The sequence below is a fragment of the Sinomonas sp. ASV486 genome (assembly GCF_030908215.1).
Taxonomy (GTDB): Bacteria; Actinomycetota; Actinomycetes; order Actinomycetales; family Micrococcaceae; genus Sinomonas; species Sinomonas puerhi.
Map to the genome: position 1 here is coordinate 1 of NZ_JAVFJK010000017.1, position 54,639 is coordinate 54,639.

Below are 54,639 nucleotides of genomic sequence, written 5' to 3' on the forward strand. Positions count from 1 at the left end.
CCTCGCCGAATTCACCATCAATCCCACCCGCGGCTACCAGCCCAAAAAACAGAACACCCCCGGTCCGAAGACCGGGGGTGTCAACGATGTCCCGCCACATCCGTAAAGGATGTCCCGCTACATCACAACGCGGAGACGGGGGGATTTGAACCCCCGGTCCAAGTTTCCCCGGACCCTTCATTAGCAGTGAAGTCCATTCGGCCGCTCTGGCACGTCTCCAAGCTGTCGCCAGCCTGACAAGCGTACCCAGAAGGGTAGGGAGACGCAAAAACGGCTCCCCGATCTCTCGTCCGGAGGGGGCTACCGCAGCGTTCCCGTCACTGCGCGCCAGAGGAAGCTCTGGCTGCGGGCCTGGAGCGCCGCGGCCTGCCGGTTGTCTGACGCACCGGCGTGGCCGCCTTCCAGGGCTTCGTGGAACCACACGTTCGGGATGCCCATGGCCTCCATGCGCGCGGCCATCTTGCGTGCCTGCACGGGGCCGACCCGATCGTCTGACGTCGCCGTCCAGATGAACGTGTCCGGGTAGTCCACGCCGTCGCGCAGGCGGTGGTACGGCGAGAACGTCCTGATGAACTCCCACTCTTCTGGCTTGTCGGGGTCGCCGTATTCGGCGATCCACGAGTACCCGGCGGAGAGCTTCGTGTAGCGGCGCATGTCCAGCAGCGGCACCCCGCAGGAGATCGCCCCGAACAGCTCGGGATAGTGCACGAGCATGTTGCCGACGAGGAGCCCGCCGTTGGACCCGCCCGAGCAGCCGAGGTGTTCCGGCGAGGTGACATCGCGGCGGATCAGGTCACGGGCCACGGCGGCGAAATCCTCGTAGGCGCGGTGGCGGTTGGCCTTGAGCGCCGCCTGGTGCCACGCGGGCCCGTACTCGCCGCCGCCACGGATATTCGCGACGACGTACACGCCGCCCTTCTCGAGCCATGACCGACCCACGGTTCCCGAGTACGCGGGAGTGCGCGCGATCTCGAACCCGCCGTAGCCGGAGAGCTGGGTCGGCGCGGTGCCGTCGAGCTCAAGGCCGCGCGGCGAGATCTGGAAGTAGGGCACCTGGGTGCCGTCCGTCGAGGTCGCGAAGTGCTGTTCGACCTCGAATCTCGACTCATCGAAGAACGACGGCGCCCGCTTCACGTCCGTGTGGTCCCCGCCGAGGGTGCCGCGCAGTAGCGTGGTCGGGGTGAGGAACCCGGTCGCGACAAGCCAGTAGTCGTCCCCGCCCTCGGGGTCCTCGTCGTCGACCGCATAGCTCTCGACGAGGTGCAGCGGCGGGCACGCGTCGAGCACGCGAGACGACCACGCGCCGTCGTGCGTGTCGGTTTCCTTCGACCCCCGCTGGGGCGCGGTGAGCACGCGGATCTCGGAAGACACGTCGCGCAGGAGGTTGAGCATGAGGTGGCTCTTCGTCCACGACCACGACTGCAGGGACGTGTGTGCATCCGGTGCGAACAGCACGGTCAGCTCGCGGGAGCCGCCCATGAAGGCCTCGAAGTCGGCCACGAGCAGCGACCCCGCGGCGTAGGTTTCGCCGTTGCCGAGCGTCCAGTCCCGCTGGGGGCGGAACAGGATCCACTCGCGGTGCAGATCCACGTCCACATCGGTGGGAACGGGGATCTGCGCCCATTTCTCGTCCCGCCAGACGGCGTGCTGCACATCGAAGAAGCTCATGCGGTCACTCGCGATGATCCGCTCGAATCCGGGGGTGTCATCGAAGCCGGCGCTGGCCATCATGTGCTCGGCGGGGACCTCGAACATCACTTCGGCGTCGGCGAGGTCGACGCCGCGCGGCAGCTTCCGCACGATCCGCGGGTAGGACGACGTCGTCACGGCGTCCTCCCCGAGCGTCGAGGAGACCAGGAGCGTGTCCGCGTCGAGCCAGTCCACGCCTCCCTTCGCCGCCGGGAGCGAGAAGCCGCCTTCGGCCGTGGAGATGAAGGTGCGGTCCTCGACGTCGTACTCGCGCACCGCTGCCGCGTCGCCGCCGTCGGGGGAGAGGCGCACCATGCAGCGACGCCAGGAGATGCCGTCGGCCGGGCGCAGGAAGCCTGCCCCGCCCCACACCCACTCGGTGCCCTCGGCGGCGGCGAGCGCATCGACGTCGAGCACTGTCTCCCACTCAGGGGCGTCCGTCACGTAGGAGTCCCACCGGGTGCGGCGCCACAGGCCCTTGGGGTGCGTGGCGTCACGCCAGAAGTTGTAGTACCAGTCGCCGCGCTTGGAGACCATGGGGATGCGGTCCGTTGAGTCCATGACCTCGAGGATGCGGGCCTCGAGCTCCGGATAGTCGCCGGTCTCGAGGAGGTCCTCGGTGCGGGCATTCTGCTCTCGGACCCACGCGAGCTGGTCCTCGCCATGGATGTCCTCGAGCCACAGGTTCTCGTCGACGGGCTCGCCTGGAGCGTGGGCGAGGGTGGTCGTGTCTGCGGCGGGGTCTGGCGACTGGGCACTCATGGCGCTATCCTTGCATGCCCCCGACTATGCTCAACCCTATGGTTCGGGGAGGTGTGCTGCGGGTGGCTGTGGTGGGCGGCGGCCCGCGCGGTACCTCCACGGTGGAGCGACTCCTTGCGGTCCACGCCCAGCAGCAGCCGGTCGCGCACGACGCCGCGGGCGCACCTCGCGTCGCTGGCGGCCAGCGGCTCGAGGTCACCGTGTACGACCCGTACAGCCCGGGCCCGGGGAAGGTGTGGCGCACGGAGCAGCCGCGGCTCTTCCTCATGAACACGCAGTCGTTCTACCCGACGCTCATCCCCAGTGAGCCGGGCCTCGCGCCGCCGCTTGCGGGCGGAAGCTTCGACGAGTGGCGCGCCGCGCAGCGCGAGGCCATTGATGCCGGGGCCTGCACCCTGAGCTCCGACGAGCAGGCCGAGCTCAAGGGCCTCGAAGCCCGAGACTTCCCGCCGCGCCCGCTCTACGGGCGGTACCTCACGGATACCTGGGCCGCGCTCCTCGCCGCGGCCCCGACCGGCGTCACCGTGCGCCACGTCGCGGCCGAGGTGGCCCGCGTGGGCCGCACCCCGCACGGGTTCGCCGTGACGTGCGTGAACGGGCGCGCCCAGGAGGCGGACGCCGTCGTACTGGCCCTCGGGCACGTCCCGGCGGGCCTCGGTCGCGAGCAGCAGGCGCTCGCGGCGGCGGCAGGGCGGCTGGGCCTGCACTATTTCCCACCCGCTGCGCCCGCCGACGTCGACTGGGACCAGCTGCCTGCCGGCGAGACGGTCCTCGTCCGCGGGATGGGCCTGAACTTCTTCGACGTGATGGCCGCCCTGACCGAGGGCCGCGGCGGGCGCTTCGCGGAGGGTCCGGATGGGCGCCTCGAGTACACGCCGTCGGGCCGGGAGCCGCGCATCGTCGCGGCCTCCCGCCGTGGCGTGCCCTACCGTGGCAAGGCCGAGCTCGACGCCTACTACGCGCCGTCCGTGCGGCTGCGCTGGTTCACGCGGGCAGCCGCACTGGCCCCGCGCGCGGCCGGCATCCAGCCTTCGTTCGATCAGGACCTCTGGCCTCTCCTTCACCGCGACACCCTGTGGGCGTACTATTCGACGCTCGCGCGGGTCGAGCCCGGTGCCGTCGCCGATGGGTTCCTCGACGAGCTGTCCGCGGCGCTCGCCGTGGAGGGCCCCGGGTGGGAGCAACGGGCCTCGCGCGCGGCGCACGACGGCGTGGTCTCGGCACGGCGGGTCGACCTCCGAGCGCTCGGCTCCCCGCTCGCGGGCTGGCACGCGCACGACCGGGCCGACCTCGACGCCCGCGTCCTCGCGCACCTGGACGAGGACGCCGCCGGATCCGCGCGCGGCGAGGACGATCCGGTCAAGATGGCGATCGCGGCCCTGCACCGAGGCCGCGCCGTCCTTAAGGAGGCCGTCGCGGACGGCGGCATCACCGAAGCCTCGTGGGTCTCGGGGATGCGCGGATGGTTCGAGGGCCTCGTCGAGGGGCTCGCGAGCGGGCCGCCCGCACTTCGGATCCGACAGTTGGCCGCCTTGGTGCGGGCCGGCGTCGTGAGCACCGTGGGGCCGGAGCCGAGGTTCTCGGTCGATCGATCCGGGCCCGCGTTCACCGCGTCCTCGCCGTGGGTCGGCGGCCCGGACGTGCGGGCGCGTTGGCTCGTCGAGGCGCTCGCGCCAGCGAACGTCATTGCGCGGGCCGACTCGTCGCTTGTGGCGGGTCTGCTTGCGGATGGGCTCGTGCGGCCACGGTTCCTGGCTGGAGCCGACGGCGTTCCCCAGCCCGCAAGCGGGCTCGATGTCACGGTGCCGCCGTACCGTGCGCTGGACGTCAACGGACTGCCCGTCGAGGGGCTCTACGTCCTCGGCTTGCAGCTCTCAGCGGTGCAGTGGGGCACGGCGATCGCCGCAGAGGCGCACCCGTTCGCTGCTCCCGGCGAGGCGAACGACGGCGCCCCCTACCCGAGCGGGCAGCGTACCCTCCGGGACGCCGACGCGATCGCGCGGGACATCCTTGGACGTGCAGGGCTGATGCAGGACGCGGGCTGGCCAGAGGGCTGACCAGACGCGGACCGGCGGCCCCTGCGGGCTCGCGCCACACGCTGGTCGAGCCAGCCGGGCGCCGCGCTAGATGAGGCAGGCCTCGTGGGTCTCGCCCGCAGGCACGGCGGGGGAGGCCGCGACGCTGTAGTGCGTGTGGCTGTGGCGGGTCACGAGGATCCCGTGCCCGTTGGCCTGGGCAACAGGACGGACCGTCTCCTCTGCGGCGCTGAGGAGGGAGTCGCGCACGCCAGCGTGCGGGACGGAAACAGTGATGTGGTTGGTCATGGCGAACTCTCTTGTCTGGAAGAGGTCTTCCAGACGTCGCTGCGCTTCTTCCCCCTCGGAAGCGCGGTGGTTGAGTGATACGGGCAAGGCGGCGCGGTAGCGCCTGGCCTTGAGCAGTTGTTAGCACATGATTGTGAGGCCAAAGTCGGCTGGCGCGCAAGGCCCATGGTTGCGCGCCAGTAGCGAGCGGCGGGCGGCATCCACGGGGAGCCGCCCGCCGTCGTCGTGCGGAATGAGGAGCGCCGGCCTCTACGCGTCCGCGCTGCCGTGCTGGATGACCCGGAACGGCGCGCCCATTGGATCGACGAGGACGGCCATGCGCCCGTACGGCGTGTCGACCGCCGGGATGAGCACCGTCGCCCCGAGCGCTGTGGCCGTGGCGACGGTCTCGTCGGTGCTCGCCACGTCCCAGTACACCGTCCAGTGGGCGGGCGCGCCGTCAGGGAGATCCCCGGTGGCGTCGAAGATCCCAGCGCGCTGGTTCTCGCCTTCGCCGAGGGTCGCGTAGCGGAACTCCGGGGTGTCGCTCGTCGTGAAGGTCTTCCAGCCGAGGGCTTCCTGGTAGAACTTCAGGGTCGGCGCGAAGTCGCGTGTGTGGATCTCGAACCACGCGGGCGTGCCAGGCTCGGCGAGGTTCTCGAACCCCGCGTGGCCCGTGCTCTGCCACACGCCGAACGCTGCGCCTCCCGCGTCTGCGTACATGGCCATGTGGCCCTGCTCGGGGACTTCCATGGGCTCCACGAATGTCTGGCCGCCCGCGGATTGGATCTTCTCGGCCGTCTCCCGGATATCGTCCGACTTGAGGTAGACCGTCCAGGCATCCGGGATGGTGGGCTGGTCGGGAGTGGCCTGATCGTCCATCTTCGCCATGAGGCCGGCTACCTGGGCGCCGTCCTTGAACGCGGTGACGTATCCGCCGTAGGTCTCCTGGTCCGCGGTCTCGTAGGTCCAGCCGAAGAGGGCGGTGTAGAAGTCCTTGGCCTTCTCGACGTCGCTGGTCATGAGGTCGGTCCAGCAGGGGGCGCCGGCGATGAGCTCGGGCTTGGGCATTGCTGCTCCTTGAGTTGGGCTTCATGGTGGTGCTTCCAACGCTCAAGACGCTATGCGGAGGCTACGACACTTTTCAAGGATGCAGCCTTGATGGCGAATTCCCGGGCCCTGAAGACAGAGCACCCCCGGCCCTCAACGGGTCCGGGGGTGCCGCGTCGCCGCAGATGCATCGCGCGGAAGGTAAGGGATTTGAACCCTTGGTACGGGGTAACCGCACACTGGTTTTCAAGACCAGCTCCATAGGCCGCTCGGACAACCTTCCTTGTGCTAGTAGTGTTCCATAGGCCAGTGACCTCATGAAATCCAGCTAGGACAGACGCCCCGCAGGGGAGAGGAGCACCGACATGAAGGCCGTCTTCATTACCGAGCCCGGAGGGCCGGAAGTTCTTCAGGTCCGTGACGTCGAGGCGCCCGTTCCAGGGCCCGGCGAGGTGCTCATCGATGTTGTCGCGGCGGGCATCAACCGCGCCGACGTGCAGCAGCGGCGCGGCTTCTACCCCCCTCCGCCCGGAGCGTCTGAGATTCCGGGCCTCGAGGTGTCGGGGCGCATCGCAGGCTTTGGGCCTGACGTGGCGCGGCCGTTCGCGGTCGGTGACAAGGTGGTGGCGCTTCTGGCCGGCGGCGGTTATGCCGAGCAGGTCGTCGTCCCCGCGGAGCAGGTGGTGCGCATCCCGGACGGCGTGGACCTCGTGACCGCCGCGGCGTTACCCGAGACCGCGGCGACCGTGTACTCGAACCTGTTCATGACGGCCCAGCTCCAGCCCGGCGAGATGCTGCTCCTCCACGGGGCCACGGGTGGGATCGGCACTATGGCGGTCCAGATGGCCAAGGCCTTCGGTGCGCGCGTCGCGGCGACAGCGGGCACGGACGAGAAGGTCTCCACGGCCCGGGCGTTCCTCGGCGTCGACGTTGCGATCAACTACAAGGAGCAGGACTTCGTCCAAGCGGTCCGCGACGCAACCGGCGGCCGGGGCGCGGACGTCATTCTCGATGTGGTGGGCGCGAAGTACCTCGAGCGCAACATCGAGGCCCTCGCCACGTACGGCCGGCTTGTGGTGATCGGGCTCCAGGGCGGCGCGAAGGCCGAGCTCAACCTCGGTCTCCTCATGAACAAGCGGGCTGCTGTCATCGCGACGTCACTGCGTCCCCGCCCGATCGAGGAGAAGGGCGCCATCATGTCCGCGGTCAAGGAGCACGTGTGGCCGCTCGTGGCGGACGGCCGAATCAGGCCGCTCGTCGACAAGGCCTTCCCCCTTGCCGAGGTCGGTGCGGCCCACGCGTACTTCGACTCGGGCGAGCACGTGGGCAAGATCCTCCTGACCATCTAGGGCCCGCCGTTCGCGTTCGACGCCGCGTGGTCGCCTCGCTGATGTCACGCTGCACACGCTCGCGACAGTCCAAGACCACTCGATTGGGGATGTTGCGGCATTCCCAGTCCCGTCGTAGCCGACAAGTGCGCCCGAAGCGCGCTTGTCCGCTACAGCGGCACTCCCAGACTCGGCTCAGCCGGCTGACTTCCGCGGACCTGCCCCCGCGGTGGCCCCGGCGGATCCGTGCAGGCGCTAACTCGCGGTGGCCCCGACGGACCCGCGTCGGCGGTGACCCTCGGGGACCTGCTCGCGCGGTGGCCCCGGCGGACCCGCGTCGGCGGTGGCCCTCGGGGGCTGCGCGCGCGGTGGCCCCGGGCGGACCGGCCGACCCGCTCCTGCAGTGGCCCCGGCGGACCTGCTCCCGCGGTGACCCCGGGCGGGCTCGTGAGAGTATGGCCCCATGACTGCACCCGGGAGCGATCACAAGGCTGCGACGCCGGAGAACACCGCCGAGGACAGCGCGGACAAGGCCGCGGAGAACAGCGCCGAGGAACCCGTCGAGGGGATGCCCCTCAATGGCGGCGCGAACCGCGGCCCGACACCGGCAGGCGGCCCCGCGCCGTCGTCCGCCGAGCGCTCGCGGCGCGCGAACCTGCAGGAACTCGTCGACCAGCCGGCCAAGGTGATGCGCATCGGCACGATGATCCGCCAGCTCCTCGAGGAGGTGAAGGGCGCGCCGCTCGACGAGGCCGCGCGCACCCGGCTCGCCGAGATCCACGAGCGCTCCATCGCGGAGCTCGAGGACGGACTCGCCCCGGAGCTCGTGGACGAGCTCCACCGCATCTCGCTGCCGTTCTCCGACGACGTGGTGCCCTCCGAATCGGAACTCCGTGTGGCCCAGGCGCAGCTTGTCGGCTGGCTCGAGGGCCTGTTCCACGGCATCCAGACTGCCATCGCCGCGCAGCAGGCGGCGCACCAGCTTGCGGCCGCGCAGGTCCAGCTGCGCCAGCTTCCGCCGGGCACCATGATCGCCCCCGGCGTGGTCATCGGCCCGAACGGGGAACCGCAGCGCGCGGCCGAGCAGGGCCAGGGCCCTGTGCCGGAGGGCGAGCGGCGCGATCCCGACCATGGCCCGGGACAGTACCTCTGATCGCCACCACCTCGATGGGATTCCTCAAGACCGCGCTCGCGAACCGGCGCGATGACGCCGAACTCGGCAAGGGCGTGTGGCGCCGCGCGCACGACCGCTTCCGCCGGGGCCTCGACCGGTACCACCAGGTCCTCGAGGGGATTGACGACGACGTGCTCTACAGCGAGATGCTCGTGATCGGCGATGGCCTCGCGGAACTCCTCCCACGCGTCCGGGCAGTGTGCGTCGAGGCGCAGCGCCGCGCGCCGAGCGATGCCCTGGACATTCCCGGCCGCTACGCCGGCGTCCATCGAGCCCTGTCCCGCGGGGGCAACGCGCTCGCCACGACAGCCGAGGCCGCCGCAATGCTGCGCCTCGCCGTTGGGCCGGTGCCCATGGGTGCCCTGTCCGTCCAACGCCGTGCCGCCACGGTCCTCGAGCACGTGCGCGAGGCCGAGGAGTTCCTCCGCGCCTGAGGCGGGCGCAGCCGCCTATTCCCGAGTTCGCGCTGCGCGAAGAACTGCATCAAATGCTCCGAAAGCCCTTCCCACGCTCCGCCGTGGTGGAAGGATGGTGGGCATGACTCCCGCACAGACCCTGACATCCCCCGCGCTCACCTTCCTTGATGGCCGCACCATCCCGCAGCTCGGCTACGGCGTGTGGCAGGTCGAGGACGATGTCGCCGAGAAGGTTGTGGGCGAGGCGTTCCGCGTGGGCTACCGCCACATCGACACCGCCGCGATCTACGGCAACGAGTCCGGCGTCGGCCGAGCCATCGCCGCCTCGGGCCTCGCCCGCGAGGACCTCTTCATCACCACCAAGCTCTGGAACGCCGACCAGGGCAGCGGCAACGTCCTCCCCGCGTTCGAGACGTCCCTCGACAAGCTCGGCATCGACTACGTAGACCTGTACCTCATCCACTGGCTCCAGCCGAAGCGCGGCCTCTACGTCGAGACCTGGAAGGAGCTCATCAAGCTCCAGGAGTCCGGCCGCGCCCGTTCCATCGGCGTCTCGAACTTCACCGTCGAGGCGCTTGAGGAGATCGAGCGCGAGACCGGCGTCGTCCCCGTGATCAACCAGGTCGAGACCCACCCGTACTTCCCGCAGGCGGAGCTGCGCGCCTACGAGAAGTCCAAGGGCATCCTGCACGAGTCCTGGTCCCCGCTGGGCCAGGGCAAGGACCTTCTCGCGGACCCCGTTCTCGCGGACATCGCCGAGAACCACGGCGTGAGCATTCCCAACGTGGTGCTCGGCTGGCACCTCGCCGTGGGCAACGTCGTGATCCCGAAATCCGTCACGCCGGAGCGCATGGCCCAGAACTGGACCGCGCTCGCCCTGACGCTCAGCCCCGAGGAGATTGCCGCGATCGACGGACTCGACAAGGGACCGGCCGGCCGCATCGGTGCCAATCCCGCGGTGAGCGACTTCGCCTGACGCACCCCTGCCATTACGTGGGCAGGTCGACACGGTAGACCTGCCCACGCAGCGGGCTCCAGAGGTGCTCGCCGACCGCGCACCTTGGACTCGTCAGCTGACCGCGCGCTCGACGCTGTTCGCGGACGCGCACGCACGACGGCACCGCAGGCCGCCACCCCGAGCACCATCCAGACGACGTAGTCGCCGGCCCTGCCCGAGTGGGTGCGCCTGAGGGCGCGGAGGGCCGGAACCGCGACGGCGAGGACCCGGCGAGCGCCGGCGGGGACCCGATGCCGGTACACGGCCACGGCTGCGAGGCCGAGTGCGAGGGTCGCGGTGACGAACCCCCACACGATCGAGGGGGCGTCCCAGCCCCCGGCGGTCCCCGCCGGACCAACGGGAAGGACCGCCCCGCCGAGCACGGCACCCACGTATCCCGAGCGGTCCATGAACTGGACCGCCGCGGGCTCCGCGTTGGCACTCAAACCCGGGGCAGCCCCCAGCACCAGGCCGGCGCCGAGCAGCGCTGCCACGGGTGCGGACATCGAGAGCGGAACGCGACCGCGGCCGATACTGACCTCGATCTTCTCCTCGTCCCCGCTCATGCCCGCTTCCTCGAGCCCGGCGGGCGGCGGCCCAAGGCCGAGGAAGATTCGCGCACCGACTCGCAGGACGGCGCCTGCGGTCACCGCCGAGACGGCAATCATGAGCACCATGGCCCAGACTGTGCCCGCGTCCGTGAGTGCATGCTCGGTCAGGCCCTTGCCGAGGCCCACGCCGAACGGCGGCGTCCCGGCGAGTGCGAGGGCCGCCACGAGGTACGCCGCTCCGAGCCAAGGTGCGTCACGCCCCCGGCCTTGGAGCGTGAACTCGTCGACGCTTCCGTAGCGATCGAGAATGATCCCGCTGAGCAGGAACAGCGCCCCCTTGACCATCGCGTGGCCTAGCGCGTAGACCGCGAGGCCTGCGAGCGCGGAGCCGGAGGCCGAGCCCAGCGCGATCATGAACACGCCCATGTGCGCGATCGTCGAATACGCGAGCAGCCGCTTGATGTGGCGTTGAAGGAAGCACATCACGGTCCCCACGGCCGCGGTCAGCACGCCGAGGGCGCCGAACAGGACCTGCGCAGCGGAGGCGACGCCAGTGTCGCTGAACACCGCCCAGTAGAGGCGGGCAGTCCCATACAGTCCCAGCTCGACCATGACTCCCGAGAAGAGGACGCAGACGGGGGAGGGAGCGACCGCGTGGGCGTCGTCGAGCCAGAAGTGGAATGGAGACACGGCCCCCTTGACCAGGAATCCGGTGCACACGAGCACGAACGCGACGGCGACGAGCGGGGAGCGGTCGCCGGAGAGCTCGACAGACAGCGCGGCGAGGTTGAGGCTGCCCGTGTGGGCGTACATGAGTGCCACGCCCGTGAGGGAGATGTAGGCCGCGAGGGAGTTGACGATGCCGAAGTTGATCGCGCCGTGCAGGGCTGTCGGGTCCTCGCTCTTGAGGCCCGTGAGCGCGTAGGCCGCGACGCCCATGAGCTCGAAGAACACGAACATCGTGAACACGTCGCCCGCGAAGACGAAGCCCGTCATGCCCGCGAGGAACAGGATCATGAGCCCGTGGAAATGCGTGCTATCCGACGCGAAGTAGCGCCACGAGAACGTCAGGGCGGCGAGCATGAGCACGGCGGCGAGCAGCGCGATTCCCACGCTCAGGCCGTCGCCGACGAGGGCAATGCCGGCGGTGCGGCCGCCGCTCGGCTCCCAGCCCGCCATCCAGTAGACGAGCCGGTCCTTCAGGGCGGACGGGAGCATGACGATCTCGCCGCCCCCGGCCGCAAGCGCCGCACCCATCGCGGCGAGGTCGGCGAAGCGGCGCGGCAGGAACCGGCCGACCGACATGAGCAGCGCCGCCACGAGGACGAGCCCCACCACCAGCACGGCAAGGAGGGAGGCCGTCGGCGCATTGCTTGGCATACTCTCAGCCCTCCAGGGGGCCGAGATGATCGGGGTCGACGACCCTGCGCCGCTTCGCCATCTGGACGACCAGCGCGAGGAGCATTGACGTGACCGCCGCGGACACGACGATGTCGGTCAGGGCGAGGGCCTGGACGACGGGATCGACCACGGGGGTGTCCCTGCCGGTCTGCGCACCGAAGATCGGGGCGACGGCGCCGGACTGGTAGCCGACGGCGATGAGCAGGATGTACGTTGCTGACTGCGCCACGGAAAGGCAGACCACGGCGTGCACGAGGTTTCTGCTTGTCGCCAGGCCCGCGATGCCGAGCAGCATCACGGCACCGGCCACGAAGTACGCGTAGTAGGTCATGCGGCGTCCTCGGCCTCGTTGTCCTGCGGGGGGTTCGGCGCGGCGCGGATGGCGAGCGTCTGGTCGAGGAAGCTCGCGAGGAGCACGACGACGCTGCTCGCGACCGCGATCCCCACCGCCAGGTTGAACAGCGGCACCGTCCCTGCGGAGACGAGGTCGCCGAGGGTTCCGGCGGGCACGACGTTGGCGAAGAGGCGCCCACGCAGCGCGGCGGCGGCGAGCCCGATCGCGCCGAAGAGCACGACGCCGGCCGCCTCCCCGTGCTCGAACCAGTCGACCGGACGTAGCTGGCGGAGGAGCCGGTAGCGGCCGCCCACATAGAGCAGGTGAATGCCCGTGGCGAGGATGATGCCGCCCTGGAATCCGCCACCCGGAGTGATCGCCCCGTGCGTCACGACGTCCACGCCGAGCACGAGGGTGAGCGGAAACAGGAGGTACACCAGGAGGCTCGTCGACTCGAGGATGATTCCGCCGCTGCTCACCGTGCGGCGTCGCTCCCGGTGCACTGGCCGCAGCAGTGCCGCGACCCCTACAACGGCGCAGAACAGGATGGTCTCCTCGCCGAAGGTGTCGAAGCCGCGCTGGTCGAAGTTGATGCTCGCGACCGCGTTCGCTGTGGCATGGTCGAAGGTGCCCGCCACGGCAAGGTCCCGGTACGGGTGCACGCTCGCGCCGAACGCGGGCAGGCCGAGGATCCCGAGGGCCAGCATGGCCCCGAACGCAGTGAGCCCGACTCCGAGCAGGACCAGCCGGACGCGGGGGCTCAATGCTCGCGCTCCGCATCCCGCGACTCGGCGTTGGCACGGATGCTCTCGACCTTCCTGATCGCGAGCACCACGATGAGGGGCACGACGGCGGATCCGACCGCCACTTGGCTGAGCGCGACGTCGGGAGCCTGGAGCACAAGGAACAGGACGGTGAGCAGGACGCCGTAGGCGGAGAGGGCGACCGCCTGCCGCGCTGGCCTGCGGACGAACACGACGATGGCCGCCCCCGCGAGGACAAGGGTCAGGCTCACGGCGATCAGCACGTCGGTGAGGATTCCCTCGCTCATTCCGGCGACCCTCCGACGTCGACCCCGGACTCGGCGGCGACGGCGCGTCCCACGGCCGCCGTGAGCGCAGGCCCGCTGGCCGCGACGACGAGGGCGATCGCCACGACGGTCGCGCTGCCCAGCGAGACACCGAAGGCAAGCACTGCGGCGAGCGAGAAGAGGGGAACCGCGAGCGTTGTCACGGGGGCGAGGAAGTGCAGTCGTGCCAGTGTGGACCGCGCGAAGAGGGCTCCGAACGACGCGTAAGCCACGATCAGCACCGCCGCGCCCGCGCTCACGGATTCGAGGACCATCGTCATGGAGTGGCCTCCGGGTCCGGACTTTCGGGGCGGAGGAGCCGAGTGTAGACGAGGGTGCCCGTCGTGGCGAGCACCGCGAGGACGAGCGCAACGATGAGGTACGAGGATTGGCCCGCGATGGCGGAGAGGCCTACGAGCACCATGGCTCCGCTGGCGTTCAGGAGCGCTAGGCCCACGAGCCGCTGGACTGCGGTCCCGCGGCACGTCAGGACGAGGCCGGGGACCACCCCCACGATGAGGAGTGCGGCGCTGACCGAGGTCCAGAGCACCTCCACGCGCCTACGCCTCGTCCCCTGGTCGGAGCACGCTCTCATCGAGTCCCGGCCATCCGCTGACGAGCGTATGAACTGTGACGGTCCCGACCGAGGGGTCTGAGCCCACCACGACCGAGCCTGGGGTAGCAGAGAGCGAGACGATTCCGCCTGCGCGCCAGCCGGTCTCCCGGGGCCCCTGCCCCCGGGGCATGGACGCTGTGCGCAGGTCCTCGGGCTGGGACCCGCCGAGCCAGCCGGCGAGACGCACCATGTCCGCCATCGCGGCGACGGGAACCGTCGCGGCCCATCTCAGCCACACGCGGCGGGGGCGTGCGCGGAACGGCATGGCGCGGCGCGCGGCACGGGCCAGAATCCCTCCCAGGAGGGCCGCCAGAGCGGCAATGAGGACTTCGACAACCGAGATCGTGGACGCCGTCGCAAGCCAGAACAGCGTCCCCGCAATCGTCCACAGCGTGAGTTCGACGAGGGCCCCCGCGGCGCCCCGCGCCCCGGGAACCCCGAAGAACCTGCGCGTGCCCGGGCCCATGATGGTGGTCACGCTATGCCCATCCTGTGCCCGGAGCAAGGGAAGCGCGCGCCCAGCATCATGGCGCGTCGCTCAATGTACTCAGCGCGCCCGTAGGGCTAGCGTCGGACCATGGATACCGACGACCAGTCACAGAACCGTCTTCCCCACGAGGAGGGCTACGGGAGTCCTACTGCCGAGGAGGAGATGTCGCCGGCCGATCAGCGGGGGCAGGTCCGAGACCGTGAGCAGGACGATGCCGACCACGAGGATGCCGATCAGCCCGACGCCGACGGGCAGCCCGACGGCGCCGAATGGTCCGCCGGGGACGCGCCAGCCCAGCCCGACGGGAAGGCCCCGGCTGACGCTCCGTCCACGGACGCCGAGATCGACGAGGCCAACTCCGATGACTCCTCCCCGCGGGAGTCGTTCTCGTCCGAGTCCGACGAGGAGGGTTCCGGCCTGGCGGACGAGTGACGGGCCCGCACTGGCCCTCTCATATCCGCGGGCCCGCCCAGTCAGCCCGCGCCGCAGGTGAGGCGTCACGCGGTTCCCCGCGCCTCGTTGCTGCGGCCTGTCTGCCGACGGCCGAGCTTGGTCTCATCCTCGAGTTCGAGGCCCTTGGCCTCGGGGAGCAGCGCCTTGACGAACCAGAACGAGAGCGCCGCGAAGAACGCGAAGCCGCCGTAGACGACGCCGAGGCCCAGCGACTGGCTGAGCACCGGGAACAGGAGGGTCACGACGAAGTTGAAGATCCAGTTGAAGGCGGTGGCCACGCCGAGCGCCAGGCCGCGCATCTTGTTGGGGAAGACCTCGCCGAGGACCACCCACATGACCGGTCCCCAAGTGGCCGCAAAGGAGATGACGAATAGGTTCGCCCCCACGAGGGCGACGAGGCCCCACGGTGCCGGGAGCGAGACGTCCTTGCCCGAACCCATGGCATGGGCGAACGCCAGCGCCGCGGCGACGAGTCCCACGAACATTCCGATCGAGCCCGCGAGCAAGAGCTTCTTCCGCCCCACGCGGTCAACGAAGAGGATCGAGACGAAGGTGAGGACGACGTTGATTGTGGCGGTGATGACCGAGGTGGTGAACGAGTCCTGCTGGGTGAATCCGACCGACTGCCACAGCGTGGTGGAGTAGTAGAAGATGGCGTTGATGCCCACGAGCTGTTGGAACGCCGCCATGCCGATTCCGATCCACACGATGGGAGCGAGGCCGAGCGCCGTGCCGCGAAGGTCGTGGTGGCTGGAGTGCCGCTCGTTCTCGATGCTGTCCTCGATCTCCTGGTATCGCTTGGAGACGTTGTCCGAACCCGCCACGAGCCCGATCACCTCGCGGGCCTCGTCGCCCTTGCCCGCCCTGATCAGGAATTGGGGTGACTCGGGGATCCTGAGGGTCAGGAGCCCGTAGACCACCGCTGGGACAACGCCGACCAGCAGCATCCATCGCCATGCGGGAAGGCCCCACCAGAAGTCGCTGCCCGGACCGCCGGCGCCGCGGGCGAGTCCCGCGTCCGAGAGGAGCGCGATGAAGATGCCGACAGTAATGGCGAGCTGCTGGAGGGAGCTCAGTCCGCCGCGGAGCCGCGCCGGTGCGATCTCGCCGATGTAGGCGGGGGCGATCACTGAGGCGATGCCGATCGCGAGGCCTCCGATGATGCGCCACAGCATCAGGTCCCACACAGCGAACGCGAGTCCGGATCCGATTGAGCTGACGATGAACAGTCCGGCGCCGAGCAGCATCACGGGCCGACGCCCCCAGACGTCGGCGAGCTGGCCGGCGAACCACGCTCCGATCGCGCACCCGATGAGGGTGATGGCGACCGCGAGTCCGAGGAACGCCGAGTCGAGGTGGAACGCGGATTGGATCGAGTTCACCGCCCCGTTGATGACCGAGGTGTCGAATCCGAAGAGCAGTCCACCTACCGCAGCCGCTGCTGTGGCTCCGTAGATCCGACGATGCACTGATTTGGCTCCCATGCTCCCGCCCGTCGGACGTGAGCGGCTGATAGGCCCGTGGTGTGCGTGAGCATTCATTGTCCTGGGCTTTCTGTGATCCTTACGCTGTCGGCGCGCTGGCGCCGCGGCGGCCTAATTCTGTACTGGCTGCCCGGTCCAGCCGTTCTTGAAACACTCTGAGCCTGCTGCGTCGATTCGGCCGGCCCCTCCTTCCCCCAGCCCCCACACCCTGCGGGCACGGCGTAGGCTGGCAGGATGAGCCAGGGGCCCGGCGTCGGCCGCTCTTGGGCCTCGAGCCCGGCGATCCGCAAGACGATGCTCGGCAACCGGTCGCGTGACACCGCGCCTGAGCTCAGGGTGCGGCGCGCCGTCCACGCGATGGGCCTGCGGTACCGGGTCGCCTACCGGCCCGAGCCCACCCTGCGGCGAACGGCTGATCTCGTGTTCACGCGGGCCCACGTCGCCGTGTTCATTGACGGCTGTTACTGGCACGGTTGCCCGGACCATTACATCGAGCCCGCGAGCAACGTGGACTACTGGCGGCCCAAGATTGCCCGGAACCGCGAACGCGATGCGGAGACGACGGCCGCGCTCACTCACGCCGGCTGGCGGGTCCTGCGCTTCTGGAGCCACGAGGACCCATACGAGGTAGCGGAACGGATCGCCGCCGAGGTGCGGCTGGCCACCCAGCGAGTCAGTCCGCCGCCAGCGCCATCACACACACCCACTGAGGTTTGGAATACCGTACGGCGGGAAGTGGATTGACATAGTCCGCAGTGCAGTGGCTGCGTCGCCTTCCGACATAACGGAGCCTGCAAATGGGTATTGGTGCATCAGTCTTCCTCCTCGCCATCTTGGCGATTCTCTCCTCCGCGCGTATGCGGAACGTCATTCCCATCGGTGAGTTGTGAGGGTCGGTGTTGCCACATGGATGCCTGGCCCTATCCCCTTCGCGATCCTCATCACCCGCCCCGGAAACGGAGGCCGGTCGCTGTTCTCCTTGAACGCGACGGCACGCTCTTGGAGATCCTCGAACGCGGCAAGCTCGCGGCACGCGGCACGCTCACGGAGGGAGGCCAAGAAGCCGGTGCACTAGTGCGGCCTGCGCGCTCCGCCCCCGCTGCGCGGGAGGCGCTCGACCGGCTCCGCGCGGCGGGGATCCGGATCGGTATCTTCTCGGCCTCGTCCGGGCCGTCGGGGCCTGCGGACGCCGTCCGGACCCGCAGCCTCAATCGGTATGCCGACCGGCTGCTCGGACCGTTCGGTGTCTGGGTCGGATGCACTCACGGACCGGGGGACCGTTGTCCTTGCCGCATGCCCGAGCCGGGGCTCGTGCTGGAAGCCTGCCGGAGGCTCGGCACCACGCCCGGCGGCGCCGTCGTCGTCGGCCACGATGGGGCGTCCATGGAAGCCGCCCGCCGAGCCGGCGCGCGTGGCATTCTCGTCCCCGCATCAGGGACCAGCCGTGCGGAGATCATCGAGGCGCCAGCCGTTGCCGGGGACCTCTGGTCCGTCGTGGTCCTCGTGCTGGGCCGGACGGCGACCCACGCACCGGTGCTGCGGGCCTCGACCACCTCTAGCCCCGGGCTGCGCCAGACCTTCTCCGGTCCGGGGACCTCCTCAGGCCCGGGGCTGCGCGCCCCGAGCCTGCCCGACGCGACCAATCCCGACACAGCTGCCGGATCCGCGGCCCGCGCCGAGATCTGATACGCCACGATCTGATCCGAAGCGAGCGCGCGCCGAAGAGGCCCGTTAGGCCACCCTGAAGGATTCCGCATCGGTGGTTCGGAGCGTGAGCCCATTCCCCGGAGCATCCGGGCACGGCGTGATCGTTCCGCCGCGCGGGTCGGGCGTCCCGTCGAACAGCATGGACTCGAGCCTCACATGGTCGTGAAACCATTCGAGGTGCCGAAGGGACGGCGCGGCCGCCGCCGGAGCGGCTGAGATCGCGGGGGCGCAGTGGCCCGAGAATCCGACCCCGTGGGCGGCGGCCACGGCGGCGACGCGCAGCCAGACCGTGATGCCCCCGCAGCGAGTCACGTCGGCCTGGAGGCAATCGACGGCACCAGCGGCGCACATCCTTTCGGCGTCGGCGAGCCTCGTGAGATATTCACCGGCAGCGACGTCGGCCGCGACACGTTCGCGGACAAACCGCAGCCCGGCGGGGTCCTCGCTCGAGACCGGCTCTTCGAACCAGGCAAACCGCGTCTCGCGGGCGGCCTCGGCGACCCGTACGGCCTGCTTGGGCGTGTAGGCCCCGTTCGCGTCCACGAAGAGCTCGGGTCCGGCGCCGATGGCTTCTCGCGCGAGGATCATGCGTTCGACGTCGCGCGCCTCCCGTGAGCCGCGGTCCTGCCCGATCTTGATCTTCACGCGCGGAATGTCCTGGGCCACCCACCCGGCGAGCTGCTCGGTCATCTGCCGATCCGTGTAGCTCGTGAAACCACCGCTGCCGTAGACGGGAACCTCGGCGCGCGCTGCGCCCAGGAAGGTGTGCAGCGGCAGCCCGGCGAGGCGTGCGGCGAGGTCCCAGAGCGCGCAGTCGACGGCCGACGCCGCGTACGCGCCCGCGCCGGGCTGGCCGGCGTTGCGCAGGACCCGGGACATGGCCTCGGCGCTCGCAGGCACGGCGAAGACGTCCCTCCCGCGGACCGCAGGCTCGAGCAGCGCGGAGACGAGCCCTACGAGCGCCGCGGGCCCGTAGGTGTATCCGACCCCCGTCGCTCCAGCCGCCGAGGCGTTGACGATAACGATCGTCGTCGAGTCCCACGCGAACGTCCCGTCGGCCTCCGGTGCGTCGGTCGGGACGGTGTACGCCGCGGCGGTGACGGCCGAAACGGAGGCTCCCGAACCGACGTCGTGCACGAGGGCGGTCACCGGCGCGTCACTTCCGGTGCCCGGGCAGCAGCTCCTGCGCCTTGATCTTGAGGCCCTCCTTGATGAAGGCCCACGCGTGCTCGTCACCGCGCGCTGCACTCTTGGCCGTGTTGAGCGCTTGCTCGAGCGTCGCGTGGGGCGGGATCGGCGGGACGTCGGGGTCCGTGCGCACGTCCAGGACCGTGGGCCGCGTGGCGGTGAGGGCCTGGTCCCAGGCCGAGCCGAGTGCATCCGGGCTGTCTACGGCTATCGCCCCGAGGCCCAGACTCGCCGCGAAGCCCGCGTAGTCGACGTCGGGAAGTTCCTGCGTCATGGGGATCGTCGGCGAGCCGCTGAACGCGCGCAGCTCCCATGTGACCTGGTTGAGGTCGTTGTTGTGGAGGACCACGACGACGAGCCGCGGGTCCGCCCACTGCTCCCAGTACCGGGAGACGGTGATGAGCTCGGCGAGCCCGTTCATCTGCATCGCGCCGTCACCCTCGAACGCGATGACCGGCCGGTCCGGGTAGGCGAACTTGGCCCCGATGGCGTACGGGACGGCTGGCCCCATGGTCGCGAGATTGCCGGAGAGACTCCCGCGGACGCCAGCGGAGAAGCGGAGCTGGCGTGCGTACCAGTTGGCGGCGCTGCCGGAGTCGGAGGTGACGATCGCGCTCGCGGGCAGCCGGTCGGAGCATTCCGAGAAGACCCGCAGGGGGTTGACGGGGTCCGCCTCGACCATCGCCTCGCTCGCCATGCTGTCCCACCACGTCGTGACCTTGCCCTCGATGTCCTCGCGCCAGCCGCGGTCTTCCTTCCGGACCAGGAGCGGGATGAGAGCACGAAGCGCCTCGCCGGCGTCGGCCACAAGGTTCACCTCGTACGGGTAGCGCAGGCCGATCATGGTGGGGTCAATGTCGATCTGGACGGCGCGGGCCTGCCCGGCCTGGGGCATGAAGTTCGCGTAGGGGAAGCTCGAGCCGATGGTCAGCAGTGTGTCGCAGTCCCGCATCATCTCGTAGCTCGGCCGCGTGCCGAGAAGCCCGATCGAACCGGTCACGAACGGCAGGGTGTCCGGCAGCGAGTCCTTGCCGAGGAGCGCCTTTGCAACGCCGGCGCCGAGGAGCTCGGCCACCTGCTTGACCTCCTCCGCTGCGCCGCGCGCACCCTGGCCGATGAGCATCGCGACCTTCTGGCCCTTGTTGAGGATCTCGGCGGCCCTGCGGACTCCGTCCATGTCCGGGCGCACATCCGGCCACGAGATGCCGAGGCTTGAGGGGACCATCTTCATCTCGTGGCCCGGTGCCGAGTACTCGAGCTCCTGGACGTCCGCGGGGATGATGACGGCGGTCGGCGCGCGTCGCGCGCTCGCAACCCTGATGGCGCGGTCGAGGACATTCGGCAGCTGTTCGGGGACGGTGACCATCTGGACATAGTCCGAGGCGACGTCCTTGAACAGCGAAGTGAGGTCGACTTCCTGCTGGAACGAGCCGCCGATCGAGGTCCGTGCCGCCTGGCCGACGATCGCCACGACGGGGACATGGTCGAGCTTCGCGTCGTAGAGGCCGTTGAGCAGGTGGATCGCCCCCGGACCGGAGGTCGCGAGGCATACGCCTACGCGGCCTGTGAACTTGGCATACCCGACAGCCTCGAAGGCGCTCATCTCCTCGTGCCGGGACTGGACGAACAGCGGCCCGGTCCCGGAGCCGAGCGCCGTGACGATGCCATTGATGCCGTCCCCGGGGTAGCCGAAGACCGTGGTGACGTCCCAGGCCTTGAGTCGTTCGAGGAGGAATTCTGCGACGTTCTGCGAAGCCATGTCAGCTCTCCTTTGCTGGTCGGCGTAGGCCCCCGCGGGCTCCGGCAGCGAGCCGGGCAGCCGTTCTTGCGGCGAGGGCCATGATGGTCAGCGCCGGGTTGGCGCTGCCCTGGGTGGGGAGGATGCTGCCGTCGGTGATGAGGAGGTTCGGTACTGCGAACGTCCGGGAGTCGGCGTCGACCACACCGTGCTGCGGATCTGCGGCCATCCGCGCACCACCCACGAGGTGGGCGTAGCGCTCGATCGTCATGACCTCGCTCGCCCCTGCGGCAGTCATGATCTGTTCCATGGTCTGCCGGGCCGCCGCCATGAGCCGGTGGTCATTGCCGCAGCGGCTGTAGGTCACGTGGGCCACCGGCATCCCTCGGTGGTCCGTCTCGGAATCGAGCGTGACTCGGTTCTCAGGCAGGGGCAGGAACTCGCACAGCGCGCCGAGGCACGCCCAGTGCACGTAGTCGGTCATCCGGCGGCGCAGCTCGGCGCCCCAGTGTCCCTGCGCCGCAACGTGCTCGGCCCACGCGATGGGCAGGGGCGAGACCGTCTGGATCGAGTAGCCGCGCCTGTAGGGCTTGGACGGATCGGTCTCGTAGAACTCCTCGGTGCTCGCCTCGGGCGGCGGCGCCTTGTACATGCGCACCTCTTGGGAGAAGCGCCCGCCGGTCTGCGGCGCGCCCTGCACCATGAGGTAGCGGCCCACGAGGTCGTGGTCGTTGCACAGCCCGTCCGGGAACCGCTGCGAGGCCGAGTTGAGCAGGAGCCGCGGCGTCTCGATCGAGTAGGCGGCGACCGCGACATTGCGTGCGCGCTGGAAGCGTTCGACGCCGTCGCGCACGTAATGCACCCCCGTCGCCAGAGCGGTGCGGGGATCGACGGCGACTCGGGTCACCATGGAGTCAGCGCGGACCTCGGCTCCGTGCGCCAAGGCGTCCGGAACGTGGGTGATGAGCGGCGAGGCCTTCGCATCGACCTTGCACCCCTGGAGGCAGAAGCCACGGTAGATGCAGTGCCGGCGATGCCCGAACCGGCCGTTCGAGATCGCGACCGGGCCCACGCGCGCCTCGATCCCGCAGGCACGGGCCCCGCGGAGGAACACCTCGCCGTTGCCGCCCACGGGGTGCGGGCTGTGGGGGTAGCGGTGGGGGTCGCCCCAAGGCCAGTCCTGGCCCGCTACGGGCAGTTCTTCCTCAATGTCCTCGTAATGCGGCCGGAGGTCCTCGTAGGCGAGAGGCCAGTCGGCGCCAACTCCGTCGAGGGTCTCGGTGCGGAAGTCGCTGGGGTGGAAGCGCGGCGTGTAGCCCGCGAAGTGGACCATCGAGCCGCCTACGCCGCGTCCCGAGTTGTTCGAGCCGAGCGGGATCGGATCGTCGCCGTCGATCACGCGGGGCTCGGTCCAGTAGAGCTTGTGGGATCCTGCCTCGTCGCTCACCCAGTCCCGGTCCGGCTCCCAGAACGGTCCGGCTTCGAGCACGACGACGCTCCATCCTGCCCGGGCGAGGCGCTGGGCGAGAGTTGACCCGCCAGCGCCGCAGCCGACGATCACGAGGTCCACCTCGTCGTCGTCCGAATGGTGCTTCATGCTCTGCGCGACGTCCGGAGCCGCCAGGGGCAGGAGCCATGCGGATTCGTTGCGGCCTCGCACCGCACGCAGCGAGCTCACGCTGTTCCGCCCGCAGCCTCGCCGGGACGTGCGTCCCGTACTTCGAAGCGCTCGCGGCGGTCGAGGCCCAGATTCCCGTATCCGCGCGGGTAGGCCGGGCCGGGGAAGCCTATCTCGTCCCACGCGTGCGGCGACGAGTAGAAGGCCGTGCATCCGTAGCGCAGCCACAGGTTCCAGAGATGGCCTGCGGGGAGCCCGTGCCACGAGTCCTGCTCGTCCTTCACTGCAGCGAGGATCGCGTCCTGCTGGACGGACGTGGCATCGGCGAACCCGATGCCATAGCGCTCGCGGGCGTCCTCGTCGAGGTGGCGGACCGAGCGGCGCCACACCTCGCCGTCCTCCGGGAGATCTGCATAGTGCCACCCGTCGGTCTCGCCCAAGGCGAGCCGGGCGTCAACGAGGTTCACAAGGGGCACTCGCGGTTCGCCCTCCTGCCCAAGGAGCCTGTCGAGGAGTGCTGCGGCGATGCACTCCTCCGGGGCTGTGAAGAAGGCGACCTCGGGCGGCCGGTCGACGCGGGAGAGGACGAGGGCAGTCGTCGCCTCGTCCCAGTGGTCCTGCTGCTCGAGCGAGCTCTGCCCCGGGAACCTGCGTGCGCCGTCGGGCGCGGGAGCCGGCAGACTCATGGCTCCCGCCTCAGCACGGACGCGAGCAGCCCCATCCCGCCCACGAGCGTCACCAGCAGTGGGGCGAGCAGGGGTGGCCCTACCTCCGCGTTGTAGCGGAACTCCTTGAACCCTCCGGGGCGCTGGGCGATCCCTCGGAGGTGGAGGTAGGTGCCCTGGAGCCCGTTGGCAATGATGGCCGCGCTCGCGAGGGGGAGGGCAGTGTGGGCCATCCGGGCGCTCGCCACGCCGGCGACCCCCGCCGCCGCGCCGATCGGGCCCAGCACGACAGGCGCCCACATCCACGGGTTCCCGAAGCTTGCACGGTCGTGTTCGAGGTAGATCTCCGCGGCCGTGACAAGGGCTCCAGCGGCGGTGAGGCCGGAGAGGGTGCGTTCGAACCGGCCCGTCTCGACGTTGCGGACGAGCCTCTGGATGCCGTGTACGGTGGATGTCTTGTGCAGGGTCATGCCGGCGAGACCTTCGAACGGCGTGTCACCGCGCCTGTCCCGAATGTGAGGATGCGCATGGGCGTCTTCCTTCCGTCGCAGACCGGGGTGGCCTCCCGGTCTTCTCCTCAGGGGGCCCTACCCGTCGCAGCGCGGTCTGAAACGCCTCCCACGGACTCAGGTGTCCATCCGCCGCCGGAGCCGGTCGAGCAGTCTGGACAGCAGCCGAGACACTTGCATCTGGCTTACGCCGAGCGTCCGGGCGATCTCGTCCTGAGTCATTCCGCGGAAGAACCGCAAGTAGATCAGCGTCTTCTCGTACTCTGTCGTGTCCGCGAGTGCGCCCGAAAGCACGTCCATCTCCTCGACGTGCCCATACGCAGGGTCCTCGGATCCGATGACCGCCTTTGTCTGACGGCTCTCGCTCGGGTCCCCAGACGGCTCGCCGTCGTCGATCGGCACACCGACCATTGCGGCGCTCGCGAGCTGGGCCTCGGCCACTTGGGCGATGGAGATCCCCCCTGCCTCGCTCAGTTCGGCAGCCGATGGATCCCGCCCGTATTCCTGAGTGAGCCGTCCGCGCAGCGCGTTGACCTTCAGCCGGAGGTCCTGGAGCGACCGCGGTGGCCGCACTGTCCATGACTGGTCACGAACGTAGCGCTTGAGCTCGCCGGTGATCGTCGGGACCGCGTACTGGACGAATCCCGGGCCGCCGTCCTCCCGGTACCTCTGGGCGGCTTTGACGAGCCCCAGGCGTGCGACCTGGCGCAGGTCTTCCTGATCGTGGCCCGTGCGCCGGAAGCGCCGGGCGAGGGCATCGGCGAGGCCCAGGTATTCCACGACGAGCGCTTGCCGTGGCGGGCTCTGAGCTGACGTCTCAGCCCCGATCATGGGCCGAGTCCTCCGGCCCGGCGTCGGCCAACGCGAACAGCGGGTGGGCCGCGGCGCCAGTGACCCGGAGATCGCCTCCGAGGAGCAGGGCCTGCCGGCGAACCGCCGCAAGGATCTCTGCCCCCGCAGCCTCGACGGCCTCGACGCCAGAGAGGTCGACCAACAGCATTGATCCCGGGCCGAGGGCCGCAAGGAGCCGGTGGAGGACCTCGTTGCCCGTCCCCGCATCGAGCCGTCCCTGAAGCCGAACGGTGGTTTGCCGGGCCTCCGCACCGGGTGCCGGTGCGGAATCTTCTCTCCGAATCATGGTCCCTCCTTCTCACACCGGCGGGATCGCCAGCCCTCGGTACGCTACGGGGATTCGGGGTCCGTTTATTCACCCCTGGGGGTGTATTTATAGGAGCCGCTGGTGGGACCATGAAGGTATGCGGGTTGCGTTGGTCAACGACTACGAGGTGGTGGTGCGAGGCGTGGCCTCGATGCTGCGGACCTACAGGGCGGAGGTCGAGGTCGTGGAACTCGATCTGCGGGAGGACGTGGGGCTGCCGGTCGACATCACGCTCTATGACACGTTCGCGAGCCCCCAGGGCGACCGCCCGAACGTGCACCGCCTGTCACTGAATCCTCGCGCGGGCAAGGTCGTCGTCTACTCGTGGAACATGAATCCGGGCCTGGTAGCAGCAGCGCTCGCCAACGGAGCAAGCGCGTATCTCTCCAAGGCACTCTCGGCCCGGCAGTTGGTGGACGCGCTGAAGGCGGTATACAGCGGCGAGCACGCCCAGTTGATCAAGCCGAAGAAGGCGGTCACGGTGGTGGGCGGAGACTGGCCCGGCAGGGAAGAGGGCCTCACCCAGAGGGAAGCCGAAGTCCTCGCTCTGATCACCCAGGGGCTCAGCAACGCCGAGATCGTCGAACAGACGCTCCTGTCGATCAACTCCGTCAAGACGTACATCCGCAGCTGCTACCGCCGCATCGGCGTGACCAACCGGGCCAACGCGATCCTCTGGGGGATCGAGCATGGCTTCCGGCCAGACAGGGGACAGATTCGGCACCCGAGGGCATAGTTCCCCACTCCGACGGGCCTACGCTCCGGCCAGCGGTTCGTCGCTCGAGGGCGTGCCGAGCTCAAGCGCCATCGCGGCGTTGATAAGACCGAAATGGCTGAAGGCCTGCGGTGTGTTTCCCAGCTGCCGATTCTCGTTCGGGTCGTACTCTTCGCTGAGCAGGCCCACGTCGTTGCGGAGGCTGATGAGGCGCTCGAAGATCTTCCGGCCCTCTTCGGCACGGCCAATTCCGACGAGCGCGGTCACGAGCCAGAACGAGCATGCGAGGAATACGCCCTCATCGCCCGCCAGTCCGTCCGCACCGGAGGACGTCCGGTATCGCAGGAGAAACCCGTCGACGCTCAGCTCCTGCTGGACGGCCTCGACGGTGCCGACGACGCGCGGGTCGTCGTACGGCAGGAAACCGACCCGGGGGATAAGCAGGAGTGCTGCATCGACCTCCGTTGAGCCATATGACTGGACGAAGTGCGTCCCCGTGGGATCGAGGCCATTGGCGAGGACATCCTCGCGGATCTCGTCCCGCACGCCCCTCCACCTTTCGAGCGGCCCCTTGAGGCCCGAGTCGGTGATCCCCTTGACCATGCGGTCGGCAGCGACCCATGCCATGACCTTCGAGTGCGTGAAGTGCCGCCGCGGGCCCCTCATCTCCCACAGGCTGTTGTCCGGCTGCCTCCACGCTGTGGCGAGGTGATCCATGAGAGCCGTCTGGAGGTCCCAGGCATCATCGCTGCCCAGAGAGTTGCGTGTCAGGGCGAGCACGTCGAGGACCTCGCCCCAGACATCGAGCTGGAGCTGACCCGCGGCGGCGTTGCCGGTTCGCACCGGCGCGGAGTTCTCGTAGCCCGGAAGCCAGTCGAGGGTCGCCTCGGGGAGACGCCGCTTGCCCGTGATCGAGTACATGATCTGCAGGTCCGCGGGATCGCCGGCGACGGCGCGCAGGAGCCATTCGCGCCATGCGACGGCCTCGTCGGTGTAGCCGGTGGCGAGGATCGGTTGGAGCGTGAGTGTCGCGTCCCGCAGCCAGCAGTAGCGGTAATCCCAGTTCCTCTCGTGTCCGATCGACTCGGGGAGCGAGGTCGTGGCGGCCGCGACGATCGCGCCGGTCGGCTCGAACGTGAGGGCCTTGAGCGTGATGAGCGAGCGGACCACCGCGTCCCGGTACATCCCGGAGACCGCGCAGCGCCGGGACCATTCCTCCCAGAACGAGACCGTGCGGTTGAGCGAGGCCTCGGGATCGGGTCGGGGCATGTACGGCTCGTGGCTGGGCCGCCACGTGAGGACGAACGGGACGCGTTCGCCCTCGCGCACTGTGAACGAGCTTCGCGTCCGGAAGTCGTGGCCCCTCAGCGGCGCCTCCGTGCTCAGGTAGGCCGCATCGGGGCCGGCGATCGCGTGCAGGACTCTACCGCGGCGCCGTACCCAGGGCACTACATGGCCGTAGTCGAACCGCAGCGCGAGGTCCATCTCCATGGCGACTTCGCCTCGCAGGCCCTCGACGATCCGGATGATGTCGACGACGTCATCGCGAGGCGGCATGAAGTCGATGAGGCGCACCGCGCCGTCGTCCGTCTCCCACGTCGTCTCCAGCACGAGGGTGTCGGGGAGGTACCGGCGGGATGTGCATTCCCCTGCATCTTCAGGCGCGAGGCGCCACCGCCCGTGGTCCGGGGTCCCGAGGAGCGCGGCGAAGCAGGACGGCGAGTCGAACTGGGGGAGGCAGAGCCAGTCGATCGAGCCGTCGCGGCCCACCAGGGCAGCGGTTTGGAGGTCACCGAGCAGTGCGTAGTCCTCGATCCGCGACATGAGTCGCACCATACCAAGCACTTCCCGGAGGAGGCAGCGGCCGAGCGTGGCGGGTTGGGTATCGAGGATTCGGGTAATGCCAGAGGAAAACCCACCCCACAGGAGGTGCTCGATGAATTCCACTCAGCTCATATGGCTCATCGTCATTGTCGCGATCATCGTCGTCATCGCAGTTATCGCGGCCGTGGTGGTCGGGCGGCGTCGTTCCGAGGCACACCGTGAGAACCTGCGTCAGCGGGCCGACGAGATGCGCTCAGAAGCCGCGCGCCGCGAAATCGAGGTGCGCGACCGGGAAGCGAAGAGCCTGGAGGCTCGGGCTCGGGCGGAGAGGGCTGACGTCGAGGCCGCCCGTCTCCGGCAGGAGGCCCGGGATCGCAGTGAAGGCGCGGCGGACGCCCGCGCGCGGGTCGAGGAGCAACGCCGGAAGGCGGATGAGCTCGACCCCGACCGGAGCAGTGATAGCGATCGCCGGACCGCCGACGACGGCCACACTGCCGCCGACCGTCAGCCTGACCGCCGCGCCGAACACGACCGCGCCGCCGAACACGACCGCGCCGCCGAACACGACCGCGCCGCCGAAAACGACCCTACCTATGACCGCCGTACCGCGGTCGATGGCCGCGCTACTGGCGAGCGTCTGGGTGACCGCCGGGCCGAACACGACCGCGCCGCCGAAGGCGACCCTGCCTATGACCGCCGTACCGCGGACGATGGCAGCGCTACTGGCGAGCGTCTGGGTGACCGCCGCGCCGAACACCACGGCACCCATGCCGCCGACGACGGCACCCATACGGCCGACGACGGCACCCATGAGCGCGACCCTGACCCGAGCGAGACTGGGTCGCGCCGCGACCACCGGTGAGCTTGAACCACGAACGGTGCCTGAGATGACGCGTCGCCGGCGTGCGGCACGCGGCATGTTAGTCCGACGCCGCGCGGGAGCCGAGTTCACCTATTGGGACGGGGACGGCCGGCGAGTCAGCGACCCGGAGACGCTCGCTCGGATCGCGGACTTGGCCGTGCCTCCCGCGTGGCGGAAGGTTCGGATCGCCCGGTCGGGGAGAGCCCGAGTCCAGGCCACCGGAATCGACGCGGCCGGCAGGAAACAGTATGTGTACCACCGGCTCTGGCGCGAGCGGGCGGACGTCCGGAAATTTGATCGTGCCGTGGAGCTCGCCCGCCGGCTGCCGGCCATCCGTCGCGCTGTCACGGAGGATCTCCGAGGTCGCCGCGGAGCCCGCGAGCAGGCCCTCGCGGCCGCGCTGCGGCTCGTGGACCGGGCCGGCTTCCGCGTGGGAAGCAGCCGCTACGCGCGCGAGAACGGCTCGTTCGGCGTGACCAGCCTGCAGCGCCGCCATGTGACGCTTGACGGCGATCTGGTCGCCTTTGACTTCCCCGGAAAGTCTGGTACCCACTGGTACCTCGAGGTCGAGGACGCCGACTTGGCCGCCTATCTCGCCGCGTGCCCTACGGGCACGGCACGGGGCCGGACCATCGGGTTCGACACCGAAACGGGCTTCCAGCCCATCAGCGCTGCCGCCCTGAACGGGTACCTGAGGAGCAAAGCCGGTATCGGGGCGAGCGCCAAGGACCTGAGGACGTGGCGGGGTACGGCAGTCGCGGCTGAGGCCTTGGTTCGGGCAGGCACCCGCGACGCGGACGCAGATTCAGCGTGGCGTGCCGCGGTTGCCGAGGCGGCCGAGTGGCTCCACAACACCCCTGCTGTGGCACGTGGGTCCTACCTCGATCCGCGCCTCCTCCTCGCATACCACGAGGGCCGGATGCCCGCGGGCCACGAGCAGGTTTCCGACGCCGTCCTGGCCGAGCTGCTCGAGTCGACCCCGAGAAAGGGGCCAGGCAGGTGAGGGCAAGCACCCGCGGTGCCGAGACACCGAAAACTGCCGCGAGGGAGGTCCAGCCTCTACGTTGGCACCGGCCAGTGCCGCCCTCCACGTCGGCAGGGGTCGAGGCCGCCCCGCGGACGAATCACAACACTTTCGGTTACTTCGATACGCCGAGCGCCAGTGAAGCTGTCGTTTGGGGCATTGAAGCAAGAGCGCGCTCGTGCCTACGGTGGATGAGGAATCGAGCAGCTGGCCATTGGAACATCCGCTATGTACAGCTGACATCGGAGTTGATAGTCATTATGGTCCAGTCGGCGCGATTAGGAAGGCGCCGTGTGCTCGTCACGGGAGAGGACACCGAACTCGCCACGAGGATCGGTGCCGTGCTTGAGCACGCAGGCGCTGTTGTCCAAAGGATCCACAGCACCCCCACCCACGAGCCATCTGGCATGTCCGAGGCCGATGCTGCAGTGCGTGAGCTCGGCGGCCTCGATGTGCTCGTGAATATTGGGCCCGCGTCCCTCCCCGGGGACAACCCAGACCCGGACCGCCGGTCGCCCGAGGTCGAGAGAGCCCTCGAATGGTCGATGGAACGTCTCCTCACCACCACCGAGGCAGCCTTGGCCGCTATGACGGCGGGGGCGAGCATCATCAATGTGGTCTCGCTCTCCGTCCGCACGCTGACGTCCGCGCACCTTGCGCTCGCGGCCGCTGTCGTCGACACGACTCAGGACTTGGCCGCGTTCCTCGCCGAGCGGGGTATCAGGGCGAACGTGGTGTTGGGCGGTCCTTCCCTCGAACCCGCTGTCGAGGCCGCGCTTCACACACACGACGACGGCGACTCTGCCGCCGGTGCCGCGCAGTTCGATGCACTCGTCTACCTCGCGTCCGAGAGCTCGCGATACGTCTCGGGATCGGTGATATCGGTGACACGCACGGCTGACTCTCCCGGGCCGTGCCCCGCGGAAGGGGTCGCCTAGCAGACCGATACGGCCACTGCTCCCACCCCCAGCGAGGAGGACTCGCATGACGTACGTTCAGCAACAGCAGGACATCCTGCCCACCACGCCTTTCGACCTGACCTTGGTCGGCACTCCAAGCGGGACGCCGACAACATCGCCGATGGTTTCCCAGCGCCGCACCGTGGCGCCCCTCGCGGCCGTGATGACACGGACCGCCGGCAAGCTCGCCATCGAGTACCTTGGAGTCGCCGACGCGCTCGCGCGGCGGTTTCGATGCGCTGGACACGATCCGGACGACCTGCGGCAGGTAGCGCGACTTGGCCTTGTCAAGGCCGCCCACCGGTACCGTGAATCGCTTGGCCACGGATTCGTGCCGTACGCGGTCCCGACGATCACGGGAGAGCTCAAGCGGTACCTGCGCGATCAGTCGTGGGTGGTCCGGCCCCCGCGGGGCCTCCAGGAGCTCAGACTCAAGGTCAACGCCCTGCGGCCGAAGCTCGCGCAGGAGCTCGGCCACGATCCCTCTACAGCGGAGCTCAGTACCGCCGCGGGGATCTCCGCGAGCGACGTGGCCGAGGCCCAGATTGCGGATGCCGCGATGGTGGGTCGGCCTGTCGAGCACGGGGACATCTCCGATAACCCCGAGGAACGCCGCATCACCGTGATTCTGGGCAGCAAGGATCCCGGGTACGAGCGGGTCGAGCAGTTGGATGACCTTGCAGAGGCGCTCTCCGACGCCTCAAACGCGGACAAGCGGCTGCTCAGCTTGCGCTTCGTCGACGAGATGACCCAAACCGAGATTGCCCACGAACTCGGCGTGAGCCAGATGCAGGTTTCACGCCTGCTCGGGCGGCTCCTTGGCCGGTTGCGCCGCCGGATGGCCGCTTAGAAGAAGTGTGAACGGCACTGCAGGGGGAAACAGGATGTGCGGACCCACATCCTGTCCAGGGCCCCAGACGAAAGGAGTGCCGTCATGCCGGAACAGAAGACCCCTCCGAGCATCAAGGATCCGGAGATGTATGAGGAGCTGCGCGCCGACGGTGCTTCCAAGGAGAAGGCTGCCCGGATCTCGAACGCGGCTGCCAAGGAGGGCCGAGGCAGGGTGGGGCGCCGCGGCGGAAAGGCCGAGGACTACGAGGACCGCACGGTGGATGAGCTCCGTGACCGCGCGAAGGAGCTAGGACTGAAGGGCTACTCGTCGATGCGCAAGAGCGAGCTCATCGATGCCATCCGAAACCACTGATCGGTCGGCCGAACGGTACGCGCTCCGCCACCGGCGCGAGACGTATGCCGAGAAGCTGGACCGCAACTGGGCAGAGATCCTCCAGGAGCTCCGCATCCTCCAGACGGGGCTGCAGCTGGTCGCCGGCTTCCTGCTCACGCTGCCCTTCCAGAGCCGCTTCACCGTTTTGGACGACTACTCGCGGACGGTCTATCTGAGCATGGTGGCCACGTCAGCTGTGGCGCTGCTGGTGGTGCTCACTCCCCTGAGCGTGCATCGCTGGCTGTTCCGCAAGCAGGTGAAGGACCGTCTGGTTGCCAGCGGCGCGTGGGCGGCCAAGGTCGCCCTCGGGCTTGCGGCGGTGCTCATCGTAGGGACCTCTGCGCTCATCTTCGACGTTGTCCTGGGGCGCTGGCAGTCGTGGGTGGCCGGGGGATGCCTAGGGCTCCTGTGCATCGTCATGTTCCTTGCCGTTCCCGCTGCGATAACGCGAATCCCCGAGCCTGCCGAACTTCCTGAGACGGAGGCCGTGACCGAGGACCACGCAGCCACAGGGCACGGACGCACGGCACCGTGACCCTGTGCTGCATGATGCCGCATTCAGGTCAAAAAACGACTCGCCGGCTATTGTGCTTGATTTGCACGGCACTCTACGGTAAGGGCGTGTCCCGCAGAGATGGTCGGAGGCGGGGTGCGCGTCGATCGACAGGAGAGGGCAATGGCAGAGAACGCAGCCAAGGCTGGGCGTCGCGGTGGAGCTGTGGTGCGGTACGAGGACCGCACGGTCATGCAGCTGCGTGCCCGGGCGAAGCAGGTCGGAATGCACGGGTATTCATCGATGCGGAAGGCCGACCTGATCGCGGCACTCCGCAAGCACTGACGCTCACTCGCTGAGCCTCAGGCACTGAGGGCCGGGCACCGACGATTGGTCGCTGGTGGCCCGGCCTTCGTGCGTCCGCGCGGCACTGGCCTAAGTCCCTAGCTGGCCCCCGTCGGCTGCCGTACGCTCGGCCCCATGGCTGAAGCATCTGAATCCTCCCCCCGCGACGGCGGCATCGTGGTCGGCGTCGATGGGTCTCCTCTCTCCATCGCTGCCCTGCATTGGGCAGCGCGCCTCGAATCGACCGTGGGTGGCCCGATCCGGGCCATTGCAGCGTGGCACCCGCCGACGAACGGGGTCGCGTTCGCGCCCTACACGGGCGTCGAGTGGAATCCGGAGGATGACGCGCGGGAGATCCTGGAGACTGCACTCACCGAAGCGTTCGGCGACGAGCGCCCCGAGGCCCTCACCGCGAAGGTCGTCGAGGGCTTTCCGGCCAAGGTCCTCATCGATGCGAGCCGCGGTGCCTCGATGGTGCTGGTGGGGTCCAGAGGTCTCGGCGGGTTCATGGGACTGCTGCTCGGGTCGGTGAGTCGCGCCGTCGCGGAGCACGCACAGTGCCCAGTGATGGTGGTCCACGCTCCCGGCGACGCGGAGAAGGCCGGTCCGCAGGAGTGAGCTATGCGCCCGAGGGTCCTTGTGCCCTTTACAGGGTGCATTCTCGGGCGTGTACTGGAATCGGCCAGCGATTCTCGCGCCGGCGCGCAAGCACCGACCAGCACTGACCGAGTCCCCCGGGGGGACCGGGGGTTGAAAGTTGGGAGGAGAGCAAACCATGAAGAAGTGGACGCGCTGGGAGGACTACGTAGCGATCGTAGCCGGCCTGTACGCGGCACTTGCAACGTTGTGGACGACGCAGACCACGTCGTCGACATCGCTCATGCTCGTGTTCGGTGTTCTGCTGGTCGTCTCGGGGGTCACCAATCTGGCCATGCCGAGCACGCCGTGGCTCGAATACGCGCAGTGCGCGTTCGGGGTCCTGCTTTTCGCGTCCCCGTGGATGGGCATGTACACCGCCCACATGGGAGCGTCCTGGACCTCGTGGATCGCTGGCATCATCGCCGCTGGAGCGACAGCCGCAGCCTTCAAACCGGCTATCGACGCTCAGCATCATCGCGTGATGCCTTCGCACTGAGCGAGTCATCTCTTCACATCACACCGGCCGCGGTCCCCTTGGGGCCGCGGCCCTTCCGTGGCCGCATGTTGGTCGCGGGTCTGAGGCAGAGTATGGCATTGGATTGCCGCGACGGCGCGGCCAGAGCACCGTCTGCTTGTTGTCGGTGCGGCCGGAAGGTCCGCAGGAACATCGATCGGAGGCGCTACGCTGATCAGGCTTGCCCCTACTAGCTGGAGAAGAGGGCCATGGCTGATACGACGCCCACCGCGCCCAGACGGCAACTCGCCGAGATCTGGTCGGACGGTCTGGGAAGAGCGGGCATCCGCTCCATCCAGACACTCGCCGTCGGGGCTCTGGTCTGGGCGGTGGTCTGGATCCTGCTCAGAGTCCCGCTCGTCGTCATCCCGGTGTTGATCGCGGCGATCCTTGCCTGTGCCATTGCCCCGCTCGTGGGCTGGCTCCATGCCCACGGATGGCCGCGCGCCTTGGCTGTGCTGACCTCGTTCGTGGCGATCCTCGCCGTGTTCGGCGGGGTCATCACGGCGATCGTGTTCCTCGTCCGGGCTCAGGCCCACGAGCTGGCGGACCGATTCACGGCCGGCTTCGAACAGCTCCACGCCTTCCTCAACAATGGGCCTGTCCGGATCAGCGACGAGCAGATTACCCAGGCTCGCGACTCAATCCAGCACTTCTTCACCTCGGGCGGCATCGGGGCCGAGGCTCTCACGGGGGCGCGGACCGCGGGCGAGATCGCCACGTCACTCATCCTCATGGCCGTCATTCTGTTCTTCTTCCTCAAGGATGGCAGGCAGATCCTCGAGTTCCTGCTCGGATTCATGCCTCCCGCGCAGCGCGACACGGCCCGTCTGTCCGCGGAGCGCAGCACGGTTGTCCTTGGCGGCTATGTACGCGGCACCGTCCTGATTGCCGCCGCCGACGCGGTCATCGTTTGCACGGGGCTGCTGATCCTGCGTGTTCCACTGGCCCTCCCGCTGGCTGTCTTCGTGTTCATCGGCGGGTTCATCCCGATCCTCGGGGCAACCCTCGCAGGTCTGCTCGCGGTCGGCGTGGCCCTCATCTCGAACGGCCCCGTGACGGCTCTCATCGTCTTGATCGTCGTCCTTGCCGCGAACCAGATCGAGCACCACCTGCTCCAGCCTTTCCTCATGGGCAAGGTCCTCTCGATTCACGGACTCGCGATCATCCTCGCTCTCGCCTCCGGGACGGTCCTCGCCGGCATCATCGGGGCCCTGCTGGCCGTGCCGGTCACCGCGACAGCGTGGACCGTCATCAAGACGTGGACGGGAAGGGACCAGCCTGGGGAAGCCGCGTCTGCCGGGGGAGAAGGGCCCGCCTAGAGGGCAATGCGGGATGCAGAAACCCCTCTCAGTCCCGCTTGAGCGGGTCTGAGAGGGGTTTGTGGAGCCTCCTAGCAGGATCGAACTGCTGACCTTCTCATTACGAGTGAGACGCTCTACCGTCTGAGCTAAGGAGGCATTCCAGTGCTCCGCGAGGCGGAACCACCGGGAAACTACTCTAGTCGAGTCCTCCGCTCGCGGTCAAAACGGTTCAGCCTTCCCGAACGCTTTCCCGAAAGGTGGGTGGCGGCCACCACCCCCAGCGTGGCGGCCGCCGAACACTCAGATACCCGGCCTGCACCGTTATGACGCAAGTTCGTCGAAGTTTGTGGCCCGCCGGTCTCGCAGGCAGTGCGCGCCGCCCGCGCAACAAGCGTGTTCACCCTGTGTACGCGGTGAGTTCAGGCGCACGACGAGCCGGGCTGGGATGCTCGGGAAACCCCGGTCCGGTCCGGGGCCTGCGAGAGGAACGAGGTCCGATCAGTGACGCTCCACCTGCGGTCCGCGCACGAGCGCGAGACGCGTCTAGCCGTGCTGGACATGAACGGCACGACGATGACCGACGGCGGCGCGGCTGAACGCGCCGTCGAGCGCGCCCTGCAGGAGCGCGGCGTGCAGGGGGCCCGGCTCGACGACGCGCTGGTCCGGTCCCGTCGAAGCGCGGGGCTGGACCGCTCCGAACTGTTCGCGACGATCTTCGCGGGCGACGTCGGCGCCGCCCACGCGGCGTCCCGCACCTTCTCTACGGCATACGACGCGATGATCGCCGACGGTGCCATCCGGCCGATTCCCGGTGCCGAGGACACCGTCCATGTGCTGCGCGACCACGGGCTCAAGGTCTGCCTCGTCACGGGCTTCGGCCGCCACACCCAGAACAGCATCCTCGAGGCCCTCGGCTGGATGGGGCTTGCCGATCTCTCGCTGTGTTCAGAGGACGCGGGCCGCGGGCGCCCGTACCCTGACATGATCCTCACTGCCGTCCTGGCCCTGGACGTCGAGGACGTCCGCGATGTCGCGGTCGTCGGCGACACAGTGGCGGACATCACGTCGGGACGCCGGGCCGGAGTCGGTGCAGCCTTCGGCGTGCTCACGGGAGCCAACACCGAAGATGAACTCCGTGCTGCGGAGGCGGACGCCGTCGTGCCCTCGATCGTCGACGTGCCGGGGCTCCTCTGGCCCGTCCGCACGACGGTCCTGAGCTAGTCCCGGCTCAGGGGCGCGCACCGGCTCAGCAGTGCACGCCGTCGGCGGGTGCCTTGTGGTCCACGAGGTATGCGTCGACGTTGCTGTCGACGCACCTCGAGCCGCGCCCGTAGGCCGTGTGGCCCTCGCCCTTCCACGTCAGAAGGGCAGCGTTCCCGAGCTCGTTGCGCAGGTTGCCGGCCCATTCGTACGGCGTGGCCGGGTCTCCCGTCGTGCCGACCACGAGGATCGGGCTATGGCCCGAGTAGTGCGCCGGCGCCGGCGTGCGCACGGGCTGGTAGGGCCAGTCACGGCAGTTCACGCCTCCGTAGGCGAAGAACTCGCCGAGCGTGGGGGAGGCCTGCTTGAGCTCCTCGGCCTCGGCCCGCATCCCGGCCGTCGTCGAGTCGGTGGGGTAGTCGAGGCAGTTGTACGCCGTGAAGGCAAACGAGCTGTTCGAACTGTAGGTGCCGTCCTGCTCGCGGTCTGCGGCGATGTCTGCGAGGCGCAGCATGCCGCTGCCGTCCCCCCGAAGGGCGCCCTTGAGCGCCTGCGTGAGGGCAGGGTAGTTGCTGTCGTTGTACAGGGGCAGGATGAACCCGTTGACGAAGTCGATGCTGTTGACGATCCGGCCGCTGCTCGTGGACATCGGATGGGCGTTTACCGAGGTGAGCAGGGTCTGGATCTGCGCGACGGCGTTGTCTTCCGGACCGGACAGCGGGCAGTCTGACTGGGACACGCACGATCGGACATAGGCGTGGATGGCTGCCTCGAAGGCGCGGGCCTGGCCCAGCGTGATCTCGTGGTTGCCCAACGCCGGGTCCAGCGCGCCGTCGAGCACCATACGGCCCACCCGGTCCGGGAACAGGCCCGCATACGTGGCGCCGAGGAACGTGCCGTAGGAGTAGCCGAGGTAGTCGAGCTGCACCTGCCGGGCAGCGGCGGCGCGGATGACGTCCACGTCCTTCGCGGCGCTGATCGTGTCGGTGTGGGCGAGCATCGGTCCGGTATTCGCGACACACGCGTCGATGAGCTGCTTCTGCTGTGCGAACTCTTCCTGCAGGCCGGCATCGGTCTCGGGGTCCGCCGTGACCTGCCGGAGCGCGTCCCGCTGGGTGTCGTTGAGGCAGGTGACCGGGGCGGAGCGCTTGACGCCGCGTGGGTCGAACCCGACAACGCTGTATGCGTCGAGCAGCTTGGCCGAGAACATGGTCTGCACTGAGTCCTTGACCAGGTCATACCCCGAGCCGCCCGGCCCGCCCGGGTTGACCAGGAGGCTTGCTTTCGCGTTGCGGCCCGTGAGGCGGATGAGGGCCAGTTTTGCCGTGTCAGCCGAAGGCTTCGCATAGTCGACCGGGACCTCAACGGTCGCGCACTCGAACTTGCCGCCCTCGCACGGCGACCACTGCACCGGCTGCGTGTAGAACCGCTCGAGTCCCGCGGGAGCTCCCTGGGTGGCCGCCGCATCACCGCTCGGCTGGGACGCGCTCCCGGTGGACGGCGTGCATCCCGTGAGCACAAGGAGTGCGGAGACCAGTGCTGCCAGCACAGGGCCGAGCATCGAGCCCGGCCGGGGCCGCGGGGAAGCAGGGGTCGTCACAGGTCTCCTCGGAGCAGGGCCACGGCCATCGCCTCGACCGCGAGAAGCGGAGCGACGTTCGTGGTGGTGATGCGCTGGCGGGTGGTGTTGATGGCATCCATCCGGGCCAGCGTGGCCTCAGGGGTGGACGTCTCGGCAAACTGGCGGATCTCGGCGCCGAGATCGGCGTTGACCGGCTCGACGCCGCCGTCGAGCTGGACCATGAGCACGTCCCGGTAGAACGAGAGGAGGTCCGTGAGCGTCCGGTCCAGGGAATCGGTCACCGAGCGCTTGGCTCGGCGCTTCTGATCGTCCTCGAGCTGGCGCAGCTGTGACCGCAGGGAGGGCGGGAGCCTGTCACCCTCGGCGACTCCCAGAGTCTCGAGGAGCCTGGCGCGTTCTGCGGCGTCACGCTCGTCGTTGGACGCGGTCGCCTCATCCGTGGCAATCGTGACGAGCTTCTCTGCGAGGGCCACGGCCTGGGAGACGGTCCCGAGCGCGAGCGGCGCGCGGACCGTCTCGGAACGGCGCTCCCTGGCCGCGGTATCGTGCGCGAGTCTGCGGGCTATCCCGATGTGGCTCTGGGCGGCGCGTGCCGCCTCGAGCGCGAGGGCGGGGTCGGCGCCGTCGCGCTCCACGAGCAGGTCAGCGACGTCCTGCACCGGGGGGAGCCGCAGTCCGACGGGCCGGCAGCGTGAACGGATCGTCACGAGCACGTCGGCGGGCGAGGGTGCGCACAGCATCCACACCGTGCGCGGCGTGGGCTCCTCGATCGCCTTGAGCAGCACGTTCGTGGTGCGTTCCGCCATGCGGTCGGCGTCCTCGACCACGATGATGCGGTACCGGCCCGTCTGTGGCCGGTCGCCGGCCTTGGCGACCATCTCGCGGGCCTCGTCGATCGTGATCGTGACCTTCTCGGTGCGCACGAACTCGACATCCGGGTGGGTCTCCGTGAGTACGGCATGGCAGCTCGGGCACACGCCGCAGCCGCGCGCCGTGACGTCGTCGACCTCGCAGTTGAGGGCTGCCGCGAACGCCTTGGCGGCCGTCGACCGGCCGGAACCGGGCGGCCCCGTGAACAGCCATGCGTGCGTGAGGCCTTCTCCTGCGGCCGCCCGGCGCAGCTGTTCGACCACGGGCGCTTGGCCGCGCAGATCGTCCCAGACGGTCACGCGCGGGTCCCGTCTCCCGCGCGCAGCACCGAGCGGACGCCCTCGGCCACGGCCGAGGCGAGCTCGCCGGCGGGCCGTGCGGCGTCGAGCACGAGGGACGACGCCGGGTGCGCCGCGGCGAGCTCGAGGAAGGCCTCGCGGACGCTGTGGTGGAAATCGTCCGGCTCTGACTCGAGGCGATCCTCGGCAGCGTCTCCGGCGGTGCGGCGGGCGCGTCCCTGCGCCGCGTCGAGGTCCAGCACCACTGTCAGGTCCGGCCACAGTCCCTCGGTAGCCCAGTCGTTGAGCCCGCGGACCTCTTCGGCGCCGAGCCCCCGCGCGACGCCCTGGTAGACGATGGAGGAGCCGATGTAGCGGTCCGTGATCACGACGGCGCCCCTCGCCAGTGCGGGCCGGATCGCCTGCGCGACGTGGGCGGCCCGTGCGGCAGCGAAGATGAGGGCCTCGGTGCGGGAATCGATCTCGCCATGCCCGTGCTCGAGCACGAGGGCACGGAGCTTCTCTCCGATGTCCGTCCCGCCGGGTTCCCTCGTGAGCAGGACCTCGCGGCCCTCGGCCCGGAGCGTCTCGGCCAGCAGCCGCGCCTGCGTGGACTTGCCCGCTCCGTCCCCGCCTTCGAAGGCGACGAAGAGCCCCGGGGCGGTCGGCGCAGCGGGGCGGGCGGGCGGAAGGATAGGGAGGTCACCGGGGGAAGTCACTGCCTCAAGCCTACCGGTGGTTGAGGGTCCGGCCGGCCCGGGGCGGCCTGGCGTGGACAACGTCCGCAGCCCTCGTCAACGCAGCATCAGGACATGCCGCAAGCGGGCCGGTATGACGGCGACTGCGGATGCGGCGTTGCGGATGGCTAGATTGGGAACCATGACCTCTGACCCCGTCTACCCCCACCTCGACGACGCCGCCCTCGCCGCCCTTTCTCCCGAGACCCTGACCGTCGCGGCGGGCAGGCCCGAGCGCGGTCCGGATGCCCCGGTGAACCCCGCGATCGTGCTCTCGTCCACGTTCATGGGCCTCGGCGGGGTCGGCGAGGGGTCGCGGGGGTATGCGCGCTTCTCGAATCCCACGTGGGATCCATTCGAGGATGCTCTGGGCAAGCTTGAGGCCTCGCCCCTCCCGGCGCTCCTGTTCAGCTCTGGAATGGCTGCGGTCGCTGCTGCGATGAGCCTCGTTCCGGTGGGCGGCGTGCTCGTGGCCCCGCGGCACTCGTACTCGGGCACCCTCGGGCTCGCGCAGCTCAAGGCGGAGCGGGGAGAGCTCACCCTCCTCGAAGTGGACATCGATGACACCGAGGCGGCTTCTGCCGCTCTTGACGGCGCCGACGTGCTCTGGGTCGAGAGCCCCACCAACCCCATGATGGAGGTCGCGGACCTCCCCGCACTTGTCGCCGCAGCGCGTGCGGCCGGGGTCCTGACGATCGTCGACAACACGTTCTCGACCCCGCTGGGACAGAAGCCCCTCGCGGTGGGTGCGGACGTCGTCGTGCATTCCGCGACCAAGTACCTCGCCGGGCACTCAGACGTGCTCCTCGGCGTGGCCGTCGCGGCGAGCGAGCAGCTGCGCGGGCGCCTGCACCAGCAGCGCACGCTCCACGGTGCCATCGCGGGCCCCTTCGAGGCCTGGCTCGGGCTGCGCGGCCTCCGCACCCTCGCGCTGCGGGTCGAGCGCTCGCAGGCCACCGCGGGGGAGCTCGCCCGCAGGCTCGAGGAGCACCCCGCCGTCGCGCGCGTGCGCTACCCGGGGCTCCCCTCGGATCCTGGCCACGAGCGAGCGGCAGCCCAGCTGACCGGCTTCGGATCGATCGTGAGCATCGAGCTCGACGACGCCGCGGCCGCCGACGCCTTCGTGGCCCGCCTCGCGCTCTGGCTCCCCGCCACGAGCCTGGGCGGCGTCGAATCGACGATCGAGCGGCGGCGCCGGCACGCCGCCGAGCCGCTCACCGTCCCCGAGGGCCTCGTGCGCCTCAGCGTGGGAATCGAAAACGTCGAGGACCTGTGGGAAGACCTCCATCAGGCCCTCGGCGCAGGGCTGTAGGCTGATCTCGTGGACGGCAAATTCCTCATCGCATGGATCCAGTACGGCACGTTCTATGTGACCGGGCTGATCTGCGCCGGGGTCGCGGTGTGGGGGTTCATCGACTGCCTCATCCGCAAGGGACCCGCGTTCGAGGCGAACCTCAAGCGGACCAAGGGCTTCTGGCTCGGGCTCACGGGCGGAGCTGCCTTCGTGACCCTGCTCGGACTGGCCCTGCCCCAGGGCAGCGGCTTCATCTTCGGCTTCGGTGGGTACGGACTGTTCAACATCGCGGCCGTCACGGCTGCGGGCGTCTACCTCGCCGACGTCCGCCCCGCGGTCGCCCGCCGCTGACGTCCCTCGCCGCCGAGGCCGGGTCTCCTCATGCGGAGATCGGGCCGAGCCTGCCTGAAGCCGCCCGCCGCGCCCGGATAGGCTGATCTCCGTGGTGGAGAAGGCGAGGCCGGTCCGGACTGCTTCCGGGCACAGGGGGCGCGGCGTCGTCGGCAACGTGACCAGGGGGACCACGAACCCCAACCGGATGCGTAGGGTGGATCGCTGGATCACGGGAACCCAGGCCAGACGCCTCCTCTCCCACCCGCCCCGACCGCACGCCGTCGACCTCGGCTACGGCGCCTCGCCGATCACCGCCGTCGAACTGTTCACCCGCCTGCGCCACGTCCGCCCTGACCTGAGGCTCACGGGGATCGAGATCGAGCCACGCCGGGTTGCGGCCGCAAAGCCCCTCGAGCGCGATGGCCTCGACTTTCGCGTCGGCGGATTCGAGCTGCCCGTCGAGGGCCGCCCGGTCCTCGTACGCGCGTTCAACGTGCTGCGGCAGTATGAGGAGTCCGACGTCTCCGGCATCTGGGACCTCGTCCGTTCCCGCCTCGCGCCCGACGGAATCTTCATCGAGGGCACGTGCGACGAGATCGGTCGGCGCGCGGCGTGGGTGACGCTCGACGCCGCGGGGCCGCGCGCGCTGTCCCTCGCCGTGCGCTTCGGCTCGTTCGACCGCCCGTCCGATGTGGCGGAGCGCCTCCCGAAGGCGCTCATCCACCGGAATGTCCCGGGGGAGCGCGTCTACGCTTTCCTCTCGGCGCTCGACGCCGCATGGCTGGCCGCCGCTCCGCTCGCGCCGTTCGGGGTGCGGCAGCGCTGGCTCGCGATGTGCCGATCGGTCAAGGCAGACGGCTGGCCCGTGCTTCACGGTCCTAGTCGATGGCGGCTCGGGGAGCTCACGGTTGCGTGGGAGGCCGTGGCGCCGGACGGCCCCCGCTGAACGCGACCCGTCTACACGGGGTGATGTCGGGCCTACACGGGGTGATGTCGGGCTGGCACGGGGTGATTTCGGGGGTTCGTCACGGAGGCCCGGCGGCCGCCCCTTGCCGGATACGATGGCCCCATGACCTACACGCTCATCCTGCTGCGCCACGGGCACAGCGAATGGAACGCCAAGAACCTGTTCACCGGTTGGGTGGACGTGGACCTCAACGACCAAGGCCGTGAGGAGGCCCGCCGCGGCGGCCAGATGCTTGCTGACAAGGGCCTTCTGCCGGATGTTCTCTACACGTCCCGCCTCAAGCGAGCGATCAACACCGCGAACATCGCACTCGACGTCGCGGACCGCGGCTGGATCGACGTGAAGCGGTCCTGGCGGCTCAACGAGCGCCACTACGGCGCCCTCCAGGGCAAGGACAAGGCCCAGACGCTCGCCGAGTTCGGCGAGGAGCAGTTCATGGTCTGGCGCCGCTCCTACGACACCCCGCCGCCTCCCCTCGCGGACGATTCGGAGTTCTCGCAGGCGGGCGACCCGCGCTATGCGGACCTCGGCGACGCGATGCCGCGCACCGAGTGCCTCAAGGACGTCCTCGAACGACTCCTGCCGTACTGGGAGTCGGAGATCAAGGAGGACCTCAAGAGCGGCAAGACGGTCCTCGTGACGGCGCACGGCAACTCGCTGCGCGCCCTCGTGAAGCACCTCGACGGCATCAGCGATGACGAGATCGCGGGCCTGAACATCCCCACCGGCATCCCGCTCGTCTACGAGCTCGACGAGGACTTCAAGCCCACCAACCCCGGGGGCACCTACCTTGACCCCGAGGCCGCAGCGGCCTCGATCGAGGCGGTCAAGAACCAGGGCCGCAAGTAAGGCCTGCACTACGTTCGACGGCGGGGGCCCCCCCGCGTGGGGGGGGGGGGGGGGCCGCCGCACGCCCCCGGGTGGGGGGGCATCCACTAGTTAGGACGGCGGCCGCCCACCTTCTCGAAGGTGGGCGGCCGCCGTCCTACTCAGCGCGTTGGGTGAGCGTCAGCTCGAGGTGTTGTCGCCGTCCCACTCACCGGTGACGAGGTAGGAGACCTTGCGGCTCACGGAGACGCCGTGGTCGGCGAAGCGCTCGAAGTAGCGGCTCACGAGGGCCGCATCCACAGCGGCGGCAGGCGAGCTGGTCCAGGACGGGTTCGCGATCGCGCGGAACACGCCGGCGTGCAGTTCGTCGATCTCGGCGTTCGCGGCCTGGATCCGGGTGGTGCGCTCGAGATCGTGGTCGTCGAGGAGGCCCACGAGCTCGTCGGCGATGGTCTTGTCGAGCTCGGCCATACGGGCAAACGTCTTCTCGAGCGACCCCGGCGCTGCCTTCTCCGGGTACCGGAGGCGGGTGAGCTGTGCGATGTGGCGGGCGAGGTCGCCCATGCGCTCGAGCGAGGCGCTCATGCGCAGCGAGCCGACGATCGTGCGGAGGTCAGATGCCACAGGGCCCTGGAGGGCGAGGATCTCGATCGCCTTCTCATCGATGGCGGTCTGGAGGAAGTCGATGCGCGCATCGGCCGCGATGACCTCCTGCGCGAGCTCGACGTCCGCGGAGGAGAAGGCCTCGACGGCCCGGTTGAGGGCCTCGGATACCAGCGTTGCGATCTCGACGAGATCGTCGTGGACCTTCTTGAGCTCCTCCTGGAATACCTTTCGCACGGCGGCGTCCTTTCACAGGGGTGGCGAGTCATTGCCCGATGGGCACTCCGACTCGTCACACTGTCAGCGGTGGGTGAATTGTTGCCCGTCCTGAAGTGAACGTTAGTTGAACCGGGCAGGTGCGGCCAGCAGAGCGGAACGGGGTGGGCCGCGCCCGGCCTAAGCTAGCTGATGTGGATCCACTCGTCGTCGGCATCGTGGCGGGCCTTATCGGCCTGTCTTTCGGCGCATTCGGCGTTCTTGCCTTCCGGGCGAGCCAGCGCCAGCGCCAGCTCCTCGAGGGGCCCGAGACGGAGGGCAGTTTCCCGGACGGTGCAGCGGACGTGCTCTCGGTGCTGGGCAAGGCCTTCGTGGTGGTCGACGCCGTTGACGGCGTGGTCCGTGCGAGCCCAGCCGCCTACGCCTATGGCCTCGTCCGGGGCCACACAGTGGTGCACCGCGAGCTCCTGCAGATGACAGCGAAGGTCCGCGGGAACGGCGTCATCCTCGAGAAGCAGTTCGAGCTGCCGCGCGGCCCGCTCGGCCAGGGGACCCTCGTCGTCAATGTCCGAGCTGCCGTCCTCGGCGACGAGTACATCCTGCTCCTCGCCGACGACAGGACGGAGCTCACCCGCACTGAGCAGATCCGCAACGACTTCGTCGCGAACGTCTCGCACGAGCTCAAGACTCCGGTGGGCGCCATCTCTCTTCTTGCCGAGGCCCTCGAGGCCAGCCCGGACGACGAGGAAGCCGTCCGGCGGTTCGCCGCGCGCATGCACAAGGAAGCCAGCCGCCTCGCCGCACTCGTCCAGGACATCATCGAGCTCTCCCGTCTCCAAGGTGCAGACGTCGTGCACCGCGGACGGGCCGTGGACATCAACGATGTCGTTGCGGACGCCGTGGACCGCTCCCGTCTCGTGGCTGAGGCGAAGAACATCGAGGTGCGTGTGGGCGGCCGCATCGACGTTCCCGTCTTCGGCGATCCGGACCTCCTCACGAACGCGTTCCGCAACCTGATCGACAACGCGATCCGGTACTCGCCCGAGAACACCAAGGTCGGGATCGGCCTCAGGCACAAGGACGGCCTCGTCTCTGTCTCCGTCACGGACCAAGGCGAGGGGATGACCCCGGAGGACCAGGGACGCGTCTTCGAGCGTTTCTACCGCGTCGACGCCGCGCGGTCGCGTCAGACCGGCGGGACGGGACTGGGACTGAGTATCGTCAAGCACGTGGTGGAGAACCACGGCGGCGAGGTGACCCTGTGGTCGCAGCCGGGCAAGGGATCTACCTTCACCGTGAGGCTGCCCGACATGGAACAAGACCCCGAAGATCATCGAGCGGCCCCCAGGTCGCCGGAGCAAGGAGCGATGGCTTGAGCAGGATCCTGATCGTGGAGGACGAGGAGTCGTTCAGCGACCCCCTCTCGTTCCTCCTTGCCAAGGAGGGCTACGAGGTCGAGGTCGTGGACAACGGCAGCGACGCGCTCGTCGAATTCGACCGCAACGGCGCAGACCTGGTCCTCCTGGACCTGCAGCTTCCGGGCACGCCAGGAACCGAGGTGTGCCGGCAGCTGCGGGCACGCTCGAGCGTTCCCGTCATCATGCTCACTGCGAAGGACTCCGAGATCGACAAGGTCGTGGGGCTCGAGCTTGGCGCCGACGACTACGTCACGAAGCCGTACTCGTCGCGTGAGCTGGTGGCCCGCGTGCGCGCCGTCCTGCGCCGACACGGCGAGCCTGAGGAGCTCATCTCCTCGACAGTCCAGGCAGGTCCGGTGCGCATGGACGTGGAGCGCCACGTGGTCAGTGTGGATGGGGAGCAGGTGGCGCTGCCCCTCAAGGAGTTCGAGCTCCTCGAGATGCTGCTGCGCAACTCGGGTCGTGTGCTCACGCGCGGACAGCTGATCGACCGTGTGTGGGGTTCGGACTACGTCGGTGACACCAAGACCCTTGATGTGCACGTCAAGCGCCTCCGCGGCAAGATCGAGCCCGACCCCTCGAGCCCGCGCTACCTCGTGACGGTCCGTGGACTCGGCTACAAGTTCGAGCCCTGATCGGCCCGTTCTCCCTGCATCTGCCTGAAGCACAACCTTAAGCGCGACGTCGGGGGCGGCCCCGGCCGCGGGGGGGGGGGCGCCGGCGGGGGTGGGCGGGGGGGGGCCCCGCGCCATCAAGACCACCCATACGCCCGCGGCCGCCCCCCCCCCCGGCGGGGGGTGCGCGCCCGACGTCGTATGTCGCCTGCTGGAACCGGGCATCCGAGCCCGGCTCAGAGGCTAGCGGCTCGCAGTCGCGGAAGCCGAGGCCGAGGCCGAGCTGGAGGCAGAGGCCGACGCCGAGGCGGAACCCGACGGCGTGGCGCTCGGGGTCGGGAGGTACTGGCGGTACTCGGCGAGCGTGCCGTCGACGACCGGGATCTGGACGTCCTGGCTCGTGCTGCCAGCGGTGAAGGAAACGGTCGCGAGCGCGCCCGGGAGTGCCCCCGTCTTGCTCAGGCTCACGGGGCTGCTGGACTTCTCCAGCTGGACCTCGCCGTGCTTGGGGACGTTGAGGCGCGTCGTCGTCGACCCGTCCTTGAGCGTCAGCGTCTCGTCTTTATCGGAGGAGTTGAAGACGGTGCCCACGAGGCGGCCCGGCGCATCGGCCGAGGCGGAGCTTGAGGAGCCGGCCGTGCCGCTCGAGACGATAAGCATATTGCGCAGCTGCAGCGTGCCGACGTCCGCACGGATGCCGTCTGAGGCGGAATACGTGTGGGTGGTCTGCTGGGCGTTGATGTAGCCGCAGCCCGTGGCGGTCAGCAGGCCGACGCCAAGCGCGGCGACGACGGCGACGCGCTGGGCCGGCTTCGTTGCAGTGAAACGCACAGCTGGCTCCTGATCAGGGTGTGAGGAAGTCTGGTCGGGGTTAGCCTATCGCCAATTTCGACGTTCTGTAGATTCGGCGCGTTTCGCGTCAGATGGCGTTTGCACTGCATCCTTAACAGGCGCGCGCCTGCGGACGTGAAGCATCTTTTTCGCTCCCGGTCAACCCCTCGGCGGGGGCTGTATCGCCACACTTCCGCGTCATTCCGGGCTTCGTGCGGGGTCACGGGGCCGGTCCGAGACGTGAGACGTGCTAGACTAGTCTGCGGGAAAGGGGAATGTCCACATGGTTTTTGAGGTTGGCGAGACGGTTGTTTACCCCCACCACGGTGCGGCGAAGATCGAAGAGATCAAGATGCGCACCATCAAGGGCGAAGAGAAGATGTATCTCAAGCTCAAAGTGGCCCAGGGTGATCTGACGATTGAAGTACCGGCCGAAAACGTGGACCTTGTCGGGGTCCGCGATGTTGTGGGCAAGGAAGGCCTCGAGCACGTGTTCGACGTCCTCCGTGCCGAATTCACCGAGGAGCCCACCAACTGGTCCCGCCGCTACAAGGCGAACCTTGAGAAGCTCGCCTCCGGCGATGTGATCAAGGTGGCCGAGGTCGTGCGTGACCTGTGGCGCCGCGATCAGGACCGCGGACTGTCCGCGGGTGAGAAGCGCATGCTGGCCAAGGCCCGCCAGATCCTCATCTCCGAGCTCGCGCTCGCAGAGAAGACTGACGAGGAGCAGGCGGCCACTGTGCTGGACGAGGTCCTCGCGTCCTAGTCCGCTGAACTTCCACGAAGGCCCCGGCGCCCGCCGGGGCCTTCGTGCTGTCTGGGCCCCGCTGTCCAGGCAGGGCACGCGCCTCGTCTAGGCTGGAGCGCATGAATGACGCCGCCCATCCTGCCGCACCGACCGCCGTCGTGATCGTCGCTGCGGGGTCGGGGACGCGGCTCGGGTATGGGCTGCCCAAGGCCCTCGTCCCGCTCGCGGGGGCGCCCCTGCTGCTCCACGCCCTGCGCGGAACCGCGGGAGCGGGCCTCGCCGAGCAGATCTGCGTCGCCGTACCGCCCGGGGACACCGAGCTGACCGCGCTGTGCCGCACCTTTGCCGAGGAACTCGGCGCGACCGCCCCGGACATCGCAGTGGTCGAGGGCGGGGCGACCCGCGCCGATTCGGTGCGCGCCGCCCTTGCCGCGCTCGCGCCGGGTATCGCGCACGTCCTCGTGCACGACGCCGCGCGGCCGCTCACGCCGCCCGAGGTGTTCCGCCGCGTCTGTGACGCCCTGGATCGGGGTGCCTCGGCGGTCATCCCGGCCACGCCCGTGGTCGACACGATCAAGTCCACCGCCCCCACGGAGGGCGACGCCGCGGCCATCGCCGCCGAGGTGGTGACAGGCACGGCCGTGCGTGAGCAGCTGCGCGCGGTGCAGACGCCACAGGGGTTCGACGCCGAGACGCTCCGGCGCGCCCACGAGGTCGCCGCCGGCTGGGACCCCGAGCAGGCCGCCGCGATTACGGACGATGCGATGCTCGTCGAATCGCTCGGAACCCCGGTCTATGTGGTCCCCGGGGATCTCCAGGCCTTCAAGGTCACGACGCCCCTGGACCTCCACTTCGCTGAGACGTTCATCGCCGCACAGGGCGGCTGAGCGCACCCGGTTGTTGGGCGCCGCGCAGCGGAGTCGAAAACAGCGGAGTCGAAACCAGCTAGTCGCAACCGAAAGGCAGCCCCATGATCATCCCGCGTACAGGGATCGGCGTCGACGTCCACGCGTTCGCGCCCGACGACGCCCCACGGCCCCTGTGGCTCGGCGGACTCCGATGGGAGGGGGAGCGGGGCCTGGCCGGCCACTCGGATGCCGACGCCGTGGCTCACGCCGCCGCGAACGCGCTCTTCTCGGCGGCGGGCCTCGGGGACCTCGGCACTCACTTCGGAACGGACCGCCCCGAGTATGCAGGCGCCTCCGGGGTGACGCTCCTCGCGGAGGCCGCGCGGATCGTGCGTGGGGCCGGCTTTGAGATCGGCAACGTCGCCGTACAGCTCGTGTGCCAGCGGCCCAAGTTCTCGCCCCGTCGGGCTGAGTCAGAGCGCGTGCTGTCCGAGGCCGCCGCCGCGCCCGTGGGGGTCACGGCCGCGACGACCGACCACCTCGGCTTCACGGGCCGCCGCGAGGGCGTGGCCGCGATCGCGACGGCGCTCGTCTACGTCAGGCCGGAGTAGGCTCACTGTCCGCCCGGCTCGATGAGCCCGGACTCGTACGCGAGAACCACGGCCTGCACCCGGTCCCTCAGCCTGAGCTTGGTCAGGATGCGGCCCAGATGAGTCTTGACCGTCGTCTCGGAGAGGAACAGCTCGGCCGCGACCTCGGTGTTCGAGAGTCCGCGGCCCACCGCGGCGAGCACGTCCCGCTCCCGGGGGGTGAGCGCTGATAGCCGCTCTCCGGGCCGGCCGGGTGCCGGACGCTGAACGAAGTGTTCGACGAGCCTGCGCGTGATGGACGGCGCGAGAAGCGTCTCGCCGGCGGCGACGGCGCGCACGCCGTGACCTAGCTCAGACGCGGGAACGTCCTTGAGCAGGAACCCGCTTGCGCCAGCGCGGATCGCGTCATAGACGTACTCATCGAGATCGAAGGTTGTGAGCATGAGGACCTTCGCGGCGCCTACGGCGCAGATCCGGCGGGTCGCCTCGATCCCGTCCATGACGGGCATGCGCACGTCCATGAGCACGACGGCGGGCGTGAGCCGCGCGCACTCGCGCACCGCCTCGGCGCCGTCCGCCGCGGTGCCCACCACGTCAAGATCCGGCTGGGCGTTCAGGATCATCGCGAAGCCCTCGCGGACGAGCCGCTGGTCGTCAACGACGAGGAGCGTCGTCCGCTCCGCGCTCACGGCGAGCCCAGCGGAAGCGTCGCCCGCACATGGAAGCCGCGCGGCGGCGTCGGACCCGCCTCAAGACTCCCGCCACACAGTTCGACGCGCTCGCGCATGCCCCGCAGGCCGAGGCCGCCGCTGCGGGAGGTCACCGGCACCGCACCGACCGGGGAGCTGGGGACTGCAGTGGGGACGGCAGTGCCGTCATCATCGATGTCGATCCGCAGGGACCTCGGGCCGTACTGATAGGCGATGCGTGCAGGCGCGGCGCCGGCGTGCTTGACCACGTTTGTGAGCGACTCCTGGACCACCCGGTACGCGGCGAGGTCCACCGCGGGCGCAAGCGTGTGCGGCTCGCCGGAGGTCGCGATGTCCACAGTGAGTCCGCTCGCTCGGAGCCTGTCGAGCAGCTCGGGGACGTCCGCGAGGCCGGGCTGCGGGGCTAACGCCGCCGATTCTGAGCCCGAACGGAGGCCTGCGAGCATGGCCCGCAGCTCGTTCAGCGCCTCGCGGCCGGTCGTCTGCACAGCCCCAAGGGCGCGCCGTGCCCGGGCTGGGTCGGTGTCCAGGATGCTCTCCGCGGCACCGGCCTGGACCACCATGACGCTCACGGCATGCGCAACGACGTCGTGCAGCTCCCGCGAGATGCGGGTCCGTTCGAGCTCCACCTGGGCCCGTGCCTCGGCGTCGCGCGAGGCCCCGAGCTCGCGGGCGGTCGCCTCGAGCGCTGCGAGAGCTCGCTTGCGGGAGGTGAGCAGGCGCGAGATGCCGAAGACTGCGAACATGACCGCCGCGTTCCAGATCAGGGAGCCGACCGGGTCTGCGAACCCTACCGACACGGTCAGGAGCAGGATCACCGTGCCCCACAGCCCCACCGCGAGCGGGACTCGTGCGCCGAGGGCCCAGATGATCGACATCCCGCCCGCGAGGGTCGCTGTCGAGTTGTCGAGGCGATAGCCAAGGGCAGGCCCGGCTGCGAACACGCCACCGATGAGCAGCGTGGCGGCATACGGGTGCCTTCCGCGCATCAGGACGGCCACGGCAATGAGGCCGATGACGATGATGCGCTGGGCGACCGTCCAGGCGGTGACCCCGCCCAGCCACTCCACGAACGCGAAGGCCACGGTCAGGGCGGCCATCGACACGTCACCCCAGCATGAGGGGAGGGGCCGCCCGAACGGCGACGGGATCCACCGGGCCGCAACCATGGCTCGACGATACGCCCGCCACCAGCGAGGCCGCCACGCACCGTGGGAGGACCCGCATCCTCCCCGGGGAGGACCTCGGGCGCGACGGGATCATTCCCCGCCGAGCCGTTCCTGCCCCCGCGCACGATTCGGGTCGGGCCCGCGGATCCGTACGGTGCAGGGGTCAGTTCATCACCGACCCTCAGGAGTCACCATGACCGCCATCCTCCCGCCGTCCACCGTCTCGGCAGCGCGCGCACCCCAGCTGCGCACGTACGCCGGTGCGGCGTCTCTCGGCCTCTTCTTCATCACCTCGTTCGCCACGCAGTTCCTCTTCTCCGACGGCGGCCCGGATACCGCCGCCACCCTGCGTGTCATCGCGGCCGGCCCGGGCACGGCGATCGCGTGGGGCTGGATCATGCTGGCCCTCGCCGCACTGTGGCTCGGTGGGGTCTTGTTCCTCGCCGGCGCAACGCGGGGCCGCGGCTCCGGATGGGGTGCCGCCGGGACCCTCGCGGGAATCCTCGGAACCGTCGGCATCACGCTCATCGGGATGCACGCACTCACCGCGGCGGCCCTCGCGCAGACCCCTCTCGACGGTGCCGCCGCGACCTTGCAGGCCCTCGACGGGGCGGCCGGCTGGTTCATCTTCCCCCTCATGACATGCCAGATGCTCGCGGTCGCGCTGTTCGCGCTGTCGCTGTGGCGGCAGGGAACCGTGCACCGCTGGGTTGCGGCCGCGGGCTGCGCCGCGGTGGTCGTCTCCGCTCTTCCCTGGACCTTCTCGGGACCAGCAGCCCTCGGGCTGGGCCTTGCATCGCTGGGGGTCGGGACAGGCGCCGTCATCAGGCTCCGCCGTGCCGCCGGCTGGGTCGAGGCGCCGGCCCAGGCCTACCGCGTGTGGGCTGGCGCGGCGTGCGCCGTCGGGCTGCTCGTCCTGAGCATCCTCAAGGATGCACTCTTCGCCGGAGCCGATGATCCCGATGCCGCGCTCGCGGCCGTGGGTTCGCATCCCGTCCCACTCGTCGTCGAAGGGGTCATGGCACTCGGGGTCGCCGCGCTCTTCGCGGGGACTACGGCGTTTTTCGTTGGCTCCGTGCGCGGGCGGGGGAGCGGCCTCGCGGCGGCGGGTGGCGTGCTGGGCATCGTGGGCTCGGTGTCCATCGCCTCGATGGGGGCCCTTGACTTCCTGACCGCCGCGCTGGGTGTGAGCGGTGCCGGGACGGGCGTCTTCGGACCGCTCGCCGGGATCCTGTTCCCCGCCTTCATGCCGCTCTTCCTGGCCGAGAACCTCATGCTCGTCGCCTTTGCCGCGGCGCTGTGGCGGTCCGGGGTGACCGCGTGGGTGCCTTTTGCGCTCTCGCTCGTCTTCGCTGCGGTCGCCCAAGTACACCCGGTTGGACCCGTCGCGCTCGCACAGATGGCCCTCGGGCTCGTCGTGGCCGGATGGCTCGCCTACCGGATCCTGCGCTCCCGCGGGCTGTGGCCCCGCCGCGTCGACTAGAATGGATGGCTGGTCCCTGCCGGGGCCAGCCATCCTTGTCTCCAACCCCGGGAGTCCCGCATGAAGAAGACGCTCATCGCCGCCACGATCGCGGCCACGATGCTGCTCACGGCCTGCGGCGGCGACGGTCGGCTCAGCGTCCAGGAGAGCTGCAAGCTGCTCAACAGCGACCAGTTCAAACCCACCGGCAACCAGATCGAACAGACCAAGCAGATTGCCGACCACTACGCGGACATGGCCACCAAGGTGGACCCCTCGATCGGCACGGTCATCCAGGGCATGGCGGACCTCCAGAAGAAGGTCGCCGAGTCCACGACGGGCATGGCCACCGCCCAGCAGCGCCAGCAGTTCACTGACGCGATGAACAACATCGGCAAGGTCTGCGGCAACTAGTCGACCACGCGCCGTCGCCCGCCGACTCCCATCACGTCCGCCCGATCGTCCCGGCACCCACCCGATACCCTTATCCCGTGACCCTGCGCTTCTACGATTCCGCCACCGCCGAAGTCCGTGACTTCGTTCCGCTCGAGCCCGGCAGGGCCTCGGTGTACTACTGCGGTGCCACGGTGCAGGGCTCCCCGCACGTGGGGCACGTGCGTTCGGCGATCGTGTTCGACCAGCTCACGCGCTGGCTGCAGTACCGCGGCCTCGAGACAACCGTGGTCCGCAACGTCACGGACATCGACGACAAGATCCTCGCCAAGAGCGAGGCGAGCTTCGCACCCGATTTCGTCCCCGAGGGCACCTACATCCCGCGCGAAGAGTGGTTCGCACTCGCGTACCGGTACGAGCAGGAGTTCGAGACCGCCTACGAGGTGCTCGGCGTCCAGCGCCCCACCTACGAGCCCCGCGCCACGGGCCACATCACGGAGATGCACGAGCTCATCGCCCGGCTGATCGAGCGAGGCCACGCCTACCCGGCCGAGGACGGCTCGGGGGACGTGTACTTCGATGTCCGCTCGTGGCCGTCCTATGGGTCCCTCACGCACCAGAGCATCGACGACATGCAGGCCGCTACCGATGCTGATCCGCGCGGAAAGCGGGATCCTCGCGACTTTGCCCTGTGGAAGGGCTACAAGGACGGCGAGCCCGAGACTGCGGCGTGGCCCTCGCCGTGGGGCCGCGGCAGGCCCGGCTGGCACCTCGAGTGCTCCGCCATGGCCACGAAGTACCTCGGCGCGCGATTCGACATCCACGGCGGCGGCCTCGACCTGCGCTTCCCGCACCACGAGAACGAGGTGGCCCAGTCCACCGCTGCCGGTGACGGCTTTGCGAACATCTGGATGCACAACGGCATGGTCACCTACGAGGGCGAGAAGATGTCGAAGTCCATCGGCAACGTCATCGCGCCCTCCGAGATGCTCGAGCTCGCGCCAGCACGCGTGGTGCGCTACTACCTCGGCCAGGCCCACTACCGTTCGGTGCTCGACTACAGGCCTACGTCCCTGCAGGAGGCCGCGGCCGCCGTCGAGCGCATCGACACTTTCATCGCGAAGGCGCTTGCCAAGGTCGGAGCCTCCGTCGGGGAGTTCGCGCACGACGGCGCCGCGTTGCCCGCCGCTGCTGCCCTCCCGGCCGCTGTGCCTCCAGCCTTCGCCGAGGCCATGGATGACGACCTCAACATCCCCCAGGCGCTCGCGGCCCTGCACGAGACCGTGCGCCGGGGGAATACGGCACTCGCTGCAGGCAATGGCGTTGACGATGCCGGCGCCGTCTCGAACGCTCTCTCCGAGGTGCTCGCGATGACCGCCGTCCTCGGCCTCGACGCCGCGGGCGTCCGGACGGCATGGGCCGACAACTCCGAAGACACGATGCGTCGCGCGCTGGCCGCCCTCGTCGACGCTCAGCTCGGAGCCCGTGCCGCCGCACGGGCCGCGAAGGACTGGGCCGCCGCGGACGCGATCCGGGACACTCTCGCGGCGGCTGGCGTCGTCGTCGAAGACTCTGCGGACGGGGCCACCTGGAGCCTCGCCGCCCCGACTCATTCAAGCGCGCAGAGCGCGCCCACCAACCGAACGGGAGCATAAATGGCCAAGGGACGCCCCGGGGCAGCTCGGAACAAGAAAGGCCCCACCACGGGCACTGGCGGGCATGGCCGCAAGGCCCTTGAAGGCAAGGGCCCCACGCCCAAGGCCGAGGACCGGGTGTACCACAAGGCGCACCGCGCGAAGGAGCTTGCCGAGCGCTCGGCCGTCAAGCGGACCGGGCAGCCGGGACGGCTTGCCGCCGGGCGCGCCGGAACGGGCCGCGCGAAGGGCGCCGAGGAGATGGTCACCGGGCGCAACTCGGTGGTCGAGGCGCTCCGCGCCGGTGTGCCGGCGAAGGCCCTCTACGTCGCTGTGCGGATCGAGATGGACGACCGCGTGCGGGAGGCCATGAAGCTCGCCGCCGAGGCCGGCATCGCGCTCATGGAGGCGCAGAAGCCCGAGCTGGACCGCATGACCGACGATGCGATCCACCAGGGTGTCGCCCTCCAGGTCCCGCCCTACGACTACCCGGAAGCCTTCAAGCTCGCCGAGGACACCTTCGAGAAGTGGCGGCGCGGGCATATCGCGAACGCGCCCCTGTTCGTGGCGCTCGACGGCATCACGGACCCGCGCAACCTCGGTGCGATCATCCGATCCGTTTCCGCCTTCTCAGGCCACGGCGTGATTGTGCCGGAGCGGCGTTCTGTGGGCATGACCGCCTCAGCATGGAAGACGTCTGCCGGCGCCG

General features: G+C 69.4%; 58 protein-coding genes, 3 tRNA genes and 1 pseudogene (1 of these 62 only partly in view). 33 read left to right on the forward strand and 29 right to left on the reverse strand.

Annotated features, from left to right (window positions below; all coding sequences use genetic code 11):
- Positions 1-130 precede the first annotated feature (130 nt).
- Together RBS60_RS18845 and RBS60_RS18850 are read right to left on the reverse strand one after the other, a co-directional pair.
- A tRNA-Ser gene (locus RBS60_RS18845) sits at positions 131-219 on the reverse strand.
- An 81-nt stretch (positions 220-300) separates the two neighbouring features.
- The gene (locus RBS60_RS18850) at positions 301-2,451 is read right to left on the reverse strand and encodes a prolyl oligopeptidase family serine peptidase (protein ID WP_307959083.1); all 2,151 of its coding nucleotides are present in this window, start codon (positions 2,449-2,451) and stop codon (positions 301-303) included.
- 38 nt (positions 2,452-2,489) lie between these two features.
- On the opposite strand from RBS60_RS18850, the gene RBS60_RS18855 reads away from it, so the two are divergent.
- Positions 2,490-4,508, forward strand: coding sequence for an FAD/NAD(P)-binding protein (locus RBS60_RS18855; protein ID WP_307959084.1), 2,019 nt, complete (start codon positions 2,490-2,492; stop codon positions 4,506-4,508).
- Between the two features lie 66 nt (positions 4,509-4,574).
- Here the strand turns inward: RBS60_RS18855 and RBS60_RS18860 are convergent, their stop codons facing one another.
- The 3 genes from RBS60_RS18860 to RBS60_RS18870 form a co-directional block, all read right to left on the reverse strand.
- Positions 4,575-4,775 carry a hypothetical protein gene (locus RBS60_RS18860; RefSeq protein ID WP_307959085.1) on the reverse strand — a complete coding sequence of 67 codons (201 nt, stop codon included), beginning with the start codon at positions 4,773-4,775 and terminating at the stop codon, positions 4,575-4,577.
- 249 nt (positions 4,776-5,024) lie between these two features.
- A complete protein-coding gene (locus RBS60_RS18865; protein WP_307959086.1) occupies positions 5,025-5,825 on the reverse strand; it encodes a VOC family protein in 801 nt (266 codons plus the stop codon).
- A 174-nt stretch (positions 5,826-5,999) separates the two neighbouring features.
- A tRNA-Ser gene (locus RBS60_RS18870) sits at positions 6,000-6,087 on the reverse strand.
- Between the two features lie 82 nt (positions 6,088-6,169).
- Here RBS60_RS18870 and RBS60_RS18875 point away from each other — a divergent pair.
- The 4 genes from RBS60_RS18875 to RBS60_RS18890 all read left to right on the forward strand — a co-directional run bounded on the left by RBS60_RS18875 (position 6,170) and on the right by RBS60_RS18890 (position 9,698).
- Positions 6,170-7,153, forward strand: coding sequence for an NAD(P)H-quinone oxidoreductase (locus tag RBS60_RS18875; RefSeq protein ID WP_307959087.1), 984 nt, complete (start codon positions 6,170-6,172; stop codon positions 7,151-7,153).
- Positions 7,154-7,700: 547 nt separating this feature from the next.
- Complete coding sequence (locus tag RBS60_RS18880) at positions 7,701-8,285, forward strand: bacterial proteasome activator family protein (protein ID WP_307959145.1); 585 nt, start codon at positions 7,701-7,703, stop codon at positions 8,283-8,285.
- A gap of 14 nt (positions 8,286-8,299) precedes the next feature.
- Positions 8,300-8,740 carry a hypothetical protein gene (locus RBS60_RS18885; protein ID WP_307959088.1) on the forward strand — a complete coding sequence of 147 codons (441 nt, stop codon included), beginning with the start codon at positions 8,300-8,302 and terminating at the stop codon, positions 8,738-8,740.
- 103 nt (positions 8,741-8,843) lie between these two features.
- On the forward strand, positions 8,844-9,698 hold the full coding sequence (locus RBS60_RS18890) for an aldo/keto reductase (protein WP_307959089.1): 855 nt from the start codon (positions 8,844-8,846) through the stop codon (positions 9,696-9,698).
- Positions 9,699-10,390: 692 nt separating this feature from the next.
- Here the strand turns inward: RBS60_RS18890 and RBS60_RS18895 are convergent.
- The 7 genes and pseudogenes from RBS60_RS18895 to RBS60_RS18925 all read right to left on the reverse strand — a co-directional run.
- A pseudogene (locus tag RBS60_RS18895) lies at positions 10,391-11,650 on the reverse strand (complex I subunit 5 family protein); the annotation flags it as partial.
- Between the two features lie 4 nt (positions 11,651-11,654).
- Positions 11,655-12,002: a cation:proton antiporter subunit C gene (locus RBS60_RS18900; RefSeq protein WP_307959090.1), complete on the reverse strand. Its 348-nt coding sequence runs from the start codon at positions 12,000-12,002 to the stop codon at positions 11,655-11,657.
- Positions 11,999-12,769 (reverse strand): MnhB domain-containing protein, encoded by a 771-nt coding sequence (locus RBS60_RS18905; protein WP_307959091.1) that lies wholly within the window; start codon positions 12,767-12,769, stop codon positions 11,999-12,001. The genes RBS60_RS18900 and RBS60_RS18905 overlap by 4 nt, the downstream gene beginning before the upstream one ends.
- Positions 12,766-13,056 (reverse strand): DUF4040 domain-containing protein, encoded by a 291-nt coding sequence (locus RBS60_RS18910; RefSeq protein ID WP_307959092.1) that lies wholly within the window; start codon positions 13,054-13,056, stop codon positions 12,766-12,768. The genes RBS60_RS18905 and RBS60_RS18910 overlap by 4 nt, the downstream gene beginning before the upstream one ends.
- Complete coding sequence (locus RBS60_RS18915) at positions 13,053-13,355, reverse strand: monovalent cation/H(+) antiporter subunit G (RefSeq protein ID WP_307959093.1); 303 nt, start codon at positions 13,353-13,355, stop codon at positions 13,053-13,055. The genes RBS60_RS18910 and RBS60_RS18915 overlap by 4 nt, the downstream gene beginning before the upstream one ends.
- Positions 13,352-13,630 (reverse strand): MrpF/PhaF family protein, encoded by a 279-nt coding sequence (locus tag RBS60_RS18920; protein ID WP_307959094.1) that lies wholly within the window; start codon positions 13,628-13,630, stop codon positions 13,352-13,354. The genes RBS60_RS18915 and RBS60_RS18920 overlap by 4 nt, the downstream gene beginning before the upstream one ends.
- Positions 13,631-13,634: 4 nt before the next feature.
- A complete protein-coding gene (locus RBS60_RS18925) occupies positions 13,635-14,168 on the reverse strand; it encodes a hypothetical protein (protein ID WP_307959095.1) in 534 nt (177 codons plus the stop codon).
- 99 nt (positions 14,169-14,267) lie between these two features.
- On the opposite strand from RBS60_RS18925, the gene RBS60_RS18930 reads away from it, so the two are divergent.
- The gene (locus tag RBS60_RS18930) at positions 14,268-14,612 is read left to right on the forward strand and encodes a hypothetical protein (protein WP_307959096.1); all 345 of its coding nucleotides are present in this window, start codon (positions 14,268-14,270) and stop codon (positions 14,610-14,612) included.
- A 65-nt stretch (positions 14,613-14,677) separates the two neighbouring features.
- Here the strand turns inward: RBS60_RS18930 and RBS60_RS18935 are convergent, their stop codons facing one another.
- Complete coding sequence (locus RBS60_RS18935) at positions 14,678-16,117, reverse strand: sugar porter family MFS transporter (protein WP_307959097.1); 1,440 nt, start codon at positions 16,115-16,117, stop codon at positions 14,678-14,680.
- A gap of 234 nt (positions 16,118-16,351) precedes the next feature.
- Between RBS60_RS18935 and RBS60_RS18940 the strand changes: the two genes are divergently transcribed.
- A complete protein-coding gene (locus RBS60_RS18940) occupies positions 16,352-16,861 on the forward strand; it encodes a very short patch repair endonuclease (RefSeq protein WP_307959098.1) in 510 nt (169 codons plus the stop codon).
- A gap of 255 nt (positions 16,862-17,116) precedes the next feature.
- Positions 17,117-17,803, forward strand: a complete 687-nt coding sequence (locus tag RBS60_RS18945; RefSeq protein WP_307959099.1) for an HAD hydrolase-like protein — start codon at positions 17,117-17,119, stop codon at positions 17,801-17,803.
- 45 nt (positions 17,804-17,848) lie between these two features.
- On the opposite strand, the gene RBS60_RS18950 is transcribed toward RBS60_RS18945, so the two are convergent.
- From RBS60_RS18950 to RBS60_RS18980, 7 genes are all read right to left on the reverse strand, one after another.
- The gene (locus RBS60_RS18950; protein ID WP_307959100.1) at positions 17,849-18,973 is read right to left on the reverse strand and encodes an enolase C-terminal domain-like protein; all 1,125 of its coding nucleotides are present in this window, start codon (positions 18,971-18,973) and stop codon (positions 17,849-17,851) included.
- A gap of 7 nt (positions 18,974-18,980) precedes the next feature.
- Positions 18,981-20,771: a thiamine pyrophosphate-requiring protein gene (locus tag RBS60_RS18955; protein WP_307959101.1), complete on the reverse strand. Its 1,791-nt coding sequence runs from the start codon at positions 20,769-20,771 to the stop codon at positions 18,981-18,983.
- A 1-nt stretch (position 20,772) separates the two neighbouring features.
- A complete protein-coding gene (locus tag RBS60_RS18960) occupies positions 20,773-22,428 on the reverse strand; it encodes a GMC family oxidoreductase (protein ID WP_307959102.1) in 1,656 nt (551 codons plus the stop codon).
- Positions 22,425-23,054 (reverse strand): gluconate 2-dehydrogenase subunit 3 family protein, encoded by a 630-nt coding sequence (locus RBS60_RS18965; RefSeq protein WP_307959103.1) that lies wholly within the window; start codon positions 23,052-23,054, stop codon positions 22,425-22,427. The genes RBS60_RS18960 and RBS60_RS18965 overlap by 4 nt, the downstream gene beginning before the upstream one ends.
- Positions 23,051-23,503, reverse strand: coding sequence for a hypothetical protein (locus tag RBS60_RS18970; RefSeq protein WP_307959104.1), 453 nt, complete (start codon positions 23,501-23,503; stop codon positions 23,051-23,053). Before RBS60_RS18970 ends, RBS60_RS18965 begins: the two co-directional genes overlap by 4 nt.
- Before the next feature lie 156 nt (positions 23,504-23,659).
- Positions 23,660-24,373: a sigma-70 family RNA polymerase sigma factor gene (locus tag RBS60_RS18975; protein ID WP_307959105.1), complete on the reverse strand. Its 714-nt coding sequence runs from the start codon at positions 24,371-24,373 to the stop codon at positions 23,660-23,662.
- Complete coding sequence (locus tag RBS60_RS18980; protein WP_307959106.1) at positions 24,360-24,680, reverse strand: STAS domain-containing protein; 321 nt, start codon at positions 24,678-24,680, stop codon at positions 24,360-24,362. The genes RBS60_RS18975 and RBS60_RS18980 overlap by 14 nt, the downstream gene beginning before the upstream one ends.
- Before the next feature lie 118 nt (positions 24,681-24,798).
- Here RBS60_RS18980 and RBS60_RS18985 point away from each other — a divergent pair, with 118 nt between their 5' ends.
- On the forward strand, positions 24,799-25,437 hold the full coding sequence (locus tag RBS60_RS18985) for a response regulator transcription factor (RefSeq protein ID WP_307959107.1): 639 nt from the start codon (positions 24,799-24,801) through the stop codon (positions 25,435-25,437).
- A gap of 18 nt (positions 25,438-25,455) precedes the next feature.
- Here the strand turns inward: RBS60_RS18985 and RBS60_RS18990 are convergent, their stop codons facing one another.
- The gene (locus tag RBS60_RS18990; RefSeq protein ID WP_307959108.1) at positions 25,456-27,240 is read right to left on the reverse strand and encodes a glycoside hydrolase family 15 protein; all 1,785 of its coding nucleotides are present in this window, start codon (positions 27,238-27,240) and stop codon (positions 25,456-25,458) included.
- A 112-nt stretch (positions 27,241-27,352) separates the two neighbouring features.
- Here RBS60_RS18990 and RBS60_RS18995 point away from each other — a divergent pair, with 112 nt between their 5' ends.
- The 10 genes from RBS60_RS18995 (at position 27,353) to RBS60_RS19040 (ending at position 34,623) form a co-directional block, all read left to right on the forward strand.
- Complete coding sequence (locus tag RBS60_RS18995) at positions 27,353-28,102, forward strand: hypothetical protein (protein ID WP_307959109.1); 750 nt, start codon at positions 27,353-27,355, stop codon at positions 28,100-28,102.
- Between the two features lie 55 nt (positions 28,103-28,157).
- Positions 28,158-29,105: a DNA topoisomerase IB gene (locus RBS60_RS19000; protein ID WP_307959110.1), complete on the forward strand. Its 948-nt coding sequence runs from the start codon at positions 28,158-28,160 to the stop codon at positions 29,103-29,105.
- A gap of 314 nt (positions 29,106-29,419) precedes the next feature.
- Positions 29,420-30,064, forward strand: a complete 645-nt coding sequence (locus tag RBS60_RS19005; RefSeq protein ID WP_307959111.1) for an SDR family oxidoreductase — start codon at positions 29,420-29,422, stop codon at positions 30,062-30,064.
- A 46-nt stretch (positions 30,065-30,110) separates the two neighbouring features.
- Positions 30,111-30,935 (forward strand): sigma-70 family RNA polymerase sigma factor, encoded by an 825-nt coding sequence (locus RBS60_RS19010; protein ID WP_307959112.1) that lies wholly within the window; start codon positions 30,111-30,113, stop codon positions 30,933-30,935.
- An 84-nt stretch (positions 30,936-31,019) separates the two neighbouring features.
- Entirely contained in the window at positions 31,020-31,289 is a 270-nt protein-coding gene (locus RBS60_RS19015) for a Rho termination factor N-terminal domain-containing protein (RefSeq protein ID WP_307959113.1), read from the forward strand.
- Positions 31,270-31,845, forward strand: coding sequence for a DUF6328 family protein (locus RBS60_RS19020; RefSeq protein WP_307959114.1), 576 nt, complete (start codon positions 31,270-31,272; stop codon positions 31,843-31,845). Before RBS60_RS19015 ends, RBS60_RS19020 begins: the two co-directional genes overlap by 20 nt.
- A 141-nt stretch (positions 31,846-31,986) precedes the next feature.
- Positions 31,987-32,148 carry a Rho termination factor N-terminal domain-containing protein gene (locus RBS60_RS19025; protein WP_307959115.1) on the forward strand — a complete coding sequence of 54 codons (162 nt, stop codon included), beginning with the start codon at positions 31,987-31,989 and terminating at the stop codon, positions 32,146-32,148.
- Positions 32,149-32,283: 135 nt separating this feature from the next.
- Positions 32,284-32,766, forward strand: a complete 483-nt coding sequence (locus RBS60_RS19030; protein WP_307959116.1) for a universal stress protein — start codon at positions 32,284-32,286, stop codon at positions 32,764-32,766.
- A gap of 157 nt (positions 32,767-32,923) precedes the next feature.
- Positions 32,924-33,283: an SPW repeat protein gene (locus RBS60_RS19035; RefSeq protein ID WP_307959117.1), complete on the forward strand. Its 360-nt coding sequence runs from the start codon at positions 32,924-32,926 to the stop codon at positions 33,281-33,283.
- Between the two features lie 227 nt (positions 33,284-33,510).
- The gene (locus tag RBS60_RS19040) at positions 33,511-34,623 is read left to right on the forward strand and encodes an AI-2E family transporter (RefSeq protein WP_307959118.1); all 1,113 of its coding nucleotides are present in this window, start codon (positions 33,511-33,513) and stop codon (positions 34,621-34,623) included.
- Positions 34,624-34,685: 62 nt separating this feature from the next.
- Here the strand turns inward: RBS60_RS19040 and RBS60_RS19045 are convergent.
- A tRNA-Thr gene (locus tag RBS60_RS19045) sits at positions 34,686-34,761 on the reverse strand.
- 345 nt (positions 34,762-35,106) lie between these two features.
- On the opposite strand from RBS60_RS19045, the gene RBS60_RS19050 reads away from it, so the two are divergent.
- Complete coding sequence (locus RBS60_RS19050) at positions 35,107-35,826, forward strand: HAD-IA family hydrolase (RefSeq protein WP_307959119.1); 720 nt, start codon at positions 35,107-35,109, stop codon at positions 35,824-35,826.
- A 25-nt stretch (positions 35,827-35,851) separates the two neighbouring features.
- On the opposite strand, the gene RBS60_RS19055 is transcribed toward RBS60_RS19050, so the two are convergent.
- The 3 genes from RBS60_RS19055 to tmk are packed head-to-tail and all read right to left on the reverse strand — an operon-like array spanning position 35,852 to position 39,254.
- The gene (locus RBS60_RS19055) at positions 35,852-37,405 is read right to left on the reverse strand and encodes an alpha/beta hydrolase (protein ID WP_307959120.1); all 1,554 of its coding nucleotides are present in this window, start codon (positions 37,403-37,405) and stop codon (positions 35,852-35,854) included.
- Positions 37,402-38,556 carry a DNA polymerase III subunit delta' gene (locus RBS60_RS19060; RefSeq protein WP_307959121.1) on the reverse strand — a complete coding sequence of 385 codons (1,155 nt, stop codon included), beginning with the start codon at positions 38,554-38,556 and terminating at the stop codon, positions 37,402-37,404. Before RBS60_RS19060 ends, RBS60_RS19055 begins: the two co-directional genes overlap by 4 nt.
- Positions 38,553-39,254 (reverse strand): dTMP kinase, encoded by a 702-nt coding sequence (gene tmk / locus RBS60_RS19065; RefSeq protein ID WP_307959122.1) that lies wholly within the window; start codon positions 39,252-39,254, stop codon positions 38,553-38,555. The genes RBS60_RS19060 and tmk overlap by 4 nt, the downstream gene beginning before the upstream one ends.
- Before the next feature lie 160 nt (positions 39,255-39,414).
- On the opposite strand from tmk, the gene RBS60_RS19070 reads away from it, so the two are divergent.
- The 4 genes from RBS60_RS19070 to RBS60_RS19085 all read left to right on the forward strand — a co-directional run bounded on the left by RBS60_RS19070 (position 39,415) and on the right by RBS60_RS19085 (position 42,715).
- Positions 39,415-40,584: a PLP-dependent aspartate aminotransferase family protein gene (locus tag RBS60_RS19070; protein ID WP_307959123.1), complete on the forward strand. Its 1,170-nt coding sequence runs from the start codon at positions 39,415-39,417 to the stop codon at positions 40,582-40,584.
- 9 nt (positions 40,585-40,593) lie between these two features.
- A complete protein-coding gene (locus RBS60_RS19075) occupies positions 40,594-40,917 on the forward strand; it encodes a DUF2516 family protein (protein WP_307959124.1) in 324 nt (107 codons plus the stop codon).
- Positions 40,918-41,104: 187 nt separating this feature from the next.
- Positions 41,105-41,845 (forward strand): class I SAM-dependent methyltransferase, encoded by a 741-nt coding sequence (locus RBS60_RS19080; protein WP_307959146.1) that lies wholly within the window; start codon positions 41,105-41,107, stop codon positions 41,843-41,845.
- 123 nt (positions 41,846-41,968) lie between these two features.
- Positions 41,969-42,715, forward strand: a complete 747-nt coding sequence (locus RBS60_RS19085; RefSeq protein ID WP_307959125.1) for a phosphoglyceromutase — start codon at positions 41,969-41,971, stop codon at positions 42,713-42,715.
- A gap of 159 nt (positions 42,716-42,874) precedes the next feature.
- Here RBS60_RS19085 and phoU read toward each other — a convergent pair whose 3' ends face one another.
- Positions 42,875-43,534: a phosphate signaling complex protein PhoU gene (gene phoU, locus RBS60_RS19090; RefSeq protein ID WP_307959126.1), complete on the reverse strand. Its 660-nt coding sequence runs from the start codon at positions 43,532-43,534 to the stop codon at positions 42,875-42,877.
- A gap of 173 nt (positions 43,535-43,707) precedes the next feature.
- Between phoU and RBS60_RS19095 the strand changes: the two genes are divergently transcribed.
- Together RBS60_RS19095 and RBS60_RS19100 are read left to right on the forward strand one after the other, a co-directional pair.
- A complete protein-coding gene (locus RBS60_RS19095; protein WP_307959127.1) occupies positions 43,708-44,889 on the forward strand; it encodes an ATP-binding protein in 1,182 nt (393 codons plus the stop codon).
- Complete coding sequence (locus tag RBS60_RS19100; protein ID WP_307959128.1) at positions 44,886-45,566, forward strand: response regulator transcription factor; 681 nt, start codon at positions 44,886-44,888, stop codon at positions 45,564-45,566. Before RBS60_RS19095 ends, RBS60_RS19100 begins: the two co-directional genes overlap by 4 nt.
- Positions 45,567-45,788: 222 nt before the next feature.
- On the opposite strand, the gene RBS60_RS19105 is transcribed toward RBS60_RS19100, so the two are convergent.
- Positions 45,789-46,376: a hypothetical protein gene (locus RBS60_RS19105; RefSeq protein WP_307959129.1), complete on the reverse strand. Its 588-nt coding sequence runs from the start codon at positions 46,374-46,376 to the stop codon at positions 45,789-45,791.
- A gap of 283 nt (positions 46,377-46,659) precedes the next feature.
- Here RBS60_RS19105 and RBS60_RS19110 point away from each other — a divergent pair, with 283 nt between their 5' ends.
- From RBS60_RS19110 to ispF, 3 genes are all read left to right on the forward strand, one after another.
- A complete protein-coding gene (locus tag RBS60_RS19110) occupies positions 46,660-47,142 on the forward strand; it encodes a CarD family transcriptional regulator (RefSeq protein WP_066495480.1) in 483 nt (160 codons plus the stop codon).
- Positions 47,143-47,243: 101 nt separating this feature from the next.
- The gene (gene ispD / locus RBS60_RS19115; RefSeq protein WP_307959130.1) at positions 47,244-48,011 is read left to right on the forward strand and encodes a 2-C-methyl-D-erythritol 4-phosphate cytidylyltransferase; all 768 of its coding nucleotides are present in this window, start codon (positions 47,244-47,246) and stop codon (positions 48,009-48,011) included.
- 83 nt (positions 48,012-48,094) lie between these two features.
- The gene (gene ispF / locus RBS60_RS19120) at positions 48,095-48,583 is read left to right on the forward strand and encodes a 2-C-methyl-D-erythritol 2,4-cyclodiphosphate synthase (protein WP_307959131.1); all 489 of its coding nucleotides are present in this window, start codon (positions 48,095-48,097) and stop codon (positions 48,581-48,583) included.
- Positions 48,584-48,585: 2 nt separating this feature from the next.
- On the opposite strand, the gene RBS60_RS19125 is transcribed toward ispF, so the two are convergent.
- Both RBS60_RS19125 and RBS60_RS19130 read right to left on the reverse strand, forming a co-directional pair.
- Positions 48,586-49,251, reverse strand: coding sequence for a response regulator transcription factor (locus RBS60_RS19125; protein WP_307959132.1), 666 nt, complete (start codon positions 49,249-49,251; stop codon positions 48,586-48,588).
- Positions 49,248-50,441 (reverse strand): sensor histidine kinase, encoded by a 1,194-nt coding sequence (locus tag RBS60_RS19130; protein ID WP_307959133.1) that lies wholly within the window; start codon positions 50,439-50,441, stop codon positions 49,248-49,250. The genes RBS60_RS19125 and RBS60_RS19130 overlap by 4 nt, the downstream gene beginning before the upstream one ends.
- Positions 50,442-50,634: 193 nt before the next feature.
- On the opposite strand from RBS60_RS19130, the gene RBS60_RS19135 reads away from it, so the two are divergent.
- From RBS60_RS19135 to rlmB, 4 genes are all read left to right on the forward strand, one after another.
- Positions 50,635-51,924, forward strand: coding sequence for a hypothetical protein (locus RBS60_RS19135; RefSeq protein ID WP_307959134.1), 1,290 nt, complete (start codon positions 50,635-50,637; stop codon positions 51,922-51,924).
- A gap of 60 nt (positions 51,925-51,984) precedes the next feature.
- Positions 51,985-52,317, forward strand: a complete 333-nt coding sequence (locus tag RBS60_RS19140; RefSeq protein WP_307959135.1) for a hypothetical protein — start codon at positions 51,985-51,987, stop codon at positions 52,315-52,317.
- A gap of 77 nt (positions 52,318-52,394) precedes the next feature.
- On the forward strand, positions 52,395-53,951 hold the full coding sequence (cysS, locus tag RBS60_RS19145; protein ID WP_307959136.1) for a cysteine--tRNA ligase: 1,557 nt from the start codon (positions 52,395-52,397) through the stop codon (positions 53,949-53,951).
- Positions 53,952-54,639: the 5' portion of a 23S rRNA (guanosine(2251)-2'-O)-methyltransferase RlmB gene (rlmB, locus tag RBS60_RS19150; protein ID WP_307959137.1), read on the forward strand. 320 nt of this gene lie beyond the right edge of the window; 688 of the gene's 1,008 nt are visible here — the first part of the coding sequence; it begins with the start codon at positions 53,952-53,954; its stop codon lies off the right edge, out of view.

Excerpts from the sequence above, each read along its gene's own strand:
- RBS60_RS18850 (WP_307959083.1), bottom strand. The coding sequence starts at position 2,451 with ATGAGTGCCCAGTCGCCAGACCCCGCCGCAGACACGACCACCCTCGCC.
- RBS60_RS18855 (WP_307959084.1), top strand. The coding sequence starts at position 2,490 with ATGGTTCGGGGAGGTGTGCTGCGGGTGGCTGTGGTGGGCGGCGGCCCG.
- RBS60_RS18860 (WP_307959085.1), bottom strand. The coding sequence starts at position 4,775 with ATGACCAACCACATCACTGTTTCCGTCCCGCACGCTGGCGTGCGCGAC.
- RBS60_RS18865 (WP_307959086.1), bottom strand. The coding sequence starts at position 5,825 with ATGCCCAAGCCCGAGCTCATCGCCGGCGCCCCCTGCTGGACCGACCTC.
- RBS60_RS18875 (WP_307959087.1), top strand. The coding sequence starts at position 6,170 with ATGAAGGCCGTCTTCATTACCGAGCCCGGAGGGCCGGAAGTTCTTCAG.
- RBS60_RS18880 (WP_307959145.1), top strand. The coding sequence starts at position 7,701 with ATGCCCCTCAATGGCGGCGCGAACCGCGGCCCGACACCGGCAGGCGGC.
- RBS60_RS18885 (WP_307959088.1), top strand. The coding sequence starts at position 8,300 with ATGGGATTCCTCAAGACCGCGCTCGCGAACCGGCGCGATGACGCCGAA.
- RBS60_RS18890 (WP_307959089.1), top strand. The coding sequence starts at position 8,844 with ATGACTCCCGCACAGACCCTGACATCCCCCGCGCTCACCTTCCTTGAT.
- RBS60_RS18900 (WP_307959090.1), bottom strand. The coding sequence starts at position 12,002 with ATGACCTACTACGCGTACTTCGTGGCCGGTGCCGTGATGCTGCTCGGC.
- RBS60_RS18910 (WP_307959092.1), bottom strand. The coding sequence starts at position 13,056 with ATGAGCGAGGGAATCCTCACCGACGTGCTGATCGCCGTGAGCCTGACC.
- RBS60_RS18915 (WP_307959093.1), bottom strand. The coding sequence starts at position 13,355 with ATGACGATGGTCCTCGAATCCGTGAGCGCGGGCGCGGCGGTGCTGATC.
- RBS60_RS18930 (WP_307959096.1), top strand. The coding sequence starts at position 14,268 with ATGGATACCGACGACCAGTCACAGAACCGTCTTCCCCACGAGGAGGGC.
- RBS60_RS18935 (WP_307959097.1), bottom strand. The coding sequence starts at position 16,117 with ATGGGAGCCAAATCAGTGCATCGTCGGATCTACGGAGCCACAGCAGCG.
- RBS60_RS18940 (WP_307959098.1), top strand. The coding sequence starts at position 16,352 with ATGAGCCAGGGGCCCGGCGTCGGCCGCTCTTGGGCCTCGAGCCCGGCG.
- RBS60_RS18955 (WP_307959101.1), bottom strand. The coding sequence starts at position 20,771 with ATGGCTTCGCAGAACGTCGCAGAATTCCTCCTCGAACGACTCAAGGCC.
- RBS60_RS18965 (WP_307959103.1), bottom strand. The coding sequence starts at position 23,054 with ATGAGTCTGCCGGCTCCCGCGCCCGACGGCGCACGCAGGTTCCCGGGG.
- RBS60_RS18970 (WP_307959104.1), bottom strand. The coding sequence starts at position 23,503 with ATGACCCTGCACAAGACATCCACCGTACACGGCATCCAGAGGCTCGTC.
- RBS60_RS18975 (WP_307959105.1), bottom strand. The coding sequence starts at position 24,373 with ATGATCGGGGCTGAGACGTCAGCTCAGAGCCCGCCACGGCAAGCGCTC.
- RBS60_RS18980 (WP_307959106.1), bottom strand. The coding sequence starts at position 24,680 with ATGATTCGGAGAGAAGATTCCGCACCGGCACCCGGTGCGGAGGCCCGG.
- RBS60_RS18985 (WP_307959107.1), top strand. The coding sequence starts at position 24,799 with ATGCGGGTTGCGTTGGTCAACGACTACGAGGTGGTGGTGCGAGGCGTG.
- RBS60_RS18990 (WP_307959108.1), bottom strand. The coding sequence starts at position 27,240 with ATGTCGCGGATCGAGGACTACGCACTGCTCGGTGACCTCCAAACCGCT.
- RBS60_RS18995 (WP_307959109.1), top strand. The coding sequence starts at position 27,353 with ATGAATTCCACTCAGCTCATATGGCTCATCGTCATTGTCGCGATCATC.
- RBS60_RS19000 (WP_307959110.1), top strand. The coding sequence starts at position 28,158 with ATGTTAGTCCGACGCCGCGCGGGAGCCGAGTTCACCTATTGGGACGGG.
- RBS60_RS19010 (WP_307959112.1), top strand. The coding sequence starts at position 30,111 with ATGACGTACGTTCAGCAACAGCAGGACATCCTGCCCACCACGCCTTTC.
- RBS60_RS19015 (WP_307959113.1), top strand. The coding sequence starts at position 31,020 with ATGCCGGAACAGAAGACCCCTCCGAGCATCAAGGATCCGGAGATGTAT.
- RBS60_RS19020 (WP_307959114.1), top strand. The coding sequence starts at position 31,270 with ATGCCATCCGAAACCACTGATCGGTCGGCCGAACGGTACGCGCTCCGC.
- RBS60_RS19025 (WP_307959115.1), top strand. The coding sequence starts at position 31,987 with ATGGCAGAGAACGCAGCCAAGGCTGGGCGTCGCGGTGGAGCTGTGGTG.
- RBS60_RS19030 (WP_307959116.1), top strand. The coding sequence starts at position 32,284 with ATGGCTGAAGCATCTGAATCCTCCCCCCGCGACGGCGGCATCGTGGTC.
- RBS60_RS19035 (WP_307959117.1), top strand. The coding sequence starts at position 32,924 with ATGAAGAAGTGGACGCGCTGGGAGGACTACGTAGCGATCGTAGCCGGC.
- RBS60_RS19040 (WP_307959118.1), top strand. The coding sequence starts at position 33,511 with ATGGCTGATACGACGCCCACCGCGCCCAGACGGCAACTCGCCGAGATC.
- RBS60_RS19070 (WP_307959123.1), top strand. The coding sequence starts at position 39,415 with ATGACCTCTGACCCCGTCTACCCCCACCTCGACGACGCCGCCCTCGCC.
- RBS60_RS19080 (WP_307959146.1), top strand. The coding sequence starts at position 41,105 with ATGCGTAGGGTGGATCGCTGGATCACGGGAACCCAGGCCAGACGCCTC.
- RBS60_RS19085 (WP_307959125.1), top strand. The coding sequence starts at position 41,969 with ATGACCTACACGCTCATCCTGCTGCGCCACGGGCACAGCGAATGGAAC.
- RBS60_RS19110 (WP_066495480.1), top strand. The coding sequence starts at position 46,660 with ATGGTTTTTGAGGTTGGCGAGACGGTTGTTTACCCCCACCACGGTGCG.
- ispD (WP_307959130.1), top strand. The coding sequence starts at position 47,244 with ATGAATGACGCCGCCCATCCTGCCGCACCGACCGCCGTCGTGATCGTC.
- ispF (WP_307959131.1), top strand. The coding sequence starts at position 48,095 with ATGATCATCCCGCGTACAGGGATCGGCGTCGACGTCCACGCGTTCGCG.
- RBS60_RS19130 (WP_307959133.1), bottom strand. The coding sequence starts at position 50,441 with ATGGTTGCGGCCCGGTGGATCCCGTCGCCGTTCGGGCGGCCCCTCCCC.
- RBS60_RS19135 (WP_307959134.1), top strand. The coding sequence starts at position 50,635 with ATGACCGCCATCCTCCCGCCGTCCACCGTCTCGGCAGCGCGCGCACCC.
- RBS60_RS19140 (WP_307959135.1), top strand. The coding sequence starts at position 51,985 with ATGAAGAAGACGCTCATCGCCGCCACGATCGCGGCCACGATGCTGCTC.